The 56699-nt window shown below is 68.5% G+C and carries 47 protein-coding genes and 2 riboswitches (2 of these 49 only partly in view); of the genes, 18 read left to right on the forward strand and 29 right to left on the reverse strand.

From position 1 onward, the window contains the following. Positions 1-433 carry the 5' portion of a zinc-binding alcohol dehydrogenase gene (locus NHL60_RS13615; protein WP_253444363.1) on the reverse strand. Its footprint begins 554 nt before the window's first position, so 433 of the gene's 987 nt are visible here — the first part of the coding sequence; the start codon lies at positions 431-433; its stop codon lies beyond the left edge, outside the window. Between the two features lie 187 nt (positions 434-620). Between NHL60_RS13615 and NHL60_RS13620 the strand changes: the two genes are divergently transcribed. The 3 genes from NHL60_RS13620 to thiC all read left to right on the forward strand — a co-directional run bounded on the left by NHL60_RS13620 (position 621) and on the right by thiC (position 4493). Then, the gene (locus NHL60_RS13620; protein ID WP_253444366.1) at positions 621-1385 is read left to right on the forward strand and encodes a CDP-alcohol phosphatidyltransferase family protein; all 765 of its coding nucleotides are present in this window, start codon (positions 621-623) and stop codon (positions 1383-1385) included. A 42-nt stretch (positions 1386-1427) separates the two neighbouring features. Beyond that, positions 1428-1565: riboswitch (TPP riboswitch) on the forward strand. Between the two features lie 84 nt (positions 1566-1649). Then, positions 1650-2318, forward strand: coding sequence for a thiaminase II (gene tenA, locus NHL60_RS13625; RefSeq protein WP_253444369.1), 669 nt, complete (start codon positions 1650-1652; stop codon positions 2316-2318). An 85-nt stretch (positions 2319-2403) separates the two neighbouring features. Then, positions 2404-2513: riboswitch (TPP riboswitch) on the forward strand. Between the two features lie 78 nt (positions 2514-2591). Next, a complete protein-coding gene (thiC, locus tag NHL60_RS13630) occupies positions 2592-4493 on the forward strand; it encodes a phosphomethylpyrimidine synthase ThiC (protein ID WP_253444372.1) in 1902 nt (633 codons plus the stop codon). 68 nt (positions 4494-4561) lie between these two features. Here thiC and NHL60_RS13635 read toward each other — a convergent pair whose 3' ends face one another. Continuing rightward, positions 4562-6814: a LemA family protein gene (locus NHL60_RS13635; protein WP_253444375.1), complete on the reverse strand. Its 2253-nt coding sequence runs from the start codon at positions 6812-6814 to the stop codon at positions 4562-4564. Positions 6815-6978: 164 nt separating this feature from the next. Between NHL60_RS13635 and NHL60_RS13640 the strand changes: the two genes are divergently transcribed. Both NHL60_RS13640 and NHL60_RS13645 read left to right on the forward strand, forming a co-directional pair. Further along, entirely contained in the window at positions 6979-7548 is a 570-nt protein-coding gene (locus tag NHL60_RS13640) for a cytochrome b (protein WP_253444378.1), read from the forward strand. 67 nt (positions 7549-7615) lie between these two features. Further along, positions 7616-9415 carry a sugar phosphorylase gene (locus NHL60_RS13645; protein ID WP_253444381.1) on the forward strand — a complete coding sequence of 600 codons (1800 nt, stop codon included), beginning with the start codon at positions 7616-7618 and terminating at the stop codon, positions 9413-9415. 64 nt (positions 9416-9479) lie between these two features. On the opposite strand, the gene NHL60_RS13650 is transcribed toward NHL60_RS13645, so the two are convergent. Beyond that, positions 9480-10706, reverse strand: coding sequence for a glycosyl transferase (locus tag NHL60_RS13650; RefSeq protein WP_253444384.1), 1227 nt, complete (start codon positions 10704-10706; stop codon positions 9480-9482). Further along, a complete protein-coding gene (locus NHL60_RS13655; protein WP_253452205.1) occupies positions 10703-11608 on the reverse strand; it encodes a mannosyl-3-phosphoglycerate phosphatase in 906 nt (301 codons plus the stop codon). Before NHL60_RS13655 ends, NHL60_RS13650 begins: the two co-directional genes overlap by 4 nt. Positions 11609-11991: 383 nt before the next feature. Between NHL60_RS13655 and NHL60_RS13660 the strand changes: the two genes are divergently transcribed. After that, positions 11992-15132, forward strand: coding sequence for a CapA family protein (locus NHL60_RS13660; protein WP_253444387.1), 3141 nt, complete (start codon positions 11992-11994; stop codon positions 15130-15132). A 53-nt stretch (positions 15133-15185) separates the two neighbouring features. On the opposite strand, the gene NHL60_RS13665 is transcribed toward NHL60_RS13660, so the two are convergent. Together NHL60_RS13665 and NHL60_RS13670 are read right to left on the reverse strand one after the other, a co-directional pair. Then, entirely contained in the window at positions 15186-15689 is a 504-nt protein-coding gene (locus NHL60_RS13665) for a porin family protein (protein ID WP_253444390.1), read from the reverse strand. Positions 15690-15830: 141 nt separating this feature from the next. Next, on the reverse strand, positions 15831-16763 hold the full coding sequence (locus tag NHL60_RS13670; protein WP_253444393.1) for an EamA family transporter: 933 nt from the start codon (positions 16761-16763) through the stop codon (positions 15831-15833). 137 nt (positions 16764-16900) lie between these two features. Between NHL60_RS13670 and NHL60_RS13675 the strand changes: the two genes are divergently transcribed. The 3 genes from NHL60_RS13675 (at position 16901) to NHL60_RS13685 (ending at position 21532) form a co-directional block, all read left to right on the forward strand. Then, complete coding sequence (locus NHL60_RS13675) at positions 16901-18088, forward strand: acetate/propionate family kinase (RefSeq protein ID WP_253444396.1); 1188 nt, start codon at positions 16901-16903, stop codon at positions 18086-18088. A 33-nt stretch (positions 18089-18121) separates the two neighbouring features. Then, positions 18122-20260 (forward strand): phosphate acetyltransferase, encoded by a 2139-nt coding sequence (gene pta / locus NHL60_RS13680; RefSeq protein WP_367399329.1) that lies wholly within the window; start codon positions 18122-18124, stop codon positions 20258-20260. A gap of 117 nt (positions 20261-20377) precedes the next feature. Beyond that, positions 20378-21532, forward strand: coding sequence for an aminotransferase class V-fold PLP-dependent enzyme (locus NHL60_RS13685; protein WP_253444399.1), 1155 nt, complete (start codon positions 20378-20380; stop codon positions 21530-21532). Between the two features lie 99 nt (positions 21533-21631). On the opposite strand, the gene NHL60_RS13690 is transcribed toward NHL60_RS13685, so the two are convergent. From NHL60_RS13690 to NHL60_RS13700, 3 genes are all read right to left on the reverse strand, one after another. After that, positions 21632-22315, reverse strand: coding sequence for a CBS domain-containing protein (locus NHL60_RS13690; RefSeq protein WP_253444402.1), 684 nt, complete (start codon positions 22313-22315; stop codon positions 21632-21634). A 121-nt stretch (positions 22316-22436) separates the two neighbouring features. Next, a complete protein-coding gene (locus NHL60_RS13695) occupies positions 22437-23858 on the reverse strand; it encodes a hypothetical protein (protein ID WP_253444404.1) in 1422 nt (473 codons plus the stop codon). Beyond that, positions 23855-26197, reverse strand: coding sequence for a mechanosensitive ion channel family protein (locus NHL60_RS13700; protein WP_253444407.1), 2343 nt, complete (start codon positions 26195-26197; stop codon positions 23855-23857). Before NHL60_RS13700 ends, NHL60_RS13695 begins: the two co-directional genes overlap by 4 nt. An 85-nt stretch (positions 26198-26282) precedes the next feature. Between NHL60_RS13700 and NHL60_RS13705 the strand changes: the two genes are divergently transcribed. Next, complete coding sequence (locus tag NHL60_RS13705; RefSeq protein WP_253444410.1) at positions 26283-27290, forward strand: amidoligase family protein; 1008 nt, start codon at positions 26283-26285, stop codon at positions 27288-27290. Further along, complete coding sequence (locus NHL60_RS13710; protein WP_253444413.1) at positions 27287-27967, forward strand: gamma-glutamyl-gamma-aminobutyrate hydrolase family protein; 681 nt, start codon at positions 27287-27289, stop codon at positions 27965-27967. The genes NHL60_RS13705 and NHL60_RS13710 overlap by 4 nt, the downstream gene beginning before the upstream one ends. Before the next feature lie 66 nt (positions 27968-28033). Here NHL60_RS13710 and NHL60_RS13715 read toward each other — a convergent pair whose 3' ends face one another. Next, positions 28034-28465 (reverse strand): OsmC family protein, encoded by a 432-nt coding sequence (locus NHL60_RS13715; protein WP_253444415.1) that lies wholly within the window; start codon positions 28463-28465, stop codon positions 28034-28036. A 76-nt stretch (positions 28466-28541) separates the two neighbouring features. Then, entirely contained in the window at positions 28542-29105 is a 564-nt protein-coding gene (locus NHL60_RS13720; RefSeq protein WP_253444419.1) for a DUF1415 domain-containing protein, read from the reverse strand. 75 nt (positions 29106-29180) lie between these two features. On the opposite strand from NHL60_RS13720, the gene NHL60_RS13725 reads away from it, so the two are divergent. Continuing rightward, positions 29181-30086: an aldo/keto reductase gene (locus tag NHL60_RS13725; RefSeq protein WP_253444421.1), complete on the forward strand. Its 906-nt coding sequence runs from the start codon at positions 29181-29183 to the stop codon at positions 30084-30086. Positions 30087-30116: 30 nt separating this feature from the next. On the opposite strand, the gene NHL60_RS13730 is transcribed toward NHL60_RS13725, so the two are convergent. Beyond that, positions 30117-31484 carry an IS4 family transposase gene (locus tag NHL60_RS13730; RefSeq protein WP_253444424.1) on the reverse strand — a complete coding sequence of 456 codons (1368 nt, stop codon included), beginning with the start codon at positions 31482-31484 and terminating at the stop codon, positions 30117-30119. A gap of 135 nt (positions 31485-31619) precedes the next feature. After that, positions 31620-32324: a deoxyribonuclease V gene (gene nfi, locus NHL60_RS13735; RefSeq protein WP_253444426.1), complete on the reverse strand. Its 705-nt coding sequence runs from the start codon at positions 32322-32324 to the stop codon at positions 31620-31622. A 74-nt stretch (positions 32325-32398) separates the two neighbouring features. On the opposite strand from nfi, the gene NHL60_RS13740 reads away from it, so the two are divergent. The 3 genes from NHL60_RS13740 (at position 32399) to NHL60_RS13750 (ending at position 37525) form a co-directional block, all read left to right on the forward strand. Beyond that, positions 32399-33730 (forward strand): exonuclease SbcCD subunit D C-terminal domain-containing protein, encoded by a 1332-nt coding sequence (locus NHL60_RS13740; RefSeq protein ID WP_253444429.1) that lies wholly within the window; start codon positions 32399-32401, stop codon positions 33728-33730. After that, positions 33727-37038, forward strand: a complete 3312-nt coding sequence (locus NHL60_RS13745; RefSeq protein WP_253444432.1) for an AAA family ATPase — start codon at positions 33727-33729, stop codon at positions 37036-37038. Before NHL60_RS13740 ends, NHL60_RS13745 begins: the two co-directional genes overlap by 4 nt. Positions 37039-37114: 76 nt before the next feature. Further along, positions 37115-37525 carry a hypothetical protein gene (locus NHL60_RS13750; protein ID WP_253444435.1) on the forward strand — a complete coding sequence of 137 codons (411 nt, stop codon included), beginning with the start codon at positions 37115-37117 and terminating at the stop codon, positions 37523-37525. Positions 37526-37792: 267 nt separating this feature from the next. Here NHL60_RS13750 and NHL60_RS13755 read toward each other — a convergent pair whose 3' ends face one another. The 3 genes from NHL60_RS13755 to NHL60_RS13765 are packed head-to-tail and all read right to left on the reverse strand — an operon-like array spanning position 37793 to position 41183. Continuing rightward, complete coding sequence (locus tag NHL60_RS13755; protein WP_253444437.1) at positions 37793-38353, reverse strand: hypothetical protein; 561 nt, start codon at positions 38351-38353, stop codon at positions 37793-37795. Positions 38354-38361: 8 nt separating this feature from the next. Further along, a complete protein-coding gene (locus NHL60_RS13760; protein ID WP_253444453.1) occupies positions 38362-40164 on the reverse strand; it encodes a TRAP transporter fused permease subunit in 1803 nt (600 codons plus the stop codon). Between the two features lie 53 nt (positions 40165-40217). Beyond that, positions 40218-41183, reverse strand: coding sequence for a TAXI family TRAP transporter solute-binding subunit (locus tag NHL60_RS13765; RefSeq protein WP_253444456.1), 966 nt, complete (start codon positions 41181-41183; stop codon positions 40218-40220). Between the two features lie 96 nt (positions 41184-41279). Here NHL60_RS13765 and NHL60_RS13770 point away from each other — a divergent pair, with 96 nt between their 5' ends. Then, entirely contained in the window at positions 41280-42008 is a 729-nt protein-coding gene (locus NHL60_RS13770; RefSeq protein WP_253444459.1) for an SDR family NAD(P)-dependent oxidoreductase, read from the forward strand. On the opposite strand, the gene NHL60_RS13775 is transcribed toward NHL60_RS13770, so the two are convergent. From NHL60_RS13775 to NHL60_RS13835, 13 genes are all read right to left on the reverse strand, one after another. After that, positions 42005-42667 (reverse strand): ATP-binding cassette domain-containing protein, encoded by a 663-nt coding sequence (locus NHL60_RS13775; protein WP_253444462.1) that lies wholly within the window; start codon positions 42665-42667, stop codon positions 42005-42007. The genes NHL60_RS13770 and NHL60_RS13775 overlap by 4 nt on opposite strands. Beyond that, positions 42667-44325, reverse strand: a complete 1659-nt coding sequence (gene thiP, locus NHL60_RS13780; RefSeq protein WP_253444464.1) for a thiamine/thiamine pyrophosphate ABC transporter permease — start codon at positions 44323-44325, stop codon at positions 42667-42669. Before thiP ends, NHL60_RS13775 begins: the two co-directional genes overlap by 1 nt. After that, positions 44301-45299, reverse strand: a complete 999-nt coding sequence (gene thiB / locus NHL60_RS13785; RefSeq protein ID WP_253444467.1) for a thiamine ABC transporter substrate binding subunit — start codon at positions 45297-45299, stop codon at positions 44301-44303. Before thiB ends, thiP begins: the two co-directional genes overlap by 25 nt. A 94-nt stretch (positions 45300-45393) precedes the next feature. Then, positions 45394-47853, reverse strand: coding sequence for an endopeptidase La (gene lon, locus NHL60_RS13790; RefSeq protein WP_253444470.1), 2460 nt, complete (start codon positions 47851-47853; stop codon positions 45394-45396). A gap of 92 nt (positions 47854-47945) precedes the next feature. Beyond that, positions 47946-49181, reverse strand: a complete 1236-nt coding sequence (locus tag NHL60_RS13795; protein ID WP_253444473.1) for a DUF945 family protein — start codon at positions 49179-49181, stop codon at positions 47946-47948. 74 nt (positions 49182-49255) lie between these two features. Next, the gene (locus tag NHL60_RS13800; protein WP_253444476.1) at positions 49256-49729 is read right to left on the reverse strand and encodes a phosphatidylglycerophosphatase A; all 474 of its coding nucleotides are present in this window, start codon (positions 49727-49729) and stop codon (positions 49256-49258) included. Continuing rightward, entirely contained in the window at positions 49726-50739 is a 1014-nt protein-coding gene (thiL, locus tag NHL60_RS13805) for a thiamine-phosphate kinase (RefSeq protein WP_253444479.1), read from the reverse strand. The genes NHL60_RS13800 and thiL overlap by 4 nt, the downstream gene beginning before the upstream one ends. Before the next feature lie 13 nt (positions 50740-50752). Continuing rightward, positions 50753-51256 (reverse strand): transcription antitermination factor NusB, encoded by a 504-nt coding sequence (nusB, locus tag NHL60_RS13810; protein ID WP_253444482.1) that lies wholly within the window; start codon positions 51254-51256, stop codon positions 50753-50755. Beyond that, a complete protein-coding gene (ribE, locus tag NHL60_RS13815; RefSeq protein ID WP_253444484.1) occupies positions 51253-51747 on the reverse strand; it encodes a 6,7-dimethyl-8-ribityllumazine synthase in 495 nt (164 codons plus the stop codon). Before ribE ends, nusB begins: the two co-directional genes overlap by 4 nt. Before the next feature lie 93 nt (positions 51748-51840). Further along, complete coding sequence (ribBA, locus tag NHL60_RS13820; RefSeq protein WP_253444486.1) at positions 51841-53025, reverse strand: bifunctional 3,4-dihydroxy-2-butanone-4-phosphate synthase/GTP cyclohydrolase II; 1185 nt, start codon at positions 53023-53025, stop codon at positions 51841-51843. 194 nt (positions 53026-53219) lie between these two features. Next, on the reverse strand, positions 53220-54365 hold the full coding sequence (ribD, locus tag NHL60_RS13825; protein WP_253444489.1) for a bifunctional diaminohydroxyphosphoribosylaminopyrimidine deaminase/5-amino-6-(5-phosphoribosylamino)uracil reductase RibD: 1146 nt from the start codon (positions 54363-54365) through the stop codon (positions 53220-53222). 51 nt (positions 54366-54416) lie between these two features. Continuing rightward, on the reverse strand, positions 54417-54899 hold the full coding sequence (nrdR, locus tag NHL60_RS13830) for a transcriptional regulator NrdR (protein ID WP_253444492.1): 483 nt from the start codon (positions 54897-54899) through the stop codon (positions 54417-54419). Positions 54900-54999: 100 nt separating this feature from the next. Beyond that, entirely contained in the window at positions 55000-55509 is a 510-nt protein-coding gene (locus NHL60_RS13835) for a copper chaperone PCu(A)C (RefSeq protein WP_253444495.1), read from the reverse strand. Between the two features lie 188 nt (positions 55510-55697). Here NHL60_RS13835 and NHL60_RS13840 point away from each other — a divergent pair, with 188 nt between their 5' ends. Next, positions 55698-56519 carry a TlpA disulfide reductase family protein gene (locus NHL60_RS13840; RefSeq protein WP_253444498.1) on the forward strand — a complete coding sequence of 274 codons (822 nt, stop codon included), beginning with the start codon at positions 55698-55700 and terminating at the stop codon, positions 56517-56519. Between the two features lie 49 nt (positions 56520-56568). Beyond that, positions 56569-56699: the start of a thiol:disulfide interchange protein DsbG gene (gene dsbG / locus NHL60_RS13845; RefSeq protein WP_253444501.1), read on the forward strand. It continues 628 nt past the right edge of the window; 131 of the gene's 759 nt are visible here — the first part of the coding sequence; it begins with the start codon at positions 56569-56571; its stop codon lies off the right edge, out of view.

Genomic DNA, 56699 nt, shown 5'->3' on the forward strand with positions numbered 1-56699 from the left:
GCGGCGCGGCATCCCAGCAGCCGTTGAGGGCGGTTTCCAGATTGGCGGCAAGCACCGCCCGGGCGGCGGGCAGCCCCGCCGGCAGGGGCGTGACCGCCGCCGCGGGCACCAGGTAGCGATCCTGATGGGGGTGGAGGCAGAACACCTCGCGGCCCAGCAGCGACTCGGGGCCGGCCTCGACCACCCCGACGCTGACGTAGCCGTATTTCACCGGCCAGGGAAAATCACCGGCCTGGAAGGGCGCGCGCATGCGCTGCCACTCGCTCTCGGGCACACGCCCCTGGAACACCAGCGCCTCGGTGCCGCGGCTGACGGCGCCATAGAGGGCCCTGACCCGCACCTCTCCCTCGCCGAGGGCGGGCAGCGGCTCCTCGCGCAGTTCACCGTGACCGGGCGCCAGGTTCCAGAAGGCAGTGGCAGTGTCGACCGTCATGAAGGCTCCAGCGAGAGTGGGAACGGAAATACTTCTACAATAATGGTACATTTTCCTTCCAATGAACAACCCTATCGGCGTCGGCGGCCCTCCTCGCGGCCGACTGCTAGGGTAATCACCATGAGCCACTCTGGCTCAGCATAGCGGCAATGCCGCGCTACCATGATGGACGCCCCGGGAGCCCCTGATGCCCTTGCCTCTTGCCCCGCCCCCCCTCGCTTCCGCCAGCACCACGCGGCCGTGGCGCCTGGCCCTGGAGCTGGCCCTGGGGGGCATCGCTCTGCTGAGTCTGCTTGCACTGCTGGGGCTGCCGGCGGACCAGGCAGCCGGCGCCCCCCTCCCCTGGGTGGCGGCGCTGGCCTCCGTGACCTACCTGGGCATGGCGGCCCTGCTGTGGCGAGGGCTGAGGCGAGGCGCCTGGCCCCGAACGAGTTTGGGCCCGGCCAACCGGGTTACCCTGGCGCGGGGGGTGCTGGTGGCGCTGCTGGCCGGCACCCTGGCGGCCCCGGCCCTGCTGACCGACCGCGGCGAATGGCTCTTCGGCGCGGCGCTGGTCGCCCTGGCGCTGGACGGGGTGGACGGCTGGGTAGCCCGCCGCACCGGCAGCGCCAGCGCCCTGGGGGCCCGCTTCGACATGGAGCTCGACGCCTTCTTCATACTGGTGCTCTGCCTGGCGCTGCTGCTGCTCGGCCGGGCCGGCCCCTGGGTGCTGGCCATCGGCGCCATGCGCTACGCCTTCGTGGCGGCGAGCTGGCGCTGGGCCTGGCTCGCCGGCGAGCTTCCCGACAGCCTGCGCCGCAAGGCGGTGTGCGTCTGGCAGGTGGCGGCGCTGATGCTCGCCCTGCTGCCGGCCACGCCCGGCGCGCTCGCCGTCTGGCTGGCCGCCACCGCCCTGGCGGGGCTCACCCTCTCCTTCGCCGTGGACGTGCGCTGGCTCTACCAACACCGATAAGCCTCGGGGCTGGCAAAAACATCCTGGCCTGCTAGAGTGGGCCTTCGCTTGACGGGGTGCCGGTGGAACCGGCTGAGATCGCCATACGACACTGCTTGCTCAGAGTGAGCCGTCGTCACGGCGGGGCCCGTTGAACCTGATCCGGTTAGTACCGGCGTAGGAATCAAGCGGCGGCCTCCCCTCGGCTACCCTCGCGTAGCCCGCTGCTTACAGGCCCCCTCCCTCGCCCCCACTCCGGATCGTCACTCGTCTCCGGAGAAGATCATGGGCTACCGCTTCAGCGATCTCACCGCCGCCTGCCAGGACGACTGGCGCGCCTATATCGAACACGACTTCGTGCGCGGCCTGGCCGAGGGCACCCTCGAGGAGGGCGCCTTTCGCCACTACCTGAAGCAGGACTACCTCTTCCTGATTCACTTCGCCCGGGCCTACGCCCTGGCCGCCTACAAGAGCCGCACCCTGGACGACCTGCGCCAGGCCCATGAGGGCCTCAAGGCCATCGTCGACCTGGAGCTGGGCCTTCACGTGGGCTTCTGCCAGGAATGGGGCATCAGCGAAGCGGACCTTGCCGCGCTGCCCGAGGCTCGGGCCACCATGGCCTACACCCGCTACGTGCTGGATACCGGCAACCGCGGCGACCTGCTCGATCTGCACGTGGCCCTGGCTCCTTGCCTGGTCGGCTACGGCGAGATCGCCGACTGGATCAACGCCCGGCCTGGCACCGTGCGCGGCGACGCCAACCCCTTTGAGGCCTGGATCGCCATGTACGAGAGCGAGGAGTTCCAGGCCGCCCGCCGCGCCGAGGAGGCCTGGCTCGACGCCCGCCTGAAGGATGTCACCCCGGCGCGCTTCGCCGAGCTTACCCAGGTCTTTCGCGACGCCACACGGCTCGAGATCGACTTCTGGCAGATGGGGCTGGACCGCGCCGACTGACGCTCTGGCCCCATCATCATGTGCCCGCTGGCTCTGGTCAGGCCGGCGGGCCGCGTCACACTGGTGATCGCAAGGTCACCCGACCACTCGCTTGACGGGGTGCCGTTATCGACGGCTGAGATCGTGCGTCCAAGCATGGATCCCGTTGAACCTGAACTGGCTAGGACCAGCGTAGGGATCAAGCGACACGCCGCCCGGCCCCTGCCCGGCGGCCCCTGTCCCTCCCGCCTGTCCTCCCTGACAACACCACAACCCCCTGGGGAGACCGACACCATGAGCAAGACCGCCCACTTCCTCGCCGAGACCGCCAAGGTCGACGAGGCCGCCATTCAGCCGCTGCCCGGCTCGCGCAAGGTCTACGTCGAGGGCTCGCGCCCGGACATCCGCGTGCCCTTCCGCGAGATCAGCCTCTCGCCGACGAAGACCTCCGGTGCCGATGAGGAGAATCCGCCGCTGCTGGTCTACGATACCTCCGGCCCCTACACCGACCCGGAAGCCGAGATCGACCTGCGCCGCGGCCTGCCCGAGCTGCGCCGGGCCTGGATCGAGGAGCGCGGCGACACCGAGTTCCTCGACGGCCCCACCTCGGAGTACGGCCGGCGCCGCGCCAACGACCCGACGCTGGCCCAGCTGCGCTTCGACCTGACCCGCACCCCAAGGCGCGCGAAAGAAGGCAAGAACGTCACTCAGCTTCACTATGCGCGCCAGGGGATCATCACCCCGGAGATGGAGTTCATCGCCATCCGCGAGAACCAGCGCCGGCAGGCCTTGGGTAACGAGGAGGTCGAGCGGATTCTGGGCCACCAGCACCCCGGCCAGGGCTTCGGCGCCCGCCTGCCCGAGGAGATCACGCCTGAGTTCGTGCGCCGCGAGGTGGCCGAGGGCCGGGCGATCATCCCCTGCAACATCAATCACCCGGAATCCGAGCCGATGATCATCGGCCGCAACTTCCTGGTGAAGATCAACGGCAACCTGGGCAACTCGGCGGTCACCTCCTCCATCGAAGAGGAGGTCGACAAGATGACCTGGGGCATCCGCTGGGGCTCGGACACCGTCATGGATCTCTCCACCGGGCAAAACATCCACGAAACCCGGGAGTGGATCATCCGCAACTCGCCGGTGCCCATCGGCACCGTACCCATCTACCAGGCGCTGGAGAAGGTCAACGGCGTGGCCGAGGACCTCACCTGGGAGGTGTTCCGCGACACCCTGATCGAGCAGGCCGAGCAGGGGGTGGACTACTTCACCATCCATGCAGGCGTGCTGCTGCGCTATGTGCCGCTCACCGCCAAGCGGGTCACCGGCATCGTCTCCCGCGGCGGCTCGATCATGGCCAAGTGGTGCCTCTACCATCACCGGGAGAGCTTCCTCTACGAGCACTTCGAGGAGATCTGCGAGATCTGCAAGCGCTACGACGTGGCGTTTTCGCTGGGCGACGGCCTGCGCCCGGGCTCGGTGGCCGATGCCAACGACGAGGCCCAGTTCGCCGAGCTGGAGACCCTGGGTGAGCTGACCAGGATCGCCTGGAAGCACGATGTCCAGGTGATGATCGAGGGGCCAGGCCATGTGCCGATGCACCTGATCAAGGAGAACATGGACAAGCAGCTCGAGGCGTGCCACGAGGCGCCCTTCTATACCCTGGGCCCGCTGACCACCGACATCGCCCCGGGCTACGACCACATCACCTCCGGCATCGGCGCGGCGATGATCGGCTGGTTCGGCTGCGCCATGCTCTGCTACGTGACCCCCAAGGAGCACCTGGGCCTGCCCAACAAGGACGACGTCAAGACCGGCATCATCACCTACAAGATCGCCGCCCACGCCGCGGACCTCGCCAAGGGCCACCCGGCCGCCCAGCGCCGCGACAACGCACTCTCCAAGGCGCGCTTCGAGTTCCGCTGGGAGGACCAGTTCAACCTCGGCCTGGACCCGGACACCGCCCGGGAGTACCACGACGAGACCCTGCCCAAGGACTCCGCCAAGGTGGCCCACTTCTGCTCCATGTGCGGCCCCAAGTTCTGCTCCATGAAGATCAGCCAGGAGGTGCGCGACACTTACCGGGACCGTACTGCCGAGCAGGGCCTCGAGAGCGACGCCGAGGTGGTAAAGCGCGGCATGGAGGAGCAGGCGGAGAAGTTCCGCCACACCGGCAGCAGGCTCTACCAGGAGGTATAGGGCGCTGTCTGCGCAAGCGACGACAAGCTCGTGAACCATCACGCCGGCCCTGGGGCCGGCGTGATGCGCTATACCGCTGCCAGGCTGGGCGCCTCTCGCCGGAAACCACCGGGCCCTGCCAGGAGCAGATCCGGGAAGGAGGCGATGCGCGCGTTGTAGCGCTCGATGCTTGCCAGGTAGGCGTCCCGCAGGAAGGCCAGGTAGTTCTCCGTGGCTTCCATGCGCTCCATCAGATCCCCCATCACCTCATGGCCGCGCAGCTCGGGATAGGCCTCGGCCCGGGCCTGCAGGCCGGCCAGGGCATGGCGGTCGTGCTCGAGCTGCTCGGGCAGCGACGCCATGTCGGGACTCGCGTCGCGCCGCTCCGCGAGCCAGGCGAGCAGCTTGCGCTCGTGTTCCAGATACCCTCTGGCCAGCCCCAGCAGGTTCTCCCAGAGGTCGGCGCGGGCCTGCAGCTGGGTCCAGACATGCTGGCGCTGCCGGGTCACCGCATGGCGCAGATAGACCAGATCGTTATAGTGCAGTACCGCCGCGCAGCCCAGCATCAGCAGAGGGGGCAAGGTGGCGAGCAGCACCAGGTGATCCGCCGTCAGGCTGCCGCCCATCACCAGCAGCCCCATCAGCGCGCCGAGCAGCAGCCCCAGGCCAGCGGCGATCAGCGAAAACCCGGCGCCGGCGCGGCGCAGGTAGAGGTGCGACTCGTCGGGCTCGGCGACCAGGAAAGGCTGCCCCGGCTCCTGCTGGATCTGCAGGGTGCCAGGCGCGTCGGGATTGAGCCCCGCGTGGCCGACCACCAGCACCGGGTCGCCCTGCTGCAGCCAGCTTTCGGTATGCCGGTAGCGCTCGCCGTTCTCGCGCACCTCCTGACAGCGCCGATGCCGATAGCGAATCTCTGCCCCTCTCAGCGCCACCGGCGTCTGTTCGGGCGCCTCGCCCTCTCCGGGCGGCTCCCCGACGATGCGCGCCGGCGGCAGGGCCAGGCGCTCCGAGACCTGCTCCCACCGCCCCTTCTTGCCCTTGCCCTTGTAGCGCTCCACCAGATAGCGATAGGCCACCACATCCTTAACCCCCGTGTAGGGGGTGGTAAGCGGTGCCTCGCCGGCACACTCGAGGCGCCCTACCTTCTTGACCAGGCCGTAGCTGACCCGGCCGGAGCGGTTGAGCGGCAGGTTATCGATCAGGCGCTTGATGCGAATGGCGTTCAGGCCGCGCCACAGGCCGAAACCGCCGGCGCCCCCCGCCATCAGGACCAGCGCCCACATCCACAGCGAGAAGCGCAGGGGGGCCGCCGCCACGTCGGGGGTCGGCCGCTGCGCCTCGCCGGAGGGTTCCGGCAGCGCCGCCAGGGCGTCAGCCACCGCCAGTCGTGCCATGCGCCGGTCCAGCCAGCCGCCGGCGCTGGCCTGCATCTGCTCGCCCAGAGCGTGCAGGTCGGCCAGGACCGCCTCGCCCTGCGACGATTCCGCCAGGGGCCGCCACGCCTCCACGCGCCGCTCCAGCAGCTCGGCGGCCCCCTGCCACTCGCGGCGCATGTCGTTGGCGCCCATCAGCAGCAGCTGGCCGCTGATCAGCACCATCAGCACGCTGGCATACAGCCAGAAGGTGTGCACGCCAACCCCTACCAGCACCAGCCCGGCGCCCAGCGACACCGCCAGCACGCCGGCGCCGAGCAGCGCCGCACCCTGGAGGCCGCGCTCACCGCCGGCCTGCTCCAGCGCACCGGCAGGCGTCACGGTGCCGGGAATGCCGTGGCGATCACGGGCGTGGGGCACGACACTATCCTCGCCGCGATATTCGGCCACCAGCTCCAGCGCCATGGGGGCGTCTGCCGGTATCGCCCACTCGCGGGTGCGGATATTGCCCGAGCGGTTATAGTGGCTCTGCGGAATCCGCCAGTCGCCGGGCGGGTCGTCGGCCAGCCTGACGCTGCTGTCGGGATGAGCCCCCACCCCGGGCATCAGGGCGAGCGACCGACCGCTGATGGCGTCCGCTACGGGCAGCACCGCCACGCTACGATACCCGTGATCCGTGGTACGCCAGCGGCGGGAATCGCCATCCCGCACGCGGCGTTCGCGCCGATACTCCACCCAGAGCACCCGCTCGCCGGAGTAGGGGGCAGTGACACTCGACCGCTCCGGACGGGTCTCCACCTGCAGGCGATAGGGGCCTTCCAGCAGCGCCGTTGCGGCGCTGACGTTGAGCCGCTGCCACTGCCGCGCCTCGCCGAGGCGCTCCAGCCCCGCGGTCACCAGCCACCAGGACAGGGCCATCAGCCCCAGCCCCAGCAGCAGCCCCAGCTTTCGCTGCACACCGATCGTCATCCTGCCCCCTCCACGTTGCCGACAGCACCCAGTGTAGCGAGGCTCGGCGGCGGCGCCCCCTGCATATGCAGGGGAGCCACGATGCTCGCGGGCCGGAAAACGGCTCTCAACGGTGAGTTTGGCTAGGCTGTAGCGGTTGCCCCCTCGATGCCCAGGAGACCTCGATGTCAGAGATGGAACGGTCAGAAACGGACCGCTATGCCTACCCCCACCGCGTGCTGCACTGGCTGGTGGCCGCCGTGATGCTGCTGGCGCTGGCCAGCGGGCTGACCCTGGGCTTCCTCGGCTTCGAGGGGGCCATGGAGCGGCTCGGCCGCGCCGGCACCGACGCTCTCTACACCGGCCACAAGTCCCTCGGCGTGGCGCTGCTGGCGCTGATGACCCTGCGCCTGGCCACGCGGCTGCTCTACGTGGTGCCCGACCATGAGCCGCCACTGCCCGCCTTCCAGCGCATCCTCAGCACGGCGGTGCACCATCTGCTCTACCTGGTGCTGCTGGCCCAGCCGCTGCTGGGCTGGGCCGCCACCGCCAGCGGCGACTTTCCGGTGCAGTTCCTGCACTGGCACCTGCCCGGCATCGTGCCGGTGAACGAGGCGCTCTCGGAGCGGCTGTTCGGCTGGCACGGCTGGCTGGGCTGGGTGATCCTCGGCCTGGTGGCCCTGCATATCGCCGGCGCCCTCTACCACTGGCTGATTCGCCGCGACGGCGTGATGAAGCGCATGAGCCTGTTTTGACGGCCCCGCAGGGCTGGCACGCCCCCTGCATGAAAGGGGGTAACGCCAGCCCCCGGAGCGCCCCGCCATGCCCGACCGCCCCACCGCCTCCCCCATCTTCACCCCCTCCCTCGCCACGCCGCTGGACGCCGAGGGCTTTCGCCGCCGCGCCCGGGCGCACCTTGACCTGCTGTATGGCGAACGCGCCGAGGAGGTGCTGCGCCGCCTGCTCACCCTGCTGGGCCATCAGGCACCGCCCTCGCCGGCGCCCTCCCGGGGTGAATCCCCCGCACCGCTGTGGAGCGAGCGGGACCAGTGGCTGATCGGCTACGGCGACAGCCTCCTCGACGGCGACCGCCCACCCCTCGAGGTGCTGGGGGACTTCCTCGATGAGCGCCTGCCCGATACCTTCAGCGGCGTGCACCTGCTGCCCTTCTTCCCCTGGAGCAGCGACGACGGCTTCTCGGTGATCCACTACCGGGAGGTGGACCCGGCGCTGGGCGACTGGGAGCAGATCCGCGCCCTGGCCAAGGGGCGCGACCTGGCGGTGGACCTGGTGCTCAACCATGTCTCGCGGGAGTCGCTGTGGTTCGTCGACTACCTGACCGGCAGCCAGCCGGGGCGGGACTTCTTTATCGAGATGGACCCGGAGACCGACCTCTCGGCGGTAGTCCGCCCGCGCAGCTCGCCGCTGCTGGTGCCGGTGCCTACCCGCCGCGGCACCCGCCACCTCTGGGCCACCTTCTCCGAGGACCAGATCGACCTGAACTTCGCCAATCCGGACGTGCTGCTGGAGTTCATCGGCATCCTGCTCTTCTACCTCAGCCAGGGCGCCCGCATCGTCCGCCTCGACGCCATCGCCTACCTCTGGAAGGAGATAGGCACCCCCTGCATCCACCTGCCCCAGACCCACGAGGTGGTGCGCCTGCTGCGCGCCGTGGTGGACCATGTGGCGCCGGGTACCCTGCTGCTCACCGAGACCAACGTGCCCCACCACGAGAACCTCAGCTACTTTGGTCTGGAACGTCTTGCAGAAGGTAGGGAGCCCGACGAGGCGCACCTGGTCTACCAGTTCTCGCTGCCGCCGCTGCTGCTGCACACCCTCACCGCCGGCGACGCCACCCTGCTGGCCGACTGGCTCGAGAGCCTGCCCGAGCTGCCGCCGGGGTGCAGCTACCTCAACTTCACCGCCAGCCACGACGGCATCGGCGTGCGCCCCCTGGAAGGCTGGCTGCCCCCCCACGAGATCGAGGCGCTGCTGGAGCTGATGCACCGCTTCGGCGGCTTCGTCAGCATGCGAAGGCGCGCCGACGGCACGGACATGCCCTACGAGATCAACATCACCTGGTTCGACGCCATGCGGGGCACCCGGCGCGGCCCCGACCCCTGGCAGGTGGAGCGCTTCCTCTGCAGCCAGCACCTGATGCTGGCTCTGCGGGGCATTCCGGCGCTCTACCTGCACTGCCTGACCGCCACCCCCAACGACCTGGAAGGCGTGGAGCGCAGCGGCCGGCTGCGATCCATCAATCGCCGCCGCTGGCGCCTGAACGAGCTCGAGGAGCTGCTCGACAGCCGCCACACCCCGACCCGAGAGGTCTTCCTGGCCCTCAAGCGGCGCCTGGCCGTGCGCCGGGCGGAGCCCTGCTTCCATCCCGACGCCCCCCAGCAGGTCCACCCCGCCCCGCCGGGGCTGCTGGTGGTGGAGCGCGGCCCGCTGAACGATGGCCGCCGCCTGCTGGCGATCCACAACGTCAGCGACCAGCGCCAACCGCTGGAGGTGGCGGCGCTGGCCGAGGGGAAGTGGTTCGACCTGCTGGAGAATGGGCCCTGGGCGCCGGTGGAGAGCCTCGCCCCCTACCGCACCCTGTGGCTGGTGAGTGAGGGGTGAGTCGTGATGCTGCCACCAACCTCGCCGGTGGCAACGGTTTTACTTACAGCTTATAGCTTAAAGCTTACAGCTCCTCGCGGGGGTCGTTGTCCGCCTCCACGGCGTCGTGGAGGCGCCCCAGCAGGTCCGGGATCGCCGAGCGAACCCGGTTCCAGCTGGGAATGAAGGGACGCTCGCCGGGGTTGTCGAGAAAGACGCTGCCCGCCTCCAGCAGGTTGGCGGCGAAGAGCTCCACGGCGCGCTCCTCAGCGTGGCGGTCCAGCGAGAGGCCGTTCATCACGGCGTCGTGGTGGTAGGCCTCGATCAGGTCCAGGGCCAGGCGGTAGTAGGTGGCCTTGAGGGTGCGGAACCCTTCGGCGCTGAAGGTCACCCCCTGGGTGGCCAGCTTGCGGTAGAGCGCCTTGGCGATATCCAGGCTCATGCGGTTGAGCCCGCCGGCGGGGTCCTCCTCCGAGACCGGCTGATGCTTGTGGTCGTAGCAGTCGGCCAGGTCCACCTGGCAGAGCCGCTTGGTGGAGTGGTTGCGGTGCACCTCGGAGAGCACGCCAATCTCCAGGCCCCAGTCCGCCGGGATGCGGATACCGTCGAGCACCTCGGCGCGCATGGCGAACTCCCCGGAGAGCGGGTAGCGATAGCTATCCAGGTACGCCAGATAGGGCAGCGGCCCGTGCATCTGCTTGAGCGCTCGCAGCAGCGGCGTCACCATCAGCCGCGACACCCGCCCGTTGAGCTTGCCCTCAGCGATGCGCGGGTAGTAGCCCTTGCAGAACTCGTAGTTGAAGTGGGGATGGGCCACCGGATAGAAGAGCCGCGCCAGCAGGCCCCGGTCGTAGGTGAGGATGTCGCAGTCGTGAAGCCCGACCACGGCGCCGCGCCCGGAGGCCTGCACATAGCCCGCGCAGAACCAGACGTTGCGCCCCTTGCCGGGCTCCTGGGGCGAGAGCCCCTGCTCGGCCAGCTCCGCATCCAGGGCGCGCAGCCGCGGGCCGTCGTTCCAGAGGATGCGGTGGCGCTGGGGAAGCCGGGCGAAGAACTTGCGGGCGTGGAGAAACTGCTCGCGGTCGGCCCGGTCCAGCCCGATCACGATCTCGTCCAGGTAGGGCACCCCGGCCAGGGTCTCGACGATATGCTCAAGCGCCGGCCCCTCAAGCTCCGAGTAGAGCGAAGGCAGAATCAGGCTCATGGGCCGGCGGCGGCCAAACTCGCAGAGCTCGGCTTCAAGGGCCGCCACCGGCCGCCGGGTCAGGTTGTGAAAGTCAGTAATGATGCCGTTCTGATGGAAGTCGCTCATGGCAGGCTCTCCTCCAGCGGCGCCGGGGTCGTTTCACGCAGCACCGCCGGAATTACCCGGCGGTCGGCTCGCCCCCACCAGTGGGCCACCCCCTCGGCCCAGCCGGCGGGGCCGGTCGCTTCGCTGCGATAGAGCGACGGCTGCCGCGGCGACACGTCAAGGCCGTGGCAGCCGCGGATCACCACCGCCTGATCCACCGCCTCGAGCATGGGAATATCGTTGGGGCCATCCCCCAGCGCCAGGGTCAGCGGCCGCCGGCCGCGCAGCGCCTCGAAGCGCTCGATCAGCCAGCTTACCGCACTCCCCTTGTGCACGGTGCCGGTGGCGTGCCAGAAGCGCCCGCCGCGCACCAGCTGCAGGCCGTCGCCGGCGAGTCCCTCGCGAAAGCCCTCGAGCCGCGACTCGTCATCTTCCCAGACCAGCGGCTCGCTGCCCTCGCGCATACGCGCCAGGCGCGCCTCGGGCTCGGGCAGGCCGGTGTAGTCGACCAGCTCATCGAGGGACATCTCGCTCATGGTGGTGAAGCGCACGCCGAGCCGCTCGCGCCACACCGCCAGGCGCTTGCGCACGAAGCCGATGTCCACCCCCAGGGTGCGGATAGCCAGGCCATCGGGGCCGGGACGGTCGATGCGGGCGTGACACCAGGCCGGCGGCAGCCCGACCACGGCGCCGTTCTCGGCGATGAAGGGGGTATCGGTCAGGCCCAGGGCCTGGCGCAGCGGCACGATCTCGCTGCGGGTCTTGCTGGTCACCGGAATGACCGGCACGCCGAGCTGCTTGAGCTGGGCCAGCCAGGGACGCGCCGGGCCCCAGTCGTAGCTGTGGTGGTCGAGCAGCGAGCCATCCAGGTCGGTGAACAGCAGGCGCGGGGTAAAGGCGGCGTCGGTGCTCTCCCGCGACATGCTGGCAGGCGTGGTGTATTTCGCAGAATCGGTCATGGCAGCTCCTGGGGCATGGCATCTGGTGCGTGGCATCGGATCGTGATGGCCAGTCATGCCCAATGCCTTGCACAGGGCGTGCCAGACGGCAGGATGGGCCCTTTATGCGCACCAGCGGGCCTCAGCCGCACCAAAAAGCAGCATTGGCGCGCACTAAAAAAGTGCGCCCCGAGCACAGGGCCTCGGGGGACACGGCGCTATGGCCAAGCCAGAGCGGAAGGCGCGGGCTGCCGATCAGAAGCGGTAGCGCCTGCTGACACCATTTGTATCTCTTTGTATCAAAACTGCGGCCCGACGACCCCCGAACTCTTGGTATATTGGTGCCTAAAAATATTGGGGAGTAGACAATGTCAGCAAAGACGATGCAGGCGGGAACACAGCACTCAAGACGGGTAGAGCAACTATCCTCTGATGCCTCCACTGAGCCACCGGACACGTCGTCGATACAGACAAAAAATACACATATTTTCGGCCGCTATGCTGCTGACGGGGTGCTTGCCTGGGGAGGCGATGTAAACCTCGGGCGCCGACAGCACTATCGCACCCGCCAGTTAGGCGAAGCCTCCATCCTGCCAATTTCTGAGCTATCGGCAGCCGACCTCACTGTTATCAACCTGGAGTGCGTGATCAGTACGCTGGGCGAGCAGGGTGCCCCGAAGGGTGAAGGTGGCCCTTACTACTATCGAGCGCGCCCAGAAATGGCCCGCATCTTAATGGCAGCAGGCGTTGATCTGGTAACCGTCGCCAACAACCATAGCGGCGACTATGGAGCTGAAGCACTGCTGCAACAGAAGGCCATACTGAAAGCAGCAGGCATTGATCAGGTCGGCAGCGGACAGCACCGCGATGAAGCCTTTGAGCCAGTTTTCCTTGAGGCTGGCAACGTGAAGGTTGCTATTTTCTCGATTGACGCGACCCAGCATCGCTTCGCTGCAGGCAGCGCTCAGCCAGGCATCGCCTATCTTCCATTGAATCAACCACAGCGTTGGTACAAAGAGCTGCAGCCACGCATCAAGCAAGCCAAATCCAGTGCCGACTTGGCGATTGTTGCTGTACACTGGGGCGCCAATGGACTGGAGACCCCCGACGCACAGGAAGTTGCAACAGGTCATGCCTTGATAGATGCAGGGGCTGATGCAGTCTTAGGCGCCTCCGCTCACTGCCTTCAAGGCATTGAGGTATACCGCAACCGTCCCATTATTCACGATGCAGGCGACTTACTATTTGATGCGATGCGCCAGCGTCCTGCCGATGGCGGTATCTTTCAGCTTGGCTTGACCTGCCGAGGGGTCAGCTGGATACGCTTTATCCCATTGGCTGTCGGCTTCGGCAAGAGTCGAAGGCTAATGGGTGCACCGGCCAGTGCCGTGATCACACGATACGCCGAGCGATGCAAAGCACTTGGCACTCAGCTGAAATGTGAACAGAATGACGCCTACCTGATCTTGCAAGCTGTAAAAGAGCAACATGAATTAAAACATCAGAAGGAGGTATCCCGCCAGTATCGACCTGAAGCACTTATTGCTTATCAGGCACAGCGCCCCGGGCTCGCAAACGATGTACCAAGAGAGTGCCGAATCAAGCCTGTTACGCTAAACGGCCTGACGCTACTTGGCCTACGCGTCACTCCGAGTTCGCTCTCCAAGCGAAGCATGCTCTGGGTAGAGACATGGTGGACTTCCATGCAGCAGCCTGACGAGCCGCTTCGCCTTGATTACCGTGCTGTACCTTGGGAAGACACCCGAAAGCCGTACTGGGGCCGGGGCATGGATCATGATCCGTGTGACTGGATGCAGCCTAGCAACGAATGGAAGCCCGCTCACATCTACCGCGACTTTTACGGGCTCCGTCCTCCTCCCATGAAACAGCTAGTCAATGGTCCGCATCAGCTTGAGATCCGAGTGCTTGGCGAACAAAGCGTGTCGAAGGTTTATCGGCATCCCACATTGATCAATGTAGACATTGCCGCACTGGAGCCTCCGATTCATACAAGCTATCGGACCCGCTTTTCTACTGCCAGCCTTTACAGCTCCGGTGAAGGTACCTGGAACGCCGCTCAGATCGCCAACATTACCGGGGGCCGATGGCTGGTCGCTCCTCCCAAGGGATGGTACGTCAATTCTATCGTTGCCGCTTCATCTCACCTGAACATGGTGCCCACTCCTACGCTCTATGTGGCACACACACATCATGACCGTGCACGTCATGAGCAGTACTCCAATCTTAAGCGGGCTGATTCTAACCCGTGGGACAGCCATTCGCGTCTGCCTTCGCTGCATGACAGGTTGGCCGGCGCCATCGTGGCCCGACCCATAGGTGGGCTTCCAGACGACTTCCCAGTCCTTCAAGTCAACGATTCCTTTCAGGCACTGCTCGAAATTGGTATAGCCAACAGGTCCAGGCTCTCCTGCCCTGTGGTAGCAGTAACCGGAAGTGCTGGCAAAACATCGACAGTGGATATGATCTCTACAGTATTCGGAAACTTCATGTCCACACACGCCACCTATGGCAACTACAATTCGCGCTGCGGCATGCTTATTTCCCTAGCTAGCGCAAGCCCATCGACCTCTCTTGTCGTACTCGAGGCGGCCGTGACAGCGATAAACTCGCCCGACGGCTTTCACATAAAACAAGTAGCCCCGGACATCGCCATAATCACCAATATCGGAACTTCTCATCTCAAGGAGGGGCAGACAACACTCGATACAGCAAGGAGAAAATCCAATATCTTCCAGAGAATGAGTCGCGGAAAAACAGCGATAATCTGTCGTGATAGCGATCATTATGAATACATGGCTGATAGAGCAAAGAGGGCGGGACTCAACCTGATCACCTATGGAGAGAACCCATGCTCCGATATTTTTCTTCAGGATTATGACCTGAAAAGAAAAAGCGTCAAGGCTCGCACGCCGGGCGGCATTTTCAGCTATCGACTAAGTGCACCGGGCCGGCACATGGCACTCAACAGCCTCGTTTGCTTGGCACTATCTTACAGCCTCAAGCTACCGCTTGAAAAGTTACTAACAGGCTTCAGCAAAACCTCGCCATCAGATGGGCGCGGCCAAGTAATAGAGGTCACATGGAAAGGCAAGCGCCTGCGCATCATCGATGAGTCCTATAATGCCAACCCCCTTTCCATGCGTGCAGCTCTCGAACTCATGGCAGCCTATAGTGATGCCGGCAGGAATATCTTGATATTAGGCGAAATGCTAGAACAAGGCAGCGAAGCAGAAACATATCATGATGCCCTCTTGCCCTCTATTCTGGCCTGCCGGCCAGCTCGTGTTCATTTGATAGGAGCACTGATGTCACGCCTTGAGGCACCACTCACATCTCACGGCATTGAGTGCACGGCACACGCTACGAGACAGGGGGCATGGCCAGCAATAACGCATGACCTGCAAGATACCGATAATCTTCTTTTCAAAGGCTCAAACAGCGTCGGCCTGCACGCTCTGGTCAGACAGCTTTGCACAGATGATGAGTAAAGTGCCCCAGCATGGCACATGGACTGCCGCGGGGCACTCAAATACTGGGCCGATTAGAACCGATAGCGCACGCCCACGCTTGCCGCATCGAAGGTGTAGTCAGACTTGTCCAGGTAGCGCATATAGTCCGCACCAATCGACAGCTGGGGCGCCACATCGAACTCGGCGCCGGCGCCGTAGGAGAAGCCGCTTTCGCGGTCGATATCGAAGTCCACCTCGGTGAAGCCGGCCAGGCCATAGAGGCGGAACTCCGGGGCCACCGGCAGGATACCCTTGGCATAGGCGCCGATCAGGTAGTCGAGCTCGACGGGGCCATCGGAGCCGCCGCCACCCAGGTGGCCCTCCACGGCGAAGTACTCATTGAACTGCATGCCGCCGTTGAGGCGCAGGCCGACGCTATCGCGGCTGGAGGCGGGCCCATCGGGGTTGAGGTCCCAGAACATGGCGTCGCCGCCGATGTAGGGCTGGGGATAGAAGGCCTGCTGGGCCTGGGCACTGGTAGCCGCGCCGGCAGCAAAGAGGGCAGCGGTTGCGGCCGCAAGGGTAAGGCGTTTCATGGCAACCTCCTGATTAAAGAACACTGTTCCACAACACGCCTCAGTGTGGTAGCCCGGCACGCCAGACTCAAGGTCAGAAATGTGCAAATGCGCGCCAAGGCGCGTCGCCAGTGGGCGACGCTGGCGGGCGATGCCGCCTCGCTAGGCCCGCTTCGAGAGCCCCAGGGCCACGATCCCCGCCAGCACGATACCGCCGCCGACCAGCTGAACCGGGGTCAGCGCCTGGCCGAGCACCAGATAGCCCAGCACCAGGGCGGCCACCGGCTCCATGTTCATGGCCGGGGCGTTGCGGGCCATGTCGAGCCTGGGCACCGTGATGAAAAGTGTGGAGAAGGCCACCGCATAGAGAAGCGCCAGAAGCCCGAGGCCCGTCCAGCCCGGCAGAGACTGGGGCAGCGCCATGCCGCCAGGCACCAGCCCGAGGCCACCGGCGGCGACCATGGCCACCAGCACGGTGAGCATGGTGAGCAGACTGCGCAGGGTGCTGCCCACCGCGCCCAGGCGGTGCTCGGTGATCCAGAGCGCCACCGCGAAGGCGGCGGCGGCGGCCAGGCCGAAGCCCACCCCGGCGAGCCAGCCGGGCCCCATGGCCTCGAGGTCGCCAAGCCAGGCGGGCACGTCCAGCACCACCACCAGCCCCACCAGGATCACCCCCATGATCAGCGCCGCCCGGGCGGTGGGCCGCGGCCCGCCCAGGGCCCAGGAGAGCAGCGCCAGCTGGATCGGCATGGTGTTCATCAGCAGCAGCGCCACCACCACCGGAATGCGCGCCACCGCCGAGTAGAGGCAGAGGCTCTGCACCGCCACCAGCAGCCCCACCGCCAGCTGCCAGCGCCCGGTGCCGGCGGGCAGCCGCCACGACTTGCGCTGGAGCACCACCAGTGCCATCAGGGCCACGGCGGCAACCCCGGATCGCAGCAGGATCGCCAGCAGGAGCCCCGCGCCGTCGTCGAAGGCGACCCGGGCCGCCACGTGGTTGGCTGCAAAGAGGGTGGCCATGCTGCACATCAGCGCCAGGGCCAGGGGACGCGGAAAGGGGCTGGGCACCGCGGAGGCGGCAGCAGGTGTCGACATGTCACGGTATCCATGCAGGATAGAGAAGTAAAAGCGCCGGCGGTGGCGTCGTTCATGATCCCAGTCAGGACCCCTCGACACCGGTCGTGGCGCTCGCATGCTAGCCTAACGTCTTATCTCACTACCGAGGAGAAGCAATGGACGGCCCGATCCTGGTGATCAACTGCGGTTCCTCCTCCATCAAGTTCGCCCTGGTGCCGGAAACGCCGGACCAGCCGCGGCTGTCGGGCCTGGCCGAGCGCCTCGGCGGCATCGATGCACGACTCAAGGGCGTGGATGCCGAGGGGAACGCCTACTCGCTCTCCCTCAACGGTGCCGACCACGCCGAGGCCATGGTAGCCATTCTCGAGCAGCTGGGCGATGCCCACCCACTGGCGGTGGGCCACCGTATCGTCCACGGCGGCGAGCGCTTCACCCAGGCCACCCGCATCGATGCCGCCGTGCTGCGCGCCATAGAGGTCACCGGCGCCCTGGCACCGCTGCACAATCCGGCCAACCTGACCGGGGTGCGCGCCACCCTGGCGCTGTTTCCAGAGCTGCCCCAGGTGGCGGTGTTCGACACCGCCTTCCATCAGAGCCTGCCGACCCGGGCTTATCGCTACGCCCTGCCCAGGTACCTCTATGTGCAGCACGGTATACGCCGTTACGGCTTTCACGGCAGCAGCCACGCCTTCGTCAGCGGCAGGGTCGACGCCCTCTCCTACCGCAGCCACGGCGGCTGGCTGATCGCCCACCTGGGCAACGGCTGCTCCACCTGTGCCGTCTGGCAGGGCCGGAGCCTGGATACCAGCATGGGCCTCACCCCGCTGGAAGGCCTCGTCATGGGCACCCGCAGCGGCGACGTGGACCCCGGCCTGCACGCCCACCTGGCCCGTCAGCTGGGCTGGTCCCTGGAGCGTATCGATACCCTGCTCAACAAGGAGAGCGGCATGCTGGGTCTCTCCGGCCTATCCAACGACATGCGCCGCCTGGAGCAGGCCGCCGCCGAGCACCACGCCGGCGCCGAGCTGGCCATCGAGGTATTCTGCTACCGCATCGCCAAGTCCCTGGCCGCCCTCTCCTGCGCGCTGCCACGCCTGGACGGCATCGTCTTCACCGGCGGCATCGGGGAAAATGCCAGTGCCGTACGCGCCCGGGTGGTTGCAGCCCTGCCCCACTTCGGGCTCGGCCTCTCGGCCCAGGCCAATGCCGACACCGTCGGCGGCCGGGAAGGCCGTATCGATTCCGGCGGCATCGACACCCCGGAGCTGTGGGTGATCCCCACCGACGAAGAGGGCCAGATCGCCTTCGAGACCCGCCAACTCCTCAACGAGACGTACGCATGACCTCCAGCGCTCGCTCCGCCCCCCCGCACCCTGTTGCTGGTACCCACCGGTGCCGGTGTCGGCCTCACCTCCGCCTGCCTGGGGCTGATCCATGCCCTGGATACCCTGGGACTAAGGGCGGGCTTCCTGCGCCCCTTCCGACAGGATGAGTTCAACGGCCCAAGTCCCGGCCCCGACCGCTCCACGGCACTCGCCTACAGCACCCTGGGGCTTACCGCGCCGGAACCGCTCTCCCAGGCGCGACTGGAGCGGCTGCTGCGCGACGACCGTATCGCCGACCTGATGGAGGAGGCGGTGGCCCGCCACGCCCAGGTCGCCGGAAGCGAGGACGCCCCCGACCTGGTGGTGGTAGAGGGCCTGGTGGCCAGTCCCCGCAGCAGCTACGCCGGCCAGCTCAACGCCGAGCTGGCCTGGGCGCTGGATGCCCGAGTGGTGCTGGTGGCCGACGGCGACCTGAGCGACCCCCGCCAGCTGGCCGAGACCCTGGATCTCCACGCCCAGCTCTTCGACGGGACCCGCTCCTCGCGCACTCTGGGCTGCATCCTGATGCGCGTGCGGCCGCTTCCCGAGCGACAGGAGGCGCCCTCCCTGGCAGCGCCGGAGCTCAACTCCGGCTTCGATGGCCGCCTGGCCGAGTCACTGCGCGAGCACCTGCCGGCCCTGGACGGAAAGCAGTTCCGGCTGATCGGCGCCGTGCCCTGGCACGATGCCCTCTCAGCCCCTCGGGTACTGGACGTGGCCCGAGCCCTGAACGCCCGCTTCCTGCATGAAGGCGAGGCCGCTACCCGCCGCGTGATGGGCACCAGCCTCTGCGCGCGCAGCGCCTCTAGAGCGCTGTACGTCTTCAAGCCGGGGCGGCTGATCGTCTCCCCCGGCGACCGTGACGACATCCTGCTGGCCTCGGCGCTGGCCACCATGAACGGTGTGCCCCTAGCAGGGATCCTACTGACCCACGGCGAGCAACCAACCGAAGCCATAGTGGAGATCTGCCGCCCGGCACTGCGCAGCGGCCTTCCGGTGCTGGCAGTGGACTCCGACAGCTTCGATACCGCCAAGCGCCTCGACCGCATGGCTAACGACATCCCCAGCGACGACCCTGAACGCGCCGAGCAGGCCACCCGCTTCGTGGCCGGACACCTGGATCTGCCGTGGCTCAAAGAGACCCTCAGCCGCGGCCAGCCGCGGCGGCTCTCCCCGGCGGCCTTCCGTCACCAGCTGATGCAACTGGCCCGGCAGGCCGACAGGCGGGTCGTGCTCCCCGAGGGGAGCGAGCCGCGCACCGTGGAGGCCGCGGTGATCTGTCAGCGCCGCGGCATCGCCCGCTGCGTGCTGATGGGCAAGCCCGAGGAGATCCAGGAGGTGGCGCGCAACCGCGGCATCGAGCTGCCCGAGGGGCTCGAGATTATCGACCCGGACAGCATCCGCGAGCGCTACGTGGCCCCCATGGTGGAGCGCCGGGCCGGCAGGCTCAACGAGCTCACCGCCGAGGCCCAGCTCCACGACAACGTGGTGCTCGGCACCATGATGCTGGCCCTCGACGAGGTAGATGGCCTGGTCTCCGGCGCCATCCACACCACCGCCAACACCGTGCGGCCGGCCTTCCAGCTGATCAAGACCGCTCCGGGCTATCGCCAGGTCTCGTCGATCTTCTTCATGCTGCTGCCCGAACAGGTAGTGGTCTACGGCGACTGCGCGGTGAACCCCGACCCGGACGCCGAGACCCTGGCCGAGATCGCCCTGCAGAGCGCCCGCTCCGCCCAGGCCTTCGGCATCGAGCCTCGGGTGGCGATGATCAGCTACTCCACCGGCGAATCCGGCTCCGGCGCCGATGTGGAGAAGGTGCGCCAGGCCACCCGCCTGGCCCGGGAGCGGGCCCCGGAGCTCTCGATCGACGGCCCGCTGCAGTATGACGCCGCCGCCATCGAGAGCGTCGGCCGCCAGAAGGCGCCGGACTCCCCGGTGGCCGGTCGCGCCACGGTGTTCGTCTTCCCCGACCTCAACACCGGCAACACCACCTACAAGGCGGTGCAGCGCAGCGCCCGGGTAGTCAGCGTCGGCCCCATGCTGCAAGGTCTCAACAAGCCGGTGAACGACCTCTCCCGTGGCGCCCTGGTCGACGATATCGTCTACACCATCGCCCTCACCGCCATCCAGGCGGCCCAGAACGACTGAGCCCACCCTGCTCCGGGCGCGGCCCGGGGCGGCTGGCTCCGGCTGGCGAATGGGCATATCCTCAGGCCATGGCCCTTTGCCTTAGCGAAGCCCCTCTGCCCGATCACGGAGATTCACATGCCAGGCTTGCTTCCCGACGTTGACCCCGATGGGCTGCTGGAATATTCGGTGGTCTATACCGACCGCGCCCTGAACCACATGTCCGCCCGCTTCCAGGAGGTGATGCGCGATATCTCCGGCCACCTCAAGCGGGTCTATCACGCCCACAGCGCGGTGATCGTGCCCGGCAGCGGCACCTTCGGCATGGAGGCGGTGGCCCGCCAGTTTGCCAAGGAGCGCCGCTGCCTGGTGATCCGCAACGGCTGGTTCAGCTATCGCTGGAGCCAGATCCTCGAGATGGGCCGCATCCCGGCCGATATCAACGTGCTCAAGGCGCGCCGCCTCGACGAGCAGGATGCCACCTCGCCCTTCTCTCCCGCGCCCATCGAGGAGGTGATCGAGGCGATCCGCGACCAGCAGCCGGATATCGTCTTCATGCCCCACGTGGAGACCGCCGCCGGCATCATCCTGCCCGATGACTATATCCGCCAGGTGGCCGACGCCATCCATCAGGAGGGGGGCCTGCTGGTGCTGGACTGCATCGCCTCCGGCGCCATCTGGGTCGATATGCAGGACCTCGGCGTCGACGTCCTGGTCAGCGCCCCCCAGAAGGGCTGGAGCGCCTCGCCCTGCTGCGCCATGGTGATGCTCTCCCGCCAGGCTCGGGAGGCCATCGACGAGACCACCAGCACGAGCTTCGCCTGCGACCTGAAGAAATGGCTCTCGATCATGGAGGCCTACGAGGGCGGCGGGCACGCCTATCACGCCACCCTGCCCACCGATGGCCTGGTCAGGCTGCGCGACGTCATGAACGAGATCGAGGCCTACGGCCTGGAGAAGGTGCGTGACGAGCAGCAGGCCCTGGGCGACGGCGTGCGTGCGCTGCTCGAGGAGTTCGGCTACCGCAGCGTGGCGGCCCCGGGCTTCACCGCGCCCGGCGTGGTGGTCAGCTACACCCGGGACGCCGGCATCGTCGGCAAGTTCGCCGAGGCGGGCCTGCAGGTGGCCGGCGGCGTGCCGCTGATGTGCGACGAAGGCGACGAGTTCCAGACCTTCCGCATCGGCCTGTTCGGCCTGGAGAAGCTCCACGACCGCGAGCGCAGCCTGGCCCACCTGCGCGGGGCCCTGGAGAGGGTTGCCCAGGTGGAGTCGGTCTCTCCCAGCGAGGCGTGAGCCGGCAGCGCGCTCTGCCTCGGCAGGCACCTGACGCAAGCGGGGCGGCCCATGGCCGCCCCGCTTGCGCTTTACCTGCCCACCAGGCGCCTCTGGCCGTTACAGGCTGCCCACGCCCCGGGGCACGAAGCCCAGATTGTTGTCGACCGCCTTCACGCCGGGGGTATTCTCGGCGGCCACCTGCACCGCCATCTTCTCCTGCTGGTTCTCCACCAGCCCCCAGAGCTGCACCTTGCCCTCCGAGACCATGACGTTGAGACGATCCACCAGCACCCCGGTGTTGTCGTCCACCTCCTTGAGGATCGCCTCGCGGATCTCGCGATCGTCTCGGGTCACCTGTGCCTCGGTGGCCGCCACGGAGAAGCCGCGCAGCAGGTTGGAGCGGCTGACGATGCCCACCAGCTTGCCCTCCTTCACCACCGGCACCCGCTTGATGTGATGCTTCTCGAGCAGCCGCGAGATCTTGTGGAGCGGCATGTCCTCGCCGATGGTCAGCGGGTCCGGGGTCATGATCTCCTGGGCACGGCGGCCGTGGGACTTGACGTAGTCGGCGGCATCGTGGCCGGCGAACAACTTGAGCCACCAGGACTTGCGACCCAGGGTATCGTTCTCCACCCGACGCATCAGGTCACCCTCGCTGACGATGCCGAGCACCTTACCGCTCTCGTTCACCACCGGCACCGCACTGATACCGTGCTCCAGCAGCAGGCTGGCGATCTCGCGCACCTCGCTGTCGGGCGACACGGTAATGACGTTCTGAGTCATGACATCTGCTGCTTGCATCGGGCGTTCTCCACCAGGGAATTGAGTACCCTTCCAAGATAGCAAGGAGCCGGCCCCGGTGCATTGATCCAGGGCGGTACTGCCGAACGCTGCGTCAACCCTGCAGGCGCCGCCCAAAGCCTCAGCCCTCATGGCCAGGCCCCTCGGCGTGCACCTCCTCCACATCGACGATGCGTGAACGGCTCATTACCACCTTCCAACGCTGCAGGGTCGCCGGCCGGTCGCCCTGGACCTCGCGGATCACCAGGTTGATCAGGTGGCGCTTCTCCACCTCCTCGCGCACCACCTGCCCCTCCTCCAGCCGATAGACCCGATGGCTGCCCTTGTCCATCAGGCGCGCCAGCGGGGAGAGGTCCAGGGTCAGGGTCTCCCGGGTGCGGTCATAGCCGCTCAGGAAGCGGGTCGGCGACATGCGCGAGCTGGAGCGGTAGTGGAGCACCACCTCCTCGCGCTGGGCCACGCTGCGCTTGCGCACCCGCTTGATCTCTTCGTCGAGCTTGGGAAAGCGGGTGTAGTCGCACCACTCCAGCTGGCGGCCCACCGGCACGCTGCGAGTCGGGTCCAGGTACTGGCGGCGCCACTTGGGTCGTCCCCGGCGCAGCAGACGCCAGAGGGTGTTGCGCAGGTCGTCCTTGAACACCTCACGCAGGGCGTAGAGGCCCGCCATGGCCAGCACGAAGAGCACGGTGATGTCCGACAGCGTATCGCGCACCCGCAAGAGCCCCAGCGAGACGAACACCATCACCACCGCCGTGGCCAGGGCCTTGACCGCCTTCTGCTCGCCGCCGCCGAGCTCCTGAGTCTTCTGCTTGAGGGTCACCGGGTACTCGATCAGCCGGCGCAGCAGACGCATCTTGTTGGACATCCGGGTCGGGTCCCGGGTCACCCGCTCGGAGTTGTACTCCTGGGCCTCCCGGTAGGCGCCCTCGTCCCGGCAGATCGCGATCAGGCGCTCGCGGATCTCCCGGAAGCGCGGCCCCCGGGGCAGGTTGGCCACCAGCGCCAGCAGGCGCTGCTCGGTGAACCAGGAGAGGTAGTTGTCGATGGTGATGTAGTAGCGATTGAGGCTCTCCTCCTCGGGCTCCTGGCGCCGCAGCCGCTTGAGGATGCCCACGGCAAGCTCCGCGTGCTCCTCGAGCTGCGCCTTGAGGGCCTCATCGCCCTCCTCTCCGCCGCCCTTCTCCTTCGCCTTCTCCGCCCGGCGGGCCTCGCGAGCCGCCTCCAGCAGCGGCTGGGTGGAGCCCTCCAGGGCCACCACGTACTGGTAGGCGTAGAGGCTCATGCTCAGGCGGTAGTGCTCCTGGGCCAGCTGCCCCCGCTTGGCCAGACGGCTGAGCACCAGCGGCAGCCGGTAGCGGTCGCTGAAGTAGGTGCGCTTGACGTGGATCGCCGCATGGTAGAAGTCCTCTTCGGAGAGGACATTGGGCCCGAGCCCCAGCTCTCCGGGCACGAAGAGGAAGAGGTCCAGCTTGTGCGAGGTCTCCTCCTGCAGCACCCGGGTGATGCGCAGGTGAAAGCTGTCCTGGCGACGAACGCTGATCATTGGCCGGGGTCCGGCGAGGCGCCGCGGGCACTGGTATCACCCGCCGGGTCGGCCGCACCGGCCTGGCCCGGCGTGCGACCCGCCGCATCGCGGTAGTCGGCATGAGAGTCGGCCTGGGAGTCGGCGTGGTCGCCGCTGCCATCCAGGCGACCGCCACCGAGGCCCTGCATGCTGACGTTGAGACGCGGCATGGCCAGGTCGAGACCCAGCTCCTCCATGCGCTGCTTGAGCAGCAGGTTGAAGGCACGGGCCACGTCCCACTGCATCTCCGGCGCGGTGCGAAAGCGCATGCGCAGCACCGGGCAGCCCTCCTCGAAGGCCTGGATGCCCTGCATCTCCAGGGGCGACCAGATATGGTGGCGCATCATGGGGTCCTGGCGCAGGGCCTGGGCGGTCTCCTGCATCAGGGTGATGGCGTCGTCGATCTTCATCTCGTGGGGGATGCGAATACGCATCAGGGCGATGCCGAACTGCCGCGACATGTTGTGGATCGACTCGATGCGACTGAAGGTGATGATGTGCACCACGCCATCCAGGTCGCGCAGCCGCACGGTGCGCAGGGTCAGGCCCTCCACCGTGCCCATATGGCCATTGATCAGCACGAAGTCATCCACCGCCAGGGAGTCCTCGATGAGGATGAAGATGCCGGTGAACAGGTCCTGCACCAGGGTCTGGGCGCCGAAGCCGATGGCCAGACCGATCACGCCGGCACCGGCCAGCAGCGGGGTGACGTTCACCCCCAGGTTGGCCAGTCCGACGATGGCGGCGATGATCACGATGGTGGTGAAGATGACGTTGCGGATCATCGGGGTGATGGTCTGGGCCCGGGCCTGATTGACGCGCCTCCCCCGGGAGCGGGCGGAGCTGGCCAGGGTGCGCTGGATGGCGGTATCGGCGAAGATCCACGCCAGCCAGGCCAGCAGCACGGTGAAGCCGATGGCCAAAAGCGCCTGGCCGATGCGCGCGCTGGCCACCCCCTGCTGGCCGATGCCGAGCAGGGAGCCGCCCCACACCTGGGTGGAGGCCTCGGCAAAGGCCAGCCAGGTCGCCGCATGGGCCAGCACGTAGCCGAAGCGCTCCAGCCGCTGGCGATACTGGCTGATGCGCCGGCGCTTGTTGCGCTTGCCGCGCCGCTCGCCGTGGCGGCGCAGCAGGCCGGTGATGACCAGCGCCAGCACCAGCAGCGCCGCCGAGATGATCGAGCGGGCCAGCGCCGTGCCCACGTCGCCGCCGGTGACGAAGATCGCCACCAGGGAGCCGCCCACCAGCAGCAGCGCCGGCACGTGCCAGAGGCTGCCGACCACGCTGACCACGCCGGCGCCGCCGCTGCTCTCCCGGCGCTCGCGCCAGGGGCGATTGCGGATGATGTGCTGAATGGGGCGCTTGAAGCGCAGGATGAAGCGCACGCTGAGCAGCGCCGCCAGCATGTTGGCCAGCACCGAGAGCAGCCCGGCCAGCTCCTCCCCGATCAGGTCGCTGAGGCGCCCGGAGTTGAAGGCGTCGCCCAGGGCGATCAGCGCCCCGATGACGAAGAGCGGGCGCAGGCCATGGGTCTGGATCAGCTGCACCGCCACGAAGCGATGCCCCCGAGTGAAGACCGAGATGAAGGTCTCCACCACCACCGAGAGGGTGCGCCCGCACAGGGCGATATAGGCCACCACCAGGGCCATGGTGCGCCCCGAGCTTTCGGGAATCAGCTGGGCGATCCCCAGTATCAGGGCGAAGGCCAGGGCCCAGGGCAGCATGCGGCGCAGGAAGTGCACGGTGAGCAGCCAGGCCCGCGGGTCCCGAGGCAGGTCCAGGGGCCAGCCCCGGCGGCGGGCCAGCAGCCGCCCAAGGGCGATGAAGATCACCAGCAGGCCGGCCCAGATGCCCAGCAGCACGGCGCCCTCCACCGTGAAGCGCACCAGGTCGGCGTTCTCGGTGGCGCTCACCAGGCCGCTGAAGTCCCGCCAGCCCTGATCGAGCTGGTCATGCCACTGGTCCACTGGAGAGTGCCCCGACTCGGCCTGCTCCCCCAGGTCGCTCAGGGTCTCGGCCAGGGCGCCGAGCAGCCCCTGGCGCGGTGCCAGGGCGGCCTCCTCCGCCGCCTCGCCGTGGGCCACCTGCAGGTCGCGCAGACTCTCCAGCAGCTGGCCGCGCCGCTCGGCGTCCTCGAGGGTGGCGATGACCTCGTCCAGGGAAGCCTGGAAGGCCCGGGGATCATGCTCGACGGCTTCCTCGCCACCGCCCGCGAGCCCGGGTAGGCCCAGCTGCTGGGCCTGGGCGGGCAGCGCCAGCAGGAGCAGCAGCAGCCACGGCAGGCAGAGGAACAGGCATCGGCGCAGTGGTGGGAACATCTTCTCTCCGTATCGGTAGCGATGCGCAGCAGCAACAATATGTTAGGCTCGACGCGAGCCCATCGGTCACGCACAGGATGCCGCCATGACGCCTCTCCCGCCACCCGAACCCCACAACTCCGCTGGCAAGATTCGCCGCGTCGGGGTCGAGATCGAGTTCGCCGGCCTGCCGCCGCGGGACACCGCCGAGCTGGTCCGCGACCTGTTCGGCGGCGAGATCGTCACCGTCAGCCCCCACCGGCTCAGGGTGGCCGAGACCCGCTGGGGCGAGTTCGTGATCGAGCTCGATACCCAGTATGCCCACCCCGACGCCGAAGTACTCGATGCGCGGCCCAGGGACGACACCGAGTGGGAGCGCCAGCGCCACCAGATGCGCCTGGACTTCCATACCCGCACCCGGGAGCTGATCGGCGACGTGGTCACCGGGCTCGTGCCCACGGAGATCGTCTGTCCGCCGGTGCCCTGGGACGAGCTCGACGAGCTCGACGCCCTCTTCGACGCCCTGCGCCAGCACGGCGCCAAAGGCACCGATGCCAGCCTGCTCTACGGCTTCGGCCTGCACCTCAACCCCGAGGTGCCGAGCCTCGAGGTGGCGAGCGTGCTGGACCACCTGCGCGCCTATATGCTCACCGCCGAGTGGCTGCGCGAGCAGATCGACGTGGACATCACCCGGGAGGTGCTGCCCCACGCCAACCCCTTCCCCAGGCCCTACGCCCTCAAGGTGCTCGACCCCCGCTATGCGCCGGACCTCGACACCCTGATCGGCGACTACCTGGCGGACAACCCGACCCGCAACCGCGAGCTCGACATGACACCGCTGTTCGCCCACCTGCGTCCGGGCTACCCCCACGAGCTCTTCCGCAACCGGCTGGTCAAGCCGCGCCCCACCTTCCACTACCGGCTGCCCGATGCGCGGCTCTCGGAGCCCGGCTGGGGCTCGGTGGTGGAGTGGAACCGCTGGCTGGAGGTAGAGAAGCTGGCCGCCGACAAGGAGCTGCTGCAGCAGCGCAGCGCGGGCTACGTGGCCAAGCACACCCGCTCGCCGCTGGCCCGGCTATGGCTGCGCATGCGCGGCTGGGCGGGGGCATCGTGAGCGAACCGCGCCCCCTGATCGGTATCACCACCTCCGACGACAAGAGCCAGATCGCCTGGCTCTTCGACTGGTTCGCGGTGTGGCGCCACGGCGGTCGCCCGCTGCGCCTCTCCCCCTCGCGGCCGCTGCCCAAGCGGCTCGACGGGCTGATCATCGGCGGCGGTGACGATATCCAGGCCCACCTCTACGACGCCGAGGTACAGCTGGACGTGCGGGTGGACCCCCAGCGCGACGAGCTGGAGCTGGAGCTGCTCGAGACCTTCATTCCCCGCCGGGTACCGGTGCTCGGCATCTGCCGCGGCGCCCAGCTGATCAACGTCTATCGCGGCGGCACCCTGGACCCGGACATCTACACCACCCATGAGGGGATCAAGCGACGGCGCACCGTGCTGCCGCGCAAGACCGTGGATATCGTCGGCGCCAGCCGGCTCCACCGTATCCTCGGGGTGAGCTGGTGCCGGATCAACAGCCTGCACCACCAGGCGGTGCAGAAGACCGGCGAAGGGATCGAGATCGTCGCCCGGGACCGGGAAGGGCTGGTGCAGGGCATCGAGTCCCGGGATCACGACTTCCTGATCGGCGTGCAGTGGCACCCGGAGTGGCTGATCTTCAACCGCCCCCAGCAGCGCCTGATTCGCGCCCTGGTCAAGGCCGCCCGTCAGCGGCAGGAGGCCTGACGCCGACGGCCGCCGTGGCGACGGCCGCCCGAAGGTGGCCGTCGGACCAGCGAGTTCGCCCGAACGCTACCCCTCGAGGCTTGCGTCCAGGGTGATCTCGGCGTTGAGCACCCGGGAGACAGGGCAGCCCCCCTTGGCCTTCTCCGCCGCCTCCTGGAAGGCCGCCTCCTCGGCACCGGGGCTCTTCACTCGGGTGGTGAGATGCACGGCGGTAATGCTGAAGCCGCTGTCATCCTTCTCAAGGGTGACCGCCGCTTCGGTGGCGATGCGCTCGGGCTCAAGCCCCGCCTCCCCCATGATCATCGACAGCGCCATGGAGAAGCAGCTGGCGTGGGCGGCGGCGATCAGCTCCTCGGGGTTGGTGCCCGGCGCCTCCTCGAAGCGCTGCCCGAAGTTGTAGGGGGTGTCGCTGAGCACCCCGCTGGCGGTGGAGGTCTTGCCCTGGCCCTGCTGCAGGCTGCCCTGCCAGACGGCGCTTCCGGTTCGCTTGATGGTCATGGGGACGGTGACTCCTTTGATCTTGTTTCGTCGCGTTCGACACTTGGCTTGTCTCGCCAAGGGAGTGTAGTCGGCATCACGCCGAACCGTCACGCAGCCTCGCCAGGGCCTCCGCCAGGGCCGGCTCGCCCAACGCTCGCATGGCCGCCACGTTGCGCTCGGGGATCGCCTCGGGATCCGGGTAGTGCTCAAGCGCCCGCTCGAGGCCCGCCTCGCGCAGCAGGTGCAGCAGCGGCCAGGGCGAGCGGTTGGTATAGTTGGCCGCGTCCTCCTCACCGGCCCCCTCGAAGCAGTAGTCCGGATGGAAGCTCGCCAGCTGGTAGGTCCCCGCATAGCCCTGGGCCTCCAGCAGCGCCTCGGCCAGGCCCAGGAAGTCCAGGTAGTCGTCGAAGGCTTCGAGGCCCTCGCTCAGCACCAGCAGCGTGGTCTCGACCTCGGGATGAGCATCCAGATGCTCGCATTCGGCGGCCAGGGCGTGCAGGGCACGCTCCCAGTCGTCGGCGCCCACCTCCACGTAGCGGATGCTGTCACGGGCCACCTCGCGGCCGGCGAAGGGACAGACATTGCGGGCGACCACGAAGGTCTCGACCCAGGCGCGGGTGGCGGCCAGGGCCGGGGAGGCAGCGTTGGCGGCAGGCATGGCGGGCTCTCACGGCGGCGGAAACAAGCTGCTATTGTGGCAGAAAAGCCCCCCTTGCACCTTCGAGGAGCCCCCATGCCACTGCCTCCGCCACCCAGCGTCACGCTTCCCGCCACCCCCCACGCGCCCGCCCTGGCGCTGCCCGCCATCGGCCAGGGCACCTGGTACATGGGCGAGGGACTGGCGCCGCGGGGCGACGAGGTGCGCGCCCTGCAGCACGGCCTGAGCCTGGGGCTCGCCCTGATCGATACCGCCGAGATGTACGCCGACGGTGGCGCCGAGGAGGTGGTCGGCCGCGCCCTGCTGGGCCGGCGGGACGAGGCCTTCCTGGTCTCCAAGGTCTACCCCTGGAACGCCGGGCGCGACGCGGCCATCGCCGCCTGCGAGGCGAGCCTCGAACGCCTGGGCACCGACTATCTGGACCTCTATCTGCTGCACTGGCCCGGCGAGATCCCGCTGGAGGAGACCCTGGAGGCCTTCGAGCGGCTGCGCGAGGCGGGCAAGATCCGCCGCTTCGGCGTCTCCAACTTCGACGTGGACGAGATGGCCAACCTCCACGCCCTGCCCGGCGGCGAGGCCTGCGCGGTCAACCAGGTGCTCTACCACCTGGGCTCCCGGGGCATCGAGCACGCGCTGCTGCCCTGGCAGCGTGCCCGCGGCATTCCCACCATGGCCTACTGCCCCCTGGCTCAGGGGGGTCAGCTGCGCCGGGAGCTGCTCACCCACCCGGAACTGCTGGAGGTCGCCTCCGGCCTCGGCATCACCCCCACCCAGCTGCTGCTGGCCTGGGCGATCCGCCCCGTCGCCGACCCGCAGGGCGAGCGCCGCCGGGACGTCATCGCCATCCCCAAGGCCACCGGCCTCGAGCACGTGGAGCAGAACGCCAGGGTTCTCGAGATCGCCCTGACCGACGAGGCCCTGGAGCGCCTCGACGCCGCCTTCCCCGCCCCCGACTGCAAGACGCCGCTGGATATTGTCTAAGTTTCCCTCAGGGTCAGACCCGAATGGTACTTACTTAAGCTTTTTCGGATGACCGTGTTGGCGAATCTGTTCACGTGCTTCGTGGCGGGGCATTTGCAATAACCGGTGGGGTCGAGGTCGCCGCTTGATGGCTCTTGGCTCCAACCGATCCGGTCGTTGACCCACCCGAATCGTCGTCATCTGCTGCATCACACGCTGGTACTCTGCCTCTGTTAGAGGCGAACATGGCGCTATCTGCCTAAAAAGCTGCACACTGTGCTTGAAACTGACCTGGTGTGGCAAGCAGTCCGCCCACTTGCTGGAGACGGCCATCACCCGACGGACCAGGTTGTACGCCAGCAGATACACCCAGACTTCCTTCTCCACCATGGCGGGCGTCTTGCAGCGCAACACCTCCATCCCCAGCGTCGTCTTGATGTCGCGGAAACTCAGCTCGATCTGCCAGCGACCCTTGTAGAGGGCTTGCAGTTGCTGTCGGGGGGCGTGCTTCGCCGAGCATAGCGTCGTGATGAGGATCGTACCGCCTACCGCCAGCTCCCGCACTGGCAGGCTTTCAGGCAAGGCATTAAAAGCCTCCTGGCTCATCCACGCGTGGCGCGCCTTGGGCTTCTGCCAGGTCGCTATATGATCCTTCTTCCCCAGTGGCGTGCCGGCCTGAAAGTCGGTCTTCCGGGCGAAATGCTGGCGCATCACGACATCGACGCCGCGAGATGCCAGTTCCGCGATGAGGGCATAGGCGGGGAAGTAGCGGTCGGCGATGACAATGTCGCCTGGCTCAAAGGTGTCGAGCATCCCCCGCAGCAACGCATGTTCGCCGGTTCCCTTGCCTTTGACTGGCCCCATGGCGGCGTTGAGCACCGCGCCACTGCTCAGGTCCATGATGGCTACCAGCCGGGCGACCGGGAACCCGAGGCCAGGTGTCTGGCTGGTTTGTTGAGGGAACTGCTGCTGGTTCTCTGGCGTATCCGGCATCGACACGGTCGTCCCGTCAATCAGCTTGATGGGCCGGCCCTGCCACGTCCACCGAGAGGGAACGTCCTTGGCCAGCGAACGACCCAAGTACCGCGCCAGGTCAGCCACCACCGTCCCCGGCAAGCGCTGGCGAGCGCGGCAGTAAGCGCCGGTGCGAACACTCCCGGGACGCTCTCGGTTCAGCATGAGGCGATTGACGGCCTGCTGGCAGGAGCCATCAGCATCCAGCACCTGCGACACAAAGGTTTCCAGGGTGGCCGTCGGCGGGAAGAGTCGGTGCCGGTCAGTGGCCAGCGCCTCATCGAGCCCTGACGAGGCACCGGCCGCATGGAGCTGAGCACGCAGCTCGGTGAGGTCCGGGCGGCGGATACGCTGTGAGACGCGGCGCTGTTGGCATTGGTGAAGCAGATCAGTAGGATAGGTCATGAAAGCAGGCGTTGGATTGGCGGTTTGTGTGTGGTTTTGCGACTTACACAATACCTCATCCCTCGCCTGTTTTCATTTATATCAAGGAGTTACGCTTCCTCTATTCCTTAAGTAAGTGCCATTCGGGTCAGACCCTTAAATAAAATTAGCAGCCTGACCCCGCCGGGAGGCCAGGCGGTCGGCCAGCCGGGTCGGCTCCGGCAGCTTGGTGCGCCCGAGGCAGCCCACCACCCAACGGAGCGCGGTGGCAAGCGACACCCGGTGCCCCGGCGAGACGAAGAGCGGTTTGACGCCGACCCGGGAGCGCAGCACGGCGCCGATCACCTCGTCGTCGGGGCCGTCGGTGAGCGGCGTCCAGTCGCCCCGCGCGGGCCCCGGCTCCCCGTGGCGCCCGCAGAGCCGCGACTTGGCCACCCCGATGGTCGGCAGGTCGAGCCACAGCCCCAGGTGGGAGGCCACCCCGAGCCGGCGCGGATGGGCGATGCCCTGGCCGTCCACCATGACGAGATCGGGCATCACGCCGAGCCGTTCGAAGGCCGCCAGCGCCGCCGGCACCTCGCGAAAGGAGAGCAGCCCGGGGATATAGGGCATCCGCGTGGGCTCGCGGTGCACCACCTCCTCGACCACATCGAATACTCCCGGCCCCCGCGGCGGCCAGGCCAGCACCACCACCGCCGCCCGGGTGATCGTCCCGCCCTGCTCGAAGCCGATATCCACTCCGGCGATATGGCGCACCTCGCCCAGGCGGTCCTCGCGCTCCACGCGCCCGGCCAGGCGCTTCTGCAGGGCGATGGCCTCCGCCGGAGAGAGGTTCCAGTCATGAAGGAAAACGCTGGGCATGGGGGCTCCTGAACAGCCGCTTGCGAGTGGCGTAGACTATCGCCTTCCGGATACCGGCAGGAAGGGAGACCACCATGAAGCTGATCCATACCGCCGACTGGCACCTGGGCCAGACGTTCCACGGCCAGGAGCGCCATGCCGAGCACCGCGCCTTTCTCGCCTGGCTGCTAGACACCCTGGTGGAGCGCCAGGCCGACGCCCTGCTGGTGGCCGGGGATATCTTCGACGTGGTCAACCCCTCGCTTGCCGCCCAGGAGCTGCTCTACGACTTTATCGTCGCCGCCCACGAGCGGCTGCCGCGCCTCGACATGGTGCTGATCGCCGGCAACCACGACAGCGGCAACCGCGTCGAACTGCCGGCCCCGCTGATGCGCCGCCTGCGCACCCACGCCCTGGGCCGGGTGGGCTGGCTGGACGACGGCCGCCTGGACGCCGACCGCCTGCTGGTCCCCCTCACCGACGCCGCCGGCGAGACCCGCGCCTGGTGCCTGGCGCTGCCCTTCCTGCGCCCCGCCGAGGTGACCGGTGCGGCCCTGGTGAAGGAGGAAGCGTCGCCCGCCCCCGACGACGTCCCCGACGCTCCTGCTTCGAATACCACCGCTTCGAATGACTATGTGGCCGGCATCAGCCGGGTGCACCGCCAGCTGGTCGAGGCGGCACTCCAGCGCCGCCACCCCGGCCAGGCCCTGGTGGCCATGAGCCACGCCCACCTCCACGGCGCGGCGGTCTCCGAGGCCAGCGAGCGGCCCATCGTGATCGGCGGCGAGGAATCGATCTCCGCCGCCCTCTTCCCCGCCGAGATCGCCTACGTGGCCCTGGGCCACCTGCACCGGGCCCAGCAGGTGGGCGAGGCGCGTATCCGCTACAGCGGCAGCCCCCTGCCCCTGGACTTCAGCGAGGTGGACTACGCCCACCAGGTGGTGGAGGTGCACCTCGACGGCGAGACCCTGAGCGAGGCGCGGCCGATTCCCGTGCCGCGCCCGGTGGCCATGCGGCGTATCGGCCCCGCCCCCCTGGCGGAGGTGCTGGCCGCCCTCGAGGCCCTGGAGGATGACCCCGCCCTCGAGCGCGAGCGCTGGCCCTGGCTGGAGGTGCGGGTCGAGCTCGAGGCCCCCATTCCCGACCTGCGCGCCCGGGTGGACGCCGCCCTGGCGGGCAAGGCGGTGCGCCTGCTGCGCCTGGAGCGCCGCCTGCCCCGGGGAGAAGACGCCACGGCGCCGGCCCGAATGGAGCTGGAGGCCCTGGGCCCCCGCAAGCTCTTCGCCCTGACCTGGGAGGAGCGCTGGAAGGCCCCCCCGGACGACGACGTGCTGGCCGACTTCGACCGCCTGCGCCAGGAGGTGCTGGACGGTGACGCCCTGAATGACGCCCAGGACCCAAGCCGCCGCCAGGAGGCTCGCCCATGAGGATCCTCGCCCTGCGTCTGGCCAACCTGGCCTCCCTGCCCGGCCCACTGGCGCTCGACTTCACCGCGCCGCCGCTCAGCGACGCGGGCCTCTTCGCCATCACCGGCCCCACCGGCGCCGGCAAGAGCACCCTGCTCGACGCCCTCTGCCTGGCGCTCTACGGCAGCACCCCGCGGCTGCGCCTGGCGCCCAGCCGGGACAGCCAGATCGACGACACCCCGGACTCTCGCCTTACCACCAGCGATGCCCGCACCCTGCTGCGCCGCGGCACCGCCAGCGGCTATGCCGAGGTGGACTTCCTGGGCCGGGACGGCCGCCGCTATCGCGCCCGCTGGGCGGTGCGCCGCGCCCGGGAGAAGGCCAGCGGCCGCCTGCAGGCCGCGGAGCAGTCCCTGCGCGACCTCGACGCCGACCGGCTGCTGACTACCCAGAAGCGGGAGTTCGACCGCCTGCTGCCGGAGCGGTTGGGGCTCGGCTTCGAGCAGTTCACCCGGGCCGTGCTGCTGGCCCAGAGCGAGTTCGCCGCCTTCCTCAAGGCCGACGACAACGCTCGAAGCGACCTGCTGGAGCGCCTCACCGGCACCGAGGAGTACTCGCGGATCTCGAAAGCCGCCTTCCGCCGCGCCGGCGAGGCGAAGCGCGCCGTGGAGGCCCTGGAGGCGAAGCTCGCCGACGACCTGCCCGCCGAGCCCGAGGCCCGCACCGAGCTCGAGCGCGCCGCCGAGGCTACCCGGCAAGCCCTGGCTCACCTGCAAGCCCAGGCGCAAGCCTTCGAGGCCCAACAGCGCTGGCACGACGACGATGCTCGCCTCCACGCGGCCTACGCCGAGGGCCTGACACGGCAGCAGGCCGCCGAGGCCACCTGGCATGCCCTCGCCGATCGGCGACGCGACCTCGACTGGCGCCGCCTGATCGCTCCCCGGCGGCACGATCTGGCCCGCCAGGCAGCCCTGCCCAACGAGCTCGACGCCCTGGCAGCGACCCGGCGCGAGACCCACGAGGCGCTGGCCACCGCCGAGATCGCGCGAAAGGCCGCCGGCAGCGCTCTTGAGGAGGCCGAGCGGGACCTCACAAGCGCCAGCGAGGCACGCCGCGAGGCCGAGCCGGCCCTTCGTGAGGCCCGAGCGCACCAGCACGCCCTCACCGAGCGTAAGCGCGAGCTGGCCGAGTGCGAGAACCGGCTCACCCGCGCCCGGGCGCAGGCCGTCAAGCTGGAAGAGGAGCACCGGCGCGAGCAGGCCGCCCAGGAGGCGCGCCACGAGCAGCAGCGCCGGTGGCAGTCGGCCCTGGCCGGGCTGATGGGTGAGCACTCACACCCGGCGGCGGCCCGCCAGGCCAGCCAGCAGGCCCTCGACCGGGCCGCCGCCCGCCGGCTCGCCCTGGGGGAGCTGGCCAGCCGCTGGCAGGAGTACCAGCACGCCGTCGAGACCCACCGCCGCCAGGCCAGCCAGCAGGAAGCGGACCGGGCGAAGTGCGACCGGCTGCTCGCCGAGGGGCAGGTAGCCCGCCAGGCCCTCGACCGGGCCGAGGCGCATCTCGACAGCGTCACCGTCCTGGTGGAGCGCAGCCGCGCCGTGCGCAGCGAGAGCGTGACCCGGCTGCGCGACGACCTGCGGGAAGGTGAGCCCTGCCCCGTCTGCGGCGGACGCGACCACCCCTGGCGCACGCAGCCGCCGGCCACCCCCGAGGCGGCTCAGCTCGCCGCTCAGGAAGCAGAGGAAACCCGTCAGCTCGAGGAGGCGAGGCAGGCCCGCGACGATGCCCAGGCCCGTCGCGATACCCTGCTGGGCGAGTACCGCGCCCTGGAGGCCGCCCTTGCCCAGGGCGAGCGGACACTGTCAGAGGCTGCAGGGCGCCTGGCGGAGGCCCGCACGGCCCTGAGGGATCACCCGCTCCACGACGAGCTCGACGCCGTGGAGACGCCGGCCCGCGATGCCTGGCTGCAAACCCAGCACCACGACAGCGAGGCGAAGCGAAAGCAGGCTCAGCAGACCCTGGAGGCGCTGGCCCGAGCCGACGCCGAGCTCGCCCCCCTGGCGGAATCACTGCACCAGGGTGAGCTGAACCTCACTCGCCTGGAAGGGGATAAGGCCAGGGCCGATCGCGACCTGGCCGAGTCGGAGACACGATTTCCCGCCCTTCAGCAACAGCATGACGAGAGCGAGCGGGCCCTCCGCGCCCTGCTCGGCGACCACGCCACGCCGGAGGCCTGGCAGCAGCGCCTGGACGCTGCCGAGGCCCAGGCCCGCCAGGTTCGGGATAGCGCTCTTACCCGCCGGCACGACGCCGAGCGGGAGCAGCAGGGACTCGCCCAGCGGCTCGCGCACCAGGAGGAACAGCTCACCGCCCTGCAGCAGGAGCGGGCCCGGCTCGCCCGATCCCTGGCCGAGTGGCGCGGGCATCACCCCGAGCTGGATGACGCTACCCTGGCGCGGCTGCTGGCCCAGAGCGACGACGAGGCCCGCCGGCAGGAGCGTGCGATCGAGGCGGCCGAGGCAGAGCGCCAGCGCGCCGCCGCCACCCTGGCCGAACGCCGCGAGGCCCTGCTGCGCCACCGCCGCGGCCAGGGCTTGATCGAAGGGGTGCAGGAAGAGAGCGACGAGGCGCTGCTCGCCGAGGCCCTGGGCGAGCCCCTGCGCCAGCGCCGGGAGGCTCTCGTTCAGGCCATGGAGGCCCTGGCACCAGAGCTGGCCCAGGCCCAGCGGGCCCGAGACGCCGCCGCCTTTGCGCTAGCCGACGACGACCGCCGCCGTGAGCGCCAGCGAACGGGGCAGGCCGAGCGGGAAGCGGCACGTGGCGAGTACCGCCGCTGGGGCCGGATCAGCGAGCTGATCGGCTCCGCCGACGGCAAGACGTTCCGGCGCATCGCCCAGGCCTACAACCTGGAGCAGCTGCTGGAGCACGCCAACGCACACCTGGCCGGCCTCAGCCGACGCTATCGGCTCTGCCGCGGCGGCAGCGAGCTGGGCCTGCTGGTGATGGACCTGGACATGGCCGACGAGAAGCGCTCGGTGCACTCGCTCTCCGGCGGCGAGACCTTCCTGGTCTCCCTGGCACTGGCCCTGGGGCTCGCCTCCATGGCCTCCGAAGAGCTCACCATCGAGTCGCTCTTTATCGACGAGGGGTTCGGCAGCCTCGACCCCCAGTCGCTGGCCCTGGCCATGGAGGCTCTGGACGGCCTTCAGGCGCTGGGCCGCCGGGTGGGGGTGATCTCCCACGTCCAGGAGATGCATGAGCGCATCCCGGTACAGATACAGGTGGAGCCCCTGGGCAACGGCACCAGCCGGGCGAAACTGATCAGCGCCTGACCGGTCGAACCCTTGACCGCGGAGACGGCACGGCGCAGAATTGATAATAGTTCTTGTTTTCAGGAAGGAGTTCTTCATGCATGCAGAAAAGCCCAAGGCCTACTATACGGCGGTTTTCCTGCAGGTCTCCTTCCGGGCCATCAAGAACTCCATGGCCGGCAAGGCCAGCGACAGCATGCCCTGCTGGCTCGACACCAGGATGCTGATGATGCTCTCCCGGGAGCTGAGGGAGTGCCAGACGCTGGCCAGCGACAGCGATGAGGCCGAGCGGGCCCTGGCCCCGGCGATCGAAGCGTGCGACGCCCTGCTCGAGCACTGCCCGGGCGGGCTGGACTCCTCCCACTGCCACCGGCATCTGGCCGTTATCCTCGACGCCCTGCAGCACGCCATCGAGGCGCTGCCTCAGCAGGCCCCGGCGCCCTCCCCCGCCAGCCGCTGGGAATATGCCCGTCAGCAGATTCGCGCCGGCTTCCAGCGCCGTCTGTGAGAGGCTTCCCCACCTCTGGACCGTCCCTGCCCCCAGGCATTTGAGGCGACTTCCCCCGGAAAGCGATTTTGACCTGGCCGTGGCATTCACCGGCTGGATAACCGACCCTCTGGATCGGCGCTTGCGTCCGGCGCTGCTCGCACAGGAGTAAATCGACTACCTGCACCCGGAGGGAATCCATGCCTGACGGCCAGCAAAGCGCCTATCTCAGCGCACAGTGGCACTACCGCTCCATCATCGACTTCGGCCATCAGGCCCTAGCCGCGCTCAAGCAGGCCGGCTAGACAGCCCCAGTGGATGGCCGTCCGGCAGCGGCACTCTGCCGTACACCACCCAGACGTCCAGCGCCGGCCCCAGGTCCTCGACCAGGCGCAGTGTGTCGGGGTGGGCATCCAGGGTATATCGCGCACAGATGCCCGCTTCGAAGCGACCCTCCAGCAGCCCTTCAGCCACCCCCACCGTGGTGGGAACATCGACCTCCTCGGCGAAGCCGGAAAGGTCAGTGTAGTAGCGGGTGGCGGGCTGGCGCGCCACCTGACGCGGCGCGGCGACCTCGCGGCGCGCCACCAGCACCAAGGGGTGGCTGCCGGCCACGAAGGTATCCACCGGAAATACCCGATGCATGTAGCGACCCACGCAGTCGGCGTGGCTGAAGTGGGCGGTGCACTGCAGCACCCGATCCACCTCGCCGGCCGCCAGCGCCGCAAAGGCGGCCGGAAAGTCGTCGTAGAGCCTGACCTCGGCATCGGCGAGGCCCCGGGCCTCGAGATAGCGGCCAAGCACCAGCACATGATTGTTTCCATCGGGGCCCAGGGTTGCGATACGCATGCGACCTCCTAAAACAGAAAGATGATCAGGGCCCCGACGACGATCAGCGCGGCGCGCAGCCAGAGCGCCCGCCGCGCGATCACGCCATAGGAGATGCCGGCCAGGCCCAGGGCGATCTTGAGCGCGTCGAAGACGGCGCCCAACGGGTCGAAGGCAAGCCGAATCACATCCGGGTTGGCGACCATCGCCAGGGGAATGATGTAGAGGCCAATCCCCAGGGCCATGGCCTTCATGGCCACCTTGAGCCAGTTCTCGCCCACCATGCCGGCGGCGATGAAGACCCCGCCACACACCGGCGGCGTGATGGTGGAGAGCAGCGCGAACCAGAACACGAAGAGGTGGGCCAGCAACGGCTCCAGCCCCAGCGCGATCAGGGCAGGGCCGGCCACCGAGACGCAGATCACATAGGCGGCCGTGGTCGGTACCTCCATCCCCAGGATCAGGCAGGCAAGGGCGGTGAGCAGCAGCGCCGGCCACAGCATCTCGTTGGAGAGCGAGAGGATGCCCGAGGTGATCTTCACGCCGAGCCCGGTCAGCGAGAGCACACCGATCACCAGCGAGGCACAGATGATGATGGCGCCAATGACCGCCACCTGGCGCCCCGCCGTCACCAGCGCCTCGGCCAGCCGCGTGGCGAAGCCGCGCAGGGAGAAGCTCAGCGTCACGTCGAAGAAGAGCAATGCCAGGCCGGCAAAGACCGCCAGGCTCGCCGCATACTGGGGCGTATAGCCGCCCAGAAAGATGCGCTCCAGCAGGATCACGAAGGGTACCGCAAAAAACAGCGAGGTGATCAGCACCTCGCGCCCCGAGGGACGATCCTCCTCGGCCATGGGCTTGAGGTCATGGCGGGTGGCATAGGCGTTGATGCCCACCCAGACGGTAGCAAAGTAGAGAATCGCTGGCAGCATGGCCGCCGCCATGATTTGGGTATAGGGGGTGCCGGTGAGCTCCACCATCACGAAGGCGCCGGCGCCCATCAGCGGCGGCATGATCTGCCCGCCGGACGAAGCCACGGCCTCGATGCCGCCGGCCAGGGAGCGCGGGTAGCCCAGGCGCACCATGGAGGGGATGGTGATGGCCCCGGTGGAGGCCACATTGGCCGACGCCGAGCCGGAGATCGACCCCATCAGCGCCGAGGAGATCACCGACACCTTGGCCGCACCGCCGGTCAGCCGACCGGCCACGGCGCCCGCCATGTTCATGAAGCCGCGACCGGCCTCGCCGGCGTTGAGCACGGCGCCGAAGATCACGAAGATCGCCACCACGCCGACGCTCACCCCGGTAAGCGAGCCCCACAGCCCCCCTTCAGAGATGGTGAGGCTGCCGATGAAGCTCTGCATCGGCATGCCGGGATGGCCGAACTGACCGGGGATGTGGGTCCCCAGCACGCCGTAGAGGATGGCACCGAGTGCCACCGTGGGCAGCGGCCAGCCGATCGCCCGCCGCGCCGTCTCCAGTGCCAGCCCGATCAGGAAGACCCCCAGCGCCATCTGGAAATGGGTATCGATAAAGCCGTACTGGTTGGCCAGGGCCTCCTCGTTGAAGGCGATATAGCCGCAGGCGGCCACGCCCAGCAGCGTCAGCAGCCAGCCGCTCCAGCGCTCGAACGGCGTCCGCGCCATCAGGATCAGGATCCAGGGCAGCGCCAGCGCCATGTGAATGGGTCGGCTGACCAGCGCTGGCGTCAGACCGTAGAAGATCAGCCCCAGGTGAAAGATGACGCTGGCGGCGCCCAGGGCCACCCAAACAGGATGCAGACGCGACTCGCCGACGCTCGTGAGAGCCGCCGACGGCGAAGAGATGACAGACATGAGGGACTCTACCTTGCAGGACCGGGCCCCGTGAGCGGGGCCCAGAGGAGGGATCAGCGCAGCGCGTCGGGAACGTCGATGCCGGCCTCATCGTAGTAGCGGACGGCCCCGGGATGCAGGGTGCCGGCGATATTGCCGATCATGTCGTGGGTAATGCCGCCCCACCAGGCGGTCTCCTCGGCCATGGCGTCGCGCCGCTCCCAGAAGGTCTTGGTCAGGGTATAGGCGGTATCGTCGTCCATGGCGCTGGTGGTGTAAGCGATTACCGGCAGCGAGGTGGTCTCGACGTCCTCATCGATGCCCGGATAAGTGCCCCCCGGAATGGTCTGGCGCGCCGCACCGGTCTGCTCAATCTGCTCGTCGGTGAGGCTCACCAGGCTGATGGGCATGCTGGCAGCGGTCTCGATCACGTTGGGAGTGGGGAAGGAGCTGGCGGTGACGAAGGCATCGATCTGGCCGTTCTTGAGGGCATCGGGGCCGCTGCCGATGCTGGCGCTGGCCACCCGCACCTTGTCCAGCAGGTCGAACATTTCCAGGTAGCGCTCCGCCTCTCGGGCGCCGAAGGTGCCTCGGCCGATCAGAATATGCTTGTCTTCGAGGTCCGCAAGGCCAATCACGCCCTCATCGCCGGCCGCCACGAAGTGCATGGTGATGGCCGGGATGGGAAAGAGGCCGCGGATCTCCTGAAAGCGCGGGCTCTGGCGTTCGGCAAAGGCACCCTCACCTGCCAGCGCCTGCTCCACCAGGCCCGGCGGCGTGGTGAACACATAGTTGCCCTGGCGCGCCATCACCTCCATGACGTTCTGCACCGAGCCCTGGCTCTCCTCCAGGGTCAGCACGATCTCTCCATCGGTGCCGCGACGGATGGCCTCGGAGAGCTCGACCCCCATCTGGTAGTAGGCGGTCCCCGCCGAGGCGGACTTGTAGGTGACGCGGGTCTCGGCCTGCGCATTGAGGGCGGCGGCGCCGATCAGCATCGCCGTGGCGGTGGCCAGCAGGCGGCGGGTAAACGGAGGCATGTCGATCTCCCTGAATGTCCAGAATTCATGATGTTGTGATTGCGTGATTCGCAATTCACTATAATGCCGATTTTCCGAAGGAGGAACCGTTCTGCCATGGAGACACAGGATGTCGCCCTGCTGGGTGCCGGCGGTGGCCTGGGCATGGCGATTGCCGAAGCCCTGCTGGCCCGGGGGGATCGAGTCTGGCTGCTGGATCTGGGCGGGTGCCGGGAGAGGCTCGGAGCGCTGACCACCGCCTGGCCGACGCGGGCTCGGTTTATCGGGATCGACCTTACCGAGCCGGCGAGCCTGGCCGCCGCCTTCGCAGGGATTCGCACCGAGGCAGGGACGCTCGACGCCTGCATCAACGCCGCCGGCGTCATCCATCGGGCAAGCTTCGAGAACACCGACGCCGACGCCCTCGCCCGAGTAATGGCCATCAACGTTACCGGCCCCTTTCAGGCCCTGCAGCACGCCGTGAGGCTGATGGCACACGGCGGGCGAATCGTCAACGTCGCCTCCGCCCACGGCCTGCGCACCGGGCCGGAGCGAAGCGCTTACGCCATGAGCAAGGGCGCCATCCTGGCGCTGACCCGGGCGCTGGCCGTGGAGCTTGGCCCTCGGGGCATTCTGGTCAACGCGGTGGCGCCGGGGCCGGTCAGCGCCGGCATGCAGGACGCCGCCTCTGAATCGCGCCGCCGTTGGCAGCAGGCCACGCCGCTCGGGCGCGTGGCGAGACCCGACGAAGTGGCCCGGGCCGTGCTGCAGCTCACCTCTCCCGAGAACACCTTTACCACCGGGCAGACGCTGGTAATCGACGGCGGGGCCACCGCCATGATCTAGCCCAACATCGGAATAGCCCCTAGCCGCCCCCCCTCCAGCCGGCAGCGGCGATCGGCCAGGGCATCAATATCGTCGTGATCATGGCTGACCAGGATCACCGCGGTGCCGGCTTCCTGCTGGCGGTGCACCAGCAGCCACAGGCCTTCACGGGTGACCTCATCGAGCCCGGTGAAGGGCTCGTCGAGCAACAGCAGAGGCGAACCCCGCAACAGGGCCCGCAGCAGCGCCACCCGCTGTCGCTGACCACCGGAGAGCTCCCCGGGCAGGCGCTCCTCGAGACCGGCCAGTCCTACTTCGGCGAGCCCCTCGTTGATGCGTCGGCGCTGGTCGGCACTTAGCCTCAGGCTCGGTGCCAGGCCCAGCCCCAGGTTGGCCCATACCGGCAGGTGGTCGAAGAGGTTATGTTCCTGGAAGACGGTAGTGATCCCACGCTCCCAGGGCGGCCGCGCCAGCAGGTCCTCTCCCCGCCAGGTCAGGCTACCGCCCTCGGGCTCGAGAAAGCCGGCCAGCAACCCCAGCAGAGTACTCTTGCCACAGCCCGAGGCCCCCTCCACCGAGAGGCACTCCCCTGGCGCCAGGCGAAAGCTGAAGGAAAACGATGGCGTCTCCCCAGGGTCGGCGCGCCGGTAGTGAAAGGTCAGGTCGCGACAGTCGAGCATCAGGGTCTCCAGCGAGGACGGGACGGACGGCGGGTCAGGCCGCCGAGCAGCACGAAAATCAGCGCAACCAGCACCAGCAGCAGCAGCGCGGTAGCCGCCGCCCCCTGCCAGCGGTAACCGCCCAGCTGCTGGTAGAGCAGCATCGGCAGAGTCGGCACCGAGGGACTGCCGAACAGGGCGATGACGCTGAAGTCGCCCAGCGACAGGGTCATCGCATAGGCCAGTGCAAGGGCTAGGGGACGGCGCAGACGCGGCCAGGTCAGCCAGCGCAGGCGCGCCCTTCCACGCACACCGAGCTGATCCGCCAGGCGTCCTTCGGCCGCCGAGATCCCCGGCAGCCCCCCGCGCAGCACCTGCATGGCGAAGGGCAGCGCCATGAAGGCATTGACCAGCACCACCAGGCCATAGCCTTGCCAGCCGCTGCCCAGGGTGGGCCGCAGCAGCAGGAAGAGCCCGGTACCCAGCACCAGTGCCGGCACCACCAGAATCAGCTGGCCGCCCCCTTCCATCGCCAGGCCCAGGGCCCCCTGTCCGCGCTCGCGCAGCCAGCGGCTGCCGGCCAGCAGCGCCATGGCCAGCATCAAGGCACCCAGGCCCGCGCTCAGGGCCATCACCAAGCTTCGTGCCGCCGCCGGCCACAGGCTCGTCGCGCGAGGCAACTCGGCGAGCCCACCTAGTCCGGCGATCACGATGGCCACCAGCGGCGGAGCCAGCAGCGCCACCAGTGCCAGCAACCAGCCGGCATCGAGCCAGCGCGAAGCGCCCAAGGCATCGCGACGGCGCCAGCGCCCCAGGGCCGGCAGCCGCACGCTCCCCACTATCAGCGAAGGGCTCCCACCCCGGGAGAGCGCCAGCCCCCACAGCGTCAGGCAGATGGTCAGCTGGGTCAGCGCCAGCAGGGCGGCCAGTGCCAGGTCATGATCGAACTTGAGCGCCTGGTAGATTGCCACCTCCAAGGTGGCGCTGCGCGGCCCGCCCCCCAGGGTCATGACGATGGCGAAGCTGGTGAAGCAGAGGGTAAAGACCAGCGCCGCCAAGCGCGGCAGCAGGGGGGCCAGGCGCGGCCACTCCAAGGCACGCCAGATCGCCCCCCGCGAGAGCCCCAGCTGTGCGGCCAGGCGCCAGTGCGCCGCGGGAGCCGTCTCCAGGGACTGCAGCATCAGCCGTGCCGCAAGCGGCAGGTTGTAGAACACATGGGCCAGCACGATCCCGGAGAGGCCGTAGAGATAGCCCGCCTCCGTGCCGGTCAGCCACTCCCACAGGGGGGCCGCCCAGCCCCGCCGGCCGTGCACCGCCACCAGCCCGAACAGGCCGATCAGCGTGGGCAGCACGAGCGACAGCTCCATGGACCGCAGCAGCAGGGTGCGACCGGGAAAGCGGGGCCGTCGCGCCAGGGCGAGGGCCACCGGCACGGCGAGTCCCACGCTGAGCAGCGTGGAAAGACTCGCCTGCCAGAGGGTGAATCGCAGGATGGCAGCGAGCCACGGCTCCTGCCACAGCAGGGCCGGATGCAGCTCCCGAGCCTGCCACAGCAGGGCAACCAGGCTGCCCAAGCCTAGGCCGGCCACCAGCGCCAGGGCGACGAGCCCAAGCCCCGGTGGCCAAGGCGAGGGTCTCTCCCAGCGCGGCACGGTCAGCGCGCCGCGGCGTTCAGCCACTCGCGGATCCAGGCACGGCGGTCGGCGCGCACCTCCTCAGGTGTGAAGACGAGACTCTCGGGGGATATCAGTCGCTCGAACACCTCGGGCAGCTCGTCGCCCAGGTCGATGGCCGGGTTCATCACGTTGCCCAGGGGGATATGGCGCTGGAAGTCCGGTGTCAGCATGAATGCAAGAAACTCACGGGCCAGCTCGGGCGCGTCGCTAGTACGCAACATCGCCGCGGTCTCCACCTGCAGATAGTGGCCCTCCTCGAACTCGGCGGCCTGGTAGCGATCGCTCTCCTCCACCGCCATATGGTAGGCCGGCGAGGTGGCATAGGAGAGCACCAGGGGAGCTTCGCCGTTCATGAACAGCGAGAAGTAGGCCTGGCTCCAGCCGTTGGTCACGGTGAGCACACGCTCGTTGAGCCGCTGCCAGGCCTCGGGGGCCTCATCACCGAAGACGTGCTTCATCCACAGCAGCAGTCCCTGGCCGGCAACACTGGTTCTCGGGTCCTGGATGATCACCTTGAGGTCATCCGAGGCCGCGAAGAGCTCGGCGAAGCTGCCAGGCGGCTCGTCGAGTTGCTCGCGGTCGTAGACGAAGGCGAAATGGCCCCAGTCGTAGGGCAGGAAGGTATCGTCGTTCCATTCGATGGGCAGAGCGAGCGCACTGGTGTCGACGCCGTGGGGGGCCAGCAGCCCAAGCTCGCGGGCCTCGGCCATCAGGTTCATGTCAAGGCCCAGGACCAGGTCGGCGCCGCTGACCTCCCCTTCCAGGCGCAGCCGCTGGAGGATATCCACGCCGCCGTCGAGCGCAACGAAGCGCAGCTCGCAGTCGCCACAGCGTGCCTCGAAGGCCGCCTCGATGGCTGGTCCCGGCCCCCACTCGGAGACGAAGGAGTCGTAGGTATAGACGGTCAGCGACTGCTCAGCGGCGGAGACGGTGCCCGCCGCCGACAAGCCCAGGGCCAGCGCTACCAATCGTTGCATGGGAGTTCCCCTTGTCATGAAACACCCCGGTCTCGGTTCGACACCGACCCGGGGGTTGGCTTGCAGCTCCATCGCCGCCGAGGTCTGACCCCGGTCAGCCAAACACCACCCGGGCCACGTCCCGGTAGCGCCTGGCGAAGTGCACCGTCATGCCCTCCTTGAGGTGGTCGGGCAGCTCCTCATAGTCGCGGCGGTTGGCGTCGGGCAGGATCACCTCGAAGATGCCGCTGCGCCTCGCGGCGATTACCTTCTCGCGGATGCCCCCCACCGGCAGCACCTGGCCGGTGAGGGTCAGCTCGCCGGTCATCGCCAGGGGGCGGTCGATGGAGTGGTGCTTCGCCAGGGAGAGCAGCGCCGTGGTCATGGTGACCCCCGCCGAGGGGCCATCCTTGGGCGTGGCCCCCTCCGGCACGTGGAGGTGGACGAAGGCGGAGTCGAAGAAGTCGGCGTCGGCGCCGTACTCGGCCAGGTGGCCCAGCACATAGCTGTAGGCGATATTGGCGGACTCCTGCATCACCTCGCCGAGCTTGCCGGTGAGCTTGAAGCCGCGGGTCAGCGAGTGCACCTTGCCCGCCTCGATGGGCAACGTCGCCCCGCCCATGGCGGTCCAGGCGAGCCCCGTGACCACCCCTTCCCCCTTGAGCACCTGCTCCTTGCGGAACAGCGGTGCCCCCAGATACTCCTCGAGGTTCTTGACCGAGACCTTCGCCGACTGCTGGTCGTTCTCCAGCAGCTTGACCGCGGCCTTGCGCACGATGCGGTGCAGCTGCTTCTCGAGCTGGCGCACCCCGGCCTCCCGGGCGTAGCCCTCGATCACCTGGCGCAGCGCCGCCTCGGTGAGGTTGATGCGCTTCTTCGGGATATTGGCGCGCTTGAGCAGCTTGGGCCAGAGGTGGTGCTTGGCGATGGCCAGCTTCTCCTCGGCGATGTAGCCGGAGAGGCGGATCTGCTCCATGCGGTCCAGCAGCGGTCCCGGGATCGAATCCAGGGTGTTGGCGGTGCAGACGAAGAGCACCTTGGAGAGGTCCAGCCGCACGTCCAGGTAGTGATCGAGGAAGTCGACGTTCTGCTCCGGGTCGAGCACCTCGAGCAGCGCCGAGGCGGGGTCGCCCTGGAAGGACTGCCCCATCTTGTCGATCTCGTCGAGCATGATCACCGGGTTCTCGACCTCCACCTCCTTGAGCGCCTGCACCAGCTTGCCGGGCATGGCACCGATGTAGGTGCGCCGATGGCCCTTGATCTCGGCCTCGTCGCGCATGCCGCCCACCGAGAAGCGGTAGAACTCACGGCCCAGAGCCTCGGCGATGGAGCGGCCGATGGAGGTCTTGCCCACCCCGGGCGGGCCCACCAGCAGCAGGATGGAGCCGCCCACGTCGCCCTTGAAGGTGCCCTCGGCGAGAAACTCGACGATGCGCTCCTTCACGTCGGCCAGGCCGTCGTGGTCGCGGTCCAGCACCTCCCGGGCGTGGGCCAGGTCGAGCTGGTCCTGGCTGTGCACCCCCCAGGGCATGCTGGTCAGCCAGTCCAGATAGTTGCGGGTGGTGCCGTACTCCGGCGAGCCGGTCTCGAGCACGGCGAGCTTGTCGAGTTCCTCCTCGATGCGGGTCAGCACCCTGGGCGGCACGACGAGGCTCTCCAGGCGGTCGCGGAAGGTGTCGACGTCGTTCTCGCGGTCATCCTTGGAGATGCCCAGCTCGCGCTGGATCACCTTGAGCTGCTCGCGCAGGAAGAACTCCCGCTGGCGCTCCTGCATCTGGGCGTTGACCTGGTCGCTGATCTCGCTCTGCAGCTGGGCGACCTCGATCTCCTTGCGCAGCAGCGGCAGCACCTTCTGCATGCGCGCGAGCACCGGCAGGGTGGCCAGCACGTCCTGCAGCTCGCGCCCCTTGGCCGAGGTGATCGCCGCGGCGAAGTCGGTGAGCGGGCCCGGCTCGTGGGGGCTGAAGCGGTTGAGGTAGTGCTTGAGCTCCTCGCCGTAGAGGGGGTTGATCGGCAGCAGCTCCTTGATGCCGTTGATCAGCGACATGGCGTAGGCGCGCGCCTCGTCCGCCTCGGCGTCCACCGGCTCCCGGGGGTAGCTCACCTCCACCAGATAGGGAGGCTTGCGGGATATCCAGCGCTGGATGCGGAAGCGCTGCATCCCCTGGGCGATAAACTGGATCTGGTTCTCCTCACCCTGCAGCTTGTGCACCTTGACGGCGGTGCCGATCTCCGGGAAGTCGCCATGGGCGAGCCCATCAATGGCGGCCTCACCGACAAAGGCCAGGCCCACGGTGTGGTGGGGGGTCTTGGCAACCCGCTGGATGGTTTCCTCCCAGCGCTCGCGGTTGATCACCAGCGGCTGCACCTGGGCTGGAAAGAAGGGCCGGTTGTGGATCGGCAGCAGGTAGATGCGCTCGGGCAGCGCCTCCCGGGCAGGCACCACGGCGTGCCGGCTATCGCCGGGCTGATCACCGAGGTCAAGCTGTTCATCCTCGTCGTGGGCGTCGCTATCCGCGTCGTGCAGCCACTCCGGCCCCTCAGGGTCGTGGCGGCGGTCCTGGTCATCGCTCATGGGGTCTCATCCTGATCCTGTGATGGCTCATGCCGTTGGGTTCAGGAATGCGGGCGATGGGGGACAACTTCAAGTCGGCGGGCCTTCGCGCCTCAGCGCCAGAGCGGTGGCAGCGGCCGGCCGTTGACGCGTACCCGGCCACGAATCACGTCGATCTGCAAGTCACGGGTGCTAAGCGGCAGCCCCAGCCAGAGCGCCACCACGGTGGGCGCCTCGTGCCAGATGAAGTCGCCGTCGAGGCGATTCAGCCAGAGCGCCTGCTCCGCTTCGGCGTCCAGACGCGAGGGGCTCAGCTCGTGGATCCGGCGGGGGTCGAAGAAGAGCGCACCGCTGCCCCTGGCGACCAGCCCCAGCATGGGGCTCTCCAGATCCACCTCGACCACATCCAGGCGCGGGGAGTCGACCAGGATGCCCAACAGCTCAGGCTCCAGCCGCTCCGTCAGCTCCCGAAGGTCCAGCGTGCGGACCTTGGCCGTCTCCCGGCGTAACGCCGCCAGGGCCTCGCGCACCGCATCGGCGTTGATACGCGAGAGCTCCATGGCGATGCGGCCGGTCAGCAGCACCTGCTCCGCCGCCTGCACCTCACCCAGGGTCAGCTCGCTGTCGATGCGCAGCTCGCTGTCGTCGAGCTGCATGCGGCTGCGGTAGGCAAGCTCGCTGGCGTCGAGCGTCAGGCCGGGCTGCTGCCAGGCGAGGGTATCGATACGCAACAGGTCATGCTGGGTGAAGTGGTGGGCACCACCGGTGTAGGCATAGCGGCTCTCCAGGGAGACCGGGCCCGACTCCAGGGTGGCCACACCGTCGGTGAGACGCCAGGGCTGCAGCCGGGCACGCAGTCGCCAGTCGCCCTGCTGGCCGCTCAGGGCCAGGTGCCCACCGCGGAAGTCGAGCTCTCGCTCTCCCTGACTGATCAGGAAGGGCGCCAGCTGGACGCTGCCCTCCAGGGTGCCGCCCAGGGTCTGGTAGCGGGCGTGCCAGCGAGGCGGGCTGGAGGGGAGACAGTCGCCGAACAGGCGACGGTGATGGGGGCTGGCGCTGGGGAGGACTTCCCCCTCGAGTCGGGTACTGAAGACCCCGTGGCGGGCCAGGTAGGAGAGCTCAAGCCGCCAGCCGTCACCGAGCAGCGGAGAGACCTGGAGGCTGCCGGATGAGGAGAGCCAGCCCCGCTCGATACCGCTGCGCTCCACCACCAGATCGCCGCGGGCCTCCAGGTCGGCAAGGGCCCGAGCCAGTTCCCGCTCGAAGAGAACCGATGCGAGGTACTGGGCCAGCGCCCAGACCAGGGTGAGCACCACCACGACCGGGACGATCAGACGTTCCTTGCGCATTGCTTCCCCCTTCCCTGGGCCGCCCCCTCCACGCCAAGGGCGGCGTTGCGTCGGACCCTCAGTGTAGCCGGGGGTCAGTGTAACCAGAACCAGAGGTGCATGACGCTCCAGGCGTAGATGCCCGCCATGACGTCATCGATCATGATGCCAAAACCGCCGGCCACACGACGATCCGCCCAGCGGATCGGCCAGGGCTTGATGACGTCGAAGATGCGGAACAGCAGAAAGCCCCAGAGCGCCGCCTCCCAGGAGAAGGGCACCGCCGCCATGGTAATCCAGTAGCCGACGAACTCGTCCCAGACGATGCCTGAGTGGTCGTGGACACCGAGGTCCCGGGAGGTCTTCTCACATAGCCAGACGCCCCAGACGAAGGCCACGAAGACCACCGCCAGGTACCAGCCCAGGGGCAGCTCGGAGAGCAGCCAGTAGAAGGGAATGGCCGCCAGGGTGCCGAAGGTGCCCGGGGCCCAGGGCGCCGCGCCGCTGCCGAGGCCGAAGGCGAGAAAGTGGGTAGGGCGGTGCCAGACGCTGGGTGGAGCACGGTTCATGCATCATCTCCTGCACTGCCGGCGCCTGCCGAGTGGAAGTGCTGCCAGCCGCCCTCGCCAGAGAGCGCCACCCCGCGCAGGCCGGGCTCGGCCTCGAAGCGGCCGATCACCGTGAGCGGCAGACCAAGGGCGGCGAGCCGCCCCCGGGCCTCGTCGAGGTGCTCGGCGGGCAGCGCCAGCAGCAGCTCATAGTCGTCGCCGCCGCCCAGGGCAGCGCGGCGCGCGCCCGCCACTCCCAGCTCCGCCACCAGGCCCTCGGCCAGGGGCAGCGCCTCGGGGTCGAGCGAGGCACCGACGCCCGAACGCGCCAGCAGATGGCCAAGGTCGGCGCACAGGCCGTCGGAGATATCGATGGCGGCCGTGGCCAGCCCCGCCAGCGCCTCGCCGGCGGCGAGGCGCGGCTCGGGCCGCAGGTAGCGCGTCAGCAGCGGGTGGGCGAGATCCCGCTCACCGCGCTGCCAGGCCGCGAGACCGCCGGCGCCACCGCCCAGGGCACCGGTCACCGCGACCAGATCTCCCGGCCGAGCGCCGTGGCGCGTGAGGGCCTGGCTCGGCACCACCTCCCCAATCACGGTGACGCCGATGGCGGTCGCTCCCCGGGTCACATCACCGCCCGCCAGGACGGTGCCGCTCAGGTCACACAGGGCACGGAAGCCACGGGAGAAGCCATCGAGCCAGGCATCGTCGGCCTCGGCCAGGGTCAGCGCCATCAGGCACCAGCGCGGGCGAGCACCCATGGCGGCCAGATCCGAGAGGCTGACCGCAAGCGCCCGATGCCCCACCGCCTCGGCGGGAGCATCGGCGGGATAGTGGACGTCGGCCAGCGAGGTATCCACGCTGACGGCCAGCTGGCAGCCGGGCGTCGGGCTCAGCAGGGTGCAGTCGTCACCCACTCCCAGCGCCACCCCAGCCCCCTTGCCGGTAGGCTCAAAGGTGAAGTAGCGCGCAATCAGCTCGAACTCGCTATGCCGAGGCCGGCTGGGCGCTTGACTGGACGGTTGACTGGGCATCGGGGAGTCCCCTTCAGCGGCGGCAGGCCGCCACCTCGGCGTAGCGCAGGCGCCCAGCGAGCTTGTCGAGGATGCCATTGACATACTTGTGGCCGTCGGTGGCGCCGAAGGACTTGGCCAGCTCCACGCCCTCGTTGATCACTACCCGATAGGGCACCTCGAGACGGCGAGAGAGCTCGTAGGCCCCCAGGCGCAGAATCGCCAGCTCGATGGGGTCAAGCTCCTCGAGGCGACGGTCGAGCAGCGGCGAGATGCTGGCGTCCAGGTCGGTCTTGAAACGCGCCACGTTGTGCAGCAGCTCATGGAAGAGCGCCAGGTCGGCGATCTCCATGACCCTGTGCCAGTTTTCGTGATCCTCGAGGTCGTCGTCGGCCACCTGGCTGCGGAACTCCGCCTCCACCGCGGTGATCGACTTGCCGGTCATCTGCCACTGGTAGAGGCCCTGAACGGCCAGTTCCCGGGCGGCACGACGCGCCAGCTGGGCCTTCGAGGGCTCTCGGGAGCGCTCGCGACTCATGCCTCGTCTCCCTCATCGTCGCCGAAGCAGCGCAGCAGCGAGACCATCTCCATGGCGGCCATGGCCGCCTCGGCGCCCTTGTTGCCGGCCTTGGTGCCGGAGCGCTCGATGGCCTGCTCGATGGAGTTGACGGTGAGCACGCCGTTGGCGATGGGCGTGTCGAACTCCAGCTGAAGGTTGCCCAGGGCCGCGTTGCAGCCGCCGGCCACGTACTCGAAGTGCGGGGTACCGCCGCGAATCACCGCCCCCAGAGCGATCACCGCGTCGGGGCGGGCCACCTTGAGCACCTGCTTGACCGCCAGGGGCAGCTCCCAGGCGCCCGGCACGTGGACGATGTCGATGCTCTCGCTGGCCACGCCGTGGCGCACCAGGCTATCTACCGCCCCCTCGACGAGGCTATCCACCACGTGATGGTTGAAACGGCCCACCACGATCACATAGCGGCCGTCCACGTCGATGAAGCTGCCTTCCACTTGAGAAATGGGTTGCATATCGCTGTTCCTGAAAGTCGTTCCTGAAAACCTGCCTGATAAGAACCGGCGGGCGCCGTTCACCATGCGCCCGCCGCAAGGGTCGAGGCGGCGTCAGTCGCCGCTGGCCTCGGCGCCGCCGGCGGCACCATGAGTGGCCTCGATGTCTTCCGGGCTCAGCCGTTCCACCACCTCGAGATCGAAGCCGGAGAGCGCCGAGAACTTCCAGGGTGAGCTGAGCAGGCGCATCTTGCCCACGCCGAGATGGCGCAGGATCTGGGAACCGGTGCCGATAGTCAGGTAGTTGCCGGCCCCGTCCGAGGCGCTGGTGCGCGGGGCGCGCCTGCGCTCCAGGAAGGTGTCCAGGTAGTCGCGCAGGTCCTGGCGAGGGCGGCCATCGTCGAGCAGGACGAAGACGCCATGCTCGGCCCGGGCCACCTCGGCGATGGCCTGATGGGAGGGCCACTGGGTGCTCTCTCCCTTCTGCAGGCAGAGCAGGTCACGCATGGCGTCGGCCAGGTGCACCCGCACCGTGGTCGCGGTCTCGGGGCTGGGGCGTCCCTTGACCAGCGCCAGATGGTGGGCGCCCTGGATGCTGTCGCGGAAGACGTGCAGGGTCAGTTCGCCGAAGCCGGTCCGCACCGGCATGGCCTCCACGTGCTCCACGGTGTGCTCGTTGTGGATGCGATAGTGGATCAGGTCCGCGATGGTACCCATCTTGAGTCCGTGCTCGGCGGCGAAGCGCTCGAGCTCCGGGCGGCGCGCCATGCTGCCGTCGTCGTTCATGATCTCGCAGATCACGCCGCTGGGGTCGAGGCCGGCCAGGGCAGCGAGGTCGCAGGCCGCCTCGGTGTGGCCGGCGCGGCGCAACACGCCGCCGGGCTCGGCCATCAGCGGGAAGATATGGCCGGGCTGAACGATATCCTCGGCCCTGGCGTCCCGGGCCACCGCGGCCTGCACGGTGCGGGCGCGATCGGCAGCGGAGATGCCGGTGGTCACCCCTTCGGCGGCCTCGATGGAGAGAGTGAACTTGGTGCCGAAGCCCGAGCCGTTGTCGCTGACCATCAGCGGCAGCTGCAGGCGCTGGCAGCGCTCGCGGGTCATCGGCAGGCAGATCAGCCCCCGGGCATGACGCGCCATGAAGTTGATGTGCTCGGCCTGCACCCTCTCGGCGGCCATGATGATGTCGCCTTCGTTCTCGCGATCCTCGTCGTCCATGAGGATCACCATCTTGCCCTGGCGGATGTCCTCGATCAGCTCCTCGATGGGAGCCAGGCCGCCGGCAGTTGAGTTCGCCATGAGATCTCCAGAAATTCAGCGTGGCGCTGTCGCCCTGCGCCGACACTGATGTCGTCCGCAGGCGTCTAGGCGCCTCGAAACGGCGTCAGAGTACCTTGGCGCAGCGTCGGGCGCCAGTAAAGAGCCGTGGCGCGGCGTCGGGCGCCAGTAAAGAGCCGCGGCGCGGCGTCGGGCGCCAGTAAAGAGCCCCTCCCTTATCGCGCGGGCAGCGTGCGGCGCTCGGGCCGGGCGGTGATGCGCCAGTCGCGGCCCACGGCGCGAATGTCGAGAATCTCGAGGCCGCGCTGCTGGGCCATGGTCTCGATGCCGGCGAGCTGGAAGAGCGGCCGAGCCTCGCCGCCGAGCAGGGTCGGCGCCACGAAGAGCTGCATCTCGTCCACCAGGCCGGCGTCGAGCACGGCGCCGGCCAGCGTCGCACCGGTCTCCAGCAGCACCTCGTTGGCCTGCTCCACGTCGGCCAGGTAGCGCAGCAGGGCGTGCAGGTCGACGCGGCCACCGGCATCGGCGGGAAAGGCCACCACCTCGGCGCCGGCGGCCTCCAGGCGAGCGCGCCGCTCGGGCTCATGTCCCTCGACGGTAGCCACCAGGGTACGGCCGGGCTCGGTAAGGCAGGCGGCGGCCTCGGGCAGACGCAGTCGGGTATCCACCACCACCCGCAGCGGCTGGCGACCGGGAATCAGCTCGACGTCCTCAAGCTCGGCCTGCTCCGGGCGCACGGTGAGCCGGGAGTTATCGAAGATCACCGAGTCCACGCCGGTGAGCACAACGCTGGAGCGAGCGCGCAGCCGCTGCACCTCCCGGCGGGCCTCGGGGCCGGTGATCCACTGGGACTCACCGGAGCGCATGGCAGTGCGACCGTCGAGGCTCATGGCCATCTTGAGGCGCACGAAGGGGCGCCCGTGGTCCATGCGCATGATAAAGCCGGGGTTGACCGACCGGGCCTGATCCTCGAGCACGCCCACCTCCACCTCGATGCCGGCCTGGCGCAGCAGGGCAATGCCGCGGCCGGCCACCGCCGGATTGGGGTCGGCCATGGCGATCACTACCTTCGCTACCCCGGCGTCGATCAGCGCCAGGGCACAAGGGCCGGTGCGGCCGTGGTGGGAGCAGGGCTCCAGGGTCACGTAGGCGGTGGCGCCCCGGGCGGCCGGACCGGCGGCGCGCAGGGCATGGACCTCGGCGTGGGGCTCGCCGGCGCGCTCATGGAAGCCCTCGCCGACCAGCCGCTCGTTCTTGACCAGCACGCAGCCGACGCGGGGGTTGGGATCGGTGGTATAGAGGCCGCGACGGGCCAGCTCCAGAGCCCGGGCCATCCAGGCGTGAGGGGGCTGCTTGGCCATGGGAGTCCTTGCCTTGGGGATAAATGGAAGTAACCGGACCAGGAGCGACGCCTAGCCCCGCGGCTCGTCGGGGCACTGAGCAGGCTCCTGAGCCAGGCGATCGATCTCGGCGCGGAACTCGTCGAGATCCTGGAAGCGGCGATAGACCGAGGCGAAGCGGATGTAGGCGACCTGGTCGAGGCGCTTCAGGGCCTGCATGACCTCCTCGCCGATGACCCGAGCGTGAATCTCCCGCTCGCCCCGGGCGCGCAGGGTCTGACGAATCCGCTGTACCGAGGCCTCGATGGCCTCGGCACTGACGGGCCGCTTCTCCAGGGCGCGCAGCATGCCGGCGCGCAGCTTCTGCTCGTCGAAGGACTCGCGGGAGCCATCGCCCTTGATGACGCGAGGCATCACCAGCTCGGCGGTCTCGTAAGTGGTGAATCGCTCGCCGCAGGCCACGCACTGGCGGCGGCGCCTCACCTGGTCGCCTTCGGCGACCAGCCGCGAGTCGGTGACCTTGGTGTCATGGGTTCCGCAGAAGGGGCAGTGCATGGCTGGGTTCCGGGCCGGCTAACGAGGATCGTTGACGCATTGTAACCACTGCGGCCTCCGGCGCCCAGCGTGACGCTCACTGCCTCCTCAGGGAGGAGAGTTAATGATGGTGATGCCCGCCATGGCCGTGGTCGCTGCCGCCCATCACCTCGATGCGCTTGACGGGAGCGTTGAAGGTGAGGGTCTCGTCGCTTTCCAGCACCAGGGTGATCTCCACCTCCTCGCCCTCCTCGAGGGGCGCCACCAGGTCGATCAGCATCAGATGCAGGCCGCCCGGGGCCAGCTCGGTGCTGCCGCCGGCGGGCACGGCGATCTCGGGCACTTGTCGCATCTGCATGACGCCATCGACGTCCACATGGTTGTGCAGCTCGGTGACCTCGGCCGCCGGCGAACTGGCATCGACCACGGCCAGGTCGCGCTCGCCCGGGTTGTGCAGCACCATGAAGGCCGCCGTGGTGGTGGAGACCGGCGGCACGGCACGCACCAGGGCCTCCTCGATCTGCAGGAGGTCGGTGCGCGCTGGCGCCTCCGCCAGGGCCACCTGGCCGGCCAGGGTCAAGGCGAGGCCGACGAGGCCGGTCGTGAAGGCGTGCGAGAGGGGGCGGGGCATGACAAGAACTCCTGAGCCGAGAATAGACAGAACGTTAGCAGGGTAGCCCAAGACCGGGCGGGGCGACGCGCTTGCGACATAACGCCTCAGCATGGCGCCCCCCGGTGCGCGATAATACTCCGCTAATCCCTGGCTGCCACTCTCGCACGGGCTCTACCGCCACCGGCCCCCTGACACGGAGCGCTTTCATGCACGGACTCAATCAGAGCATCGCCATCGGCCCGCTCGGCCTCTCCATCGGCCAGCTGCTGCTGGTGCTGGCCTTCTCCATCGCCCTGCTGGCCGGCGCCCTGATCGGCCGGCGCCACCGCACCCCCACCGCCGACACCCTCTTCAGCCTGCTGTTCGTGGCGCTGATCGGTGCTCGCCTGCTCTTCGTGGCGCGCTACTGGGGCAGCTATGACAGCGCACTCGCCATGCTGGACATTCGCGATGGCGGCTTCGACCCCCTGGGCGGCCTGATCGCAGGCGTCGGCTACGCCCTGTGGCGGCTCTGGAAGGCGCCGCAGCAGCGCGCCGCCCTGAGTGGCGCCCTGCTGGCCGGCGCCTTCACCTGGGGACTCACCGCCGGCCCCCTGCTGCTGCTGGAGACCCAGAGCCGCCCCATGCCGAACACGGCGCTTGCCACCCTGGAGGGCGAGCCCATCGACCTGCCGAGCCTGGCCGAACGCGAGGCCAAGCCCATGGTGGTCAACCTCTGGGCCACCTGGTGCCCCCCCTGCCGCCGCGAGATGCCGGTCTTCGAGCAGGCCCAGCAGGAGGAGACGGACATCACCTTCGTCTTCGTCAACCAGGGCGAGGATGTCTCCCTGGTGAACCGTTTCCTCGACCATGAGTCCCTGACCCTGGAGAACGTGCTGCTCGACGCCCGCAACGCCCTGGGCGATGCTACCGGCGCCATGGCGATGCCGACCACCCTCTACTATGACGCCGAGGGCCGCCTGGTGGATACCCACTTCGGCGAGCTCTCCCGCGCCACCCTCAACCGCGGGCTTGAGCGCCTGCGCTGAGCGGCAGCCCTACCGACACCTTACGACCGACTGCGAGAGATACGCCCCGATGACACCGCACCTCCTGCTTCCCGCCGGCGCCCTGGCGCTGGCCCTCATTGCCCCGGCTCAGGCCGACGACCGCTGGCCGGCACCGGTCCAGGCCCTCAGCGACCAGGGGCTGCAGATCCACGCCGAGTT

Source organism: Halomonas sp. Y3, assembly GCF_024137965.1.
Taxonomy (GTDB): Bacteria; Pseudomonadota; Gammaproteobacteria; order Pseudomonadales; family Halomonadaceae; genus Halomonas; species Halomonas mongoliensis.

Excerpts from the sequence above, each read along its gene's own strand:
- NHL60_RS13620 (WP_253444366.1), top strand. The coding sequence starts at position 621 with ATGCCCTTGCCTCTTGCCCCGCCCCCCCTCGCTTCCGCCAGCACCACG.
- tenA (WP_253444369.1), top strand. The coding sequence starts at position 1,650 with ATGGGCTACCGCTTCAGCGATCTCACCGCCGCCTGCCAGGACGACTGG.
- thiC (WP_253444372.1), top strand. The coding sequence starts at position 2,592 with ATGAGCAAGACCGCCCACTTCCTCGCCGAGACCGCCAAGGTCGACGAG.
- NHL60_RS13635 (WP_253444375.1), bottom strand. The coding sequence starts at position 6,814 with ATGACGATCGGTGTGCAGCGAAAGCTGGGGCTGCTGCTGGGGCTGGGG.
- NHL60_RS13640 (WP_253444378.1), top strand. The coding sequence starts at position 6,979 with ATGTCAGAGATGGAACGGTCAGAAACGGACCGCTATGCCTACCCCCAC.
- NHL60_RS13645 (WP_253444381.1), top strand. The coding sequence starts at position 7,616 with ATGCCCGACCGCCCCACCGCCTCCCCCATCTTCACCCCCTCCCTCGCC.
- NHL60_RS13650 (WP_253444384.1), bottom strand. The coding sequence starts at position 10,706 with ATGAGCGACTTCCATCAGAACGGCATCATTACTGACTTTCACAACCTG.
- NHL60_RS13655 (WP_253452205.1), bottom strand. The coding sequence starts at position 11,608 with ATGTCGCGGGAGAGCACCGACGCCGCCTTTACCCCGCGCCTGCTGTTC.
- NHL60_RS13660 (WP_253444387.1), top strand. The coding sequence starts at position 11,992 with ATGTCAGCAAAGACGATGCAGGCGGGAACACAGCACTCAAGACGGGTA.
- NHL60_RS13665 (WP_253444390.1), bottom strand. The coding sequence starts at position 15,689 with ATGAAACGCCTTACCCTTGCGGCCGCAACCGCTGCCCTCTTTGCTGCC.
- NHL60_RS13670 (WP_253444393.1), bottom strand. The coding sequence starts at position 16,763 with ATGTCGACACCTGCTGCCGCCTCCGCGGTGCCCAGCCCCTTTCCGCGT.
- NHL60_RS13675 (WP_253444396.1), top strand. The coding sequence starts at position 16,901 with ATGGACGGCCCGATCCTGGTGATCAACTGCGGTTCCTCCTCCATCAAG.
- NHL60_RS13685 (WP_253444399.1), top strand. The coding sequence starts at position 20,378 with ATGCCAGGCTTGCTTCCCGACGTTGACCCCGATGGGCTGCTGGAATAT.
- NHL60_RS13690 (WP_253444402.1), bottom strand. The coding sequence starts at position 22,315 with ATGCAAGCAGCAGATGTCATGACTCAGAACGTCATTACCGTGTCGCCC.
- NHL60_RS13695 (WP_253444404.1), bottom strand. The coding sequence starts at position 23,858 with ATGATCAGCGTTCGTCGCCAGGACAGCTTTCACCTGCGCATCACCCGG.
- NHL60_RS13700 (WP_253444407.1), bottom strand. The coding sequence starts at position 26,197 with ATGTTCCCACCACTGCGCCGATGCCTGTTCCTCTGCCTGCCGTGGCTG.
- NHL60_RS13705 (WP_253444410.1), top strand. The coding sequence starts at position 26,283 with ATGACGCCTCTCCCGCCACCCGAACCCCACAACTCCGCTGGCAAGATT.
- NHL60_RS13715 (WP_253444415.1), bottom strand. The coding sequence starts at position 28,465 with ATGACCATCAAGCGAACCGGAAGCGCCGTCTGGCAGGGCAGCCTGCAG.
- NHL60_RS13720 (WP_253444419.1), bottom strand. The coding sequence starts at position 29,105 with ATGCCTGCCGCCAACGCTGCCTCCCCGGCCCTGGCCGCCACCCGCGCC.
- NHL60_RS13725 (WP_253444421.1), top strand. The coding sequence starts at position 29,181 with ATGCCACTGCCTCCGCCACCCAGCGTCACGCTTCCCGCCACCCCCCAC.
- NHL60_RS13730 (WP_253444424.1), bottom strand. The coding sequence starts at position 31,484 with ATGACCTATCCTACTGATCTGCTTCACCAATGCCAACAGCGCCGCGTC.
- nfi (WP_253444426.1), bottom strand. The coding sequence starts at position 32,324 with ATGCCCAGCGTTTTCCTTCATGACTGGAACCTCTCTCCGGCGGAGGCC.
- NHL60_RS13740 (WP_253444429.1), top strand. The coding sequence starts at position 32,399 with ATGAAGCTGATCCATACCGCCGACTGGCACCTGGGCCAGACGTTCCAC.
- NHL60_RS13745 (WP_253444432.1), top strand. The coding sequence starts at position 33,727 with ATGAGGATCCTCGCCCTGCGTCTGGCCAACCTGGCCTCCCTGCCCGGC.
- NHL60_RS13750 (WP_253444435.1), top strand. The coding sequence starts at position 37,115 with ATGCATGCAGAAAAGCCCAAGGCCTACTATACGGCGGTTTTCCTGCAG.
- NHL60_RS13755 (WP_253444437.1), bottom strand. The coding sequence starts at position 38,353 with ATGCGTATCGCAACCCTGGGCCCCGATGGAAACAATCATGTGCTGGTG.
- NHL60_RS13760 (WP_253444453.1), bottom strand. The coding sequence starts at position 40,164 with ATGTCTGTCATCTCTTCGCCGTCGGCGGCTCTCACGAGCGTCGGCGAG.
- NHL60_RS13765 (WP_253444456.1), bottom strand. The coding sequence starts at position 41,183 with ATGCCTCCGTTTACCCGCCGCCTGCTGGCCACCGCCACGGCGATGCTG.
- NHL60_RS13770 (WP_253444459.1), top strand. The coding sequence starts at position 41,280 with ATGGAGACACAGGATGTCGCCCTGCTGGGTGCCGGCGGTGGCCTGGGC.
- NHL60_RS13775 (WP_253444462.1), bottom strand. The coding sequence starts at position 42,667 with ATGCTCGACTGTCGCGACCTGACCTTTCACTACCGGCGCGCCGACCCT.
- thiB (WP_253444467.1), bottom strand. The coding sequence starts at position 45,299 with ATGCAACGATTGGTAGCGCTGGCCCTGGGCTTGTCGGCGGCGGGCACC.
- lon (WP_253444470.1), bottom strand. The coding sequence starts at position 47,853 with ATGAGCGATGACCAGGACCGCCGCCACGACCCTGAGGGGCCGGAGTGG.
- NHL60_RS13795 (WP_253444473.1), bottom strand. The coding sequence starts at position 49,181 with ATGCGCAAGGAACGTCTGATCGTCCCGGTCGTGGTGGTGCTCACCCTG.
- NHL60_RS13800 (WP_253444476.1), bottom strand. The coding sequence starts at position 49,729 with ATGAACCGTGCTCCACCCAGCGTCTGGCACCGCCCTACCCACTTTCTC.
- thiL (WP_253444479.1), bottom strand. The coding sequence starts at position 50,739 with ATGCCCAGTCAACCGTCCAGTCAAGCGCCCAGCCGGCCTCGGCATAGC.
- nusB (WP_253444482.1), bottom strand. The coding sequence starts at position 51,256 with ATGAGTCGCGAGCGCTCCCGAGAGCCCTCGAAGGCCCAGCTGGCGCGT.
- ribE (WP_253444484.1), bottom strand. The coding sequence starts at position 51,747 with ATGCAACCCATTTCTCAAGTGGAAGGCAGCTTCATCGACGTGGACGGC.
- ribBA (WP_253444486.1), bottom strand. The coding sequence starts at position 53,025 with ATGGCGAACTCAACTGCCGGCGGCCTGGCTCCCATCGAGGAGCTGATC.
- ribD (WP_253444489.1), bottom strand. The coding sequence starts at position 54,365 with ATGGCCAAGCAGCCCCCTCACGCCTGGATGGCCCGGGCTCTGGAGCTG.
- nrdR (WP_253444492.1), bottom strand. The coding sequence starts at position 54,899 with ATGCACTGCCCCTTCTGCGGAACCCATGACACCAAGGTCACCGACTCG.
- NHL60_RS13835 (WP_253444495.1), bottom strand. The coding sequence starts at position 55,509 with ATGCCCCGCCCCCTCTCGCACGCCTTCACGACCGGCCTCGTCGGCCTC.
- NHL60_RS13840 (WP_253444498.1), top strand. The coding sequence starts at position 55,698 with ATGCACGGACTCAATCAGAGCATCGCCATCGGCCCGCTCGGCCTCTCC.